The organism is Cytobacillus depressus (assembly GCF_008923245.1).
GTDB classification, from domain to species: Bacteria; Bacillota; Bacilli; order Bacillales; family Cytobacillaceae; genus Cytobacillus; species Cytobacillus depressus.
This window is the reverse complement of sequence record NZ_WBOS01000001.1, coordinates 1,037,240-1,078,214: the sequence shown is the minus strand read 5'-3', so window position 1 is coordinate 1,078,214 and position 40,975 is coordinate 1,037,240. Positions and strand designations below refer to the sequence as shown.

General features: G+C 39.4%; 37 protein-coding genes, 20 tRNA genes, 1 rRNA gene and 1 riboswitch. Of the genes, 42 read left to right on the top strand and 16 right to left on the bottom strand.

Features of this window, described 5'->3' with window-relative positions:
• Positions 1–4 precede the first annotated feature (4 nt).
• The 21 genes from rrf to F7731_RS05135 all read left to right on the top strand — a co-directional run bounded on the left by rrf (position 5) and on the right by F7731_RS05135 (position 2,003).
• A 5S ribosomal RNA gene (gene rrf / locus F7731_RS05235) occupies positions 5–121 on the top strand.
• Positions 122–130: 9 nt separating this feature from the next.
• A tRNA-Val gene (locus tag F7731_RS05230) sits at positions 131–206 on the top strand.
• A gap of 31 nt (positions 207–237) precedes the next feature.
• Positions 238–313: transfer RNA gene (locus F7731_RS05225), tRNA-Thr, on the top strand.
• A gap of 9 nt (positions 314–322) precedes the next feature.
• A tRNA-Lys gene (locus tag F7731_RS05220) sits at positions 323–398 on the top strand.
• A 7-nt stretch (positions 399–405) separates the two neighbouring features.
• Positions 406–490: transfer RNA gene (locus tag F7731_RS05215), tRNA-Leu, on the top strand.
• Between the two features lie 10 nt (positions 491–500).
• Positions 501–575, top strand: a tRNA-Gly gene (locus F7731_RS05210).
• Between the two features lie 5 nt (positions 576–580).
• Positions 581–669, top strand: a tRNA-Leu gene (locus tag F7731_RS05205).
• Positions 670–684: 15 nt separating this feature from the next.
• Positions 685–761 (top strand) — tRNA-Arg (locus tag F7731_RS05200).
• Positions 762–784: 23 nt separating this feature from the next.
• Positions 785–861: transfer RNA gene (locus F7731_RS05195), tRNA-Pro, on the top strand.
• 10 nt (positions 862–871) lie between these two features.
• Positions 872–947 (top strand) — tRNA-Ala (locus tag F7731_RS05190).
• Positions 948–978: 31 nt separating this feature from the next.
• A tRNA-Met gene (locus tag F7731_RS05185) sits at positions 979–1,055 on the top strand.
• A 20-nt stretch (positions 1,056–1,075) separates the two neighbouring features.
• Positions 1,076–1,152: transfer RNA gene (locus F7731_RS05180), tRNA-Ile, on the top strand.
• Positions 1,153–1,165: 13 nt separating this feature from the next.
• Positions 1,166–1,258: transfer RNA gene (locus F7731_RS05175), tRNA-Ser, on the top strand.
• A 20-nt stretch (positions 1,259–1,278) separates the two neighbouring features.
• Positions 1,279–1,352: transfer RNA gene (locus F7731_RS05170), tRNA-Met, on the top strand.
• A gap of 3 nt (positions 1,353–1,355) precedes the next feature.
• Positions 1,356–1,432 (top strand) — tRNA-Asp (locus F7731_RS05165).
• Between the two features lie 57 nt (positions 1,433–1,489).
• Positions 1,490–1,565: transfer RNA gene (locus F7731_RS05160), tRNA-Phe, on the top strand.
• A 15-nt stretch (positions 1,566–1,580) separates the two neighbouring features.
• Positions 1,581–1,654, top strand: a tRNA-Gly gene (locus F7731_RS05155).
• Between the two features lie 10 nt (positions 1,655–1,664).
• A tRNA-Ile gene (locus F7731_RS05150) sits at positions 1,665–1,741 on the top strand.
• Positions 1,742–1,756: 15 nt separating this feature from the next.
• Positions 1,757–1,831, top strand: a tRNA-Asn gene (locus tag F7731_RS05145).
• Between the two features lie 4 nt (positions 1,832–1,835).
• Positions 1,836–1,923 (top strand) — tRNA-Ser (locus F7731_RS05140).
• Between the two features lie 8 nt (positions 1,924–1,931).
• Positions 1,932–2,003: transfer RNA gene (locus tag F7731_RS05135), tRNA-Glu, on the top strand.
• A gap of 194 nt (positions 2,004–2,197) precedes the next feature.
• On the opposite strand, the gene F7731_RS05130 is transcribed toward F7731_RS05135, so the two are convergent.
• Complete coding sequence (locus F7731_RS05130) at positions 2,198–2,395, bottom strand: hypothetical protein (RefSeq protein WP_151533675.1); 198 nt, start codon at positions 2,393–2,395, stop codon at positions 2,198–2,200.
• A gap of 215 nt (positions 2,396–2,610) precedes the next feature.
• Here F7731_RS05130 and glgB point away from each other — a divergent pair, with 215 nt between their 5' ends.
• From glgB to F7731_RS05105, 5 genes are read left to right on the top strand one after another with little or no spacing between them, the layout of a single operon-like run.
• On the top strand, positions 2,611–4,548 hold the full coding sequence (gene glgB / locus F7731_RS05125; protein ID WP_151533738.1) for a 1,4-alpha-glucan branching protein GlgB: 1,938 nt from the start codon (positions 2,611–2,613) through the stop codon (positions 4,546–4,548).
• Positions 4,499–5,629, top strand: coding sequence for a glucose-1-phosphate adenylyltransferase (locus F7731_RS05120; RefSeq protein WP_151533674.1), 1,131 nt, complete (start codon positions 4,499–4,501; stop codon positions 5,627–5,629). Before glgB ends, F7731_RS05120 begins: the two co-directional genes overlap by 50 nt.
• A gap of 36 nt (positions 5,630–5,665) precedes the next feature.
• Positions 5,666–6,697: a GlgC family sugar phosphate nucleotidyltransferase gene (locus F7731_RS05115; protein ID WP_151533673.1), complete on the top strand. Its 1,032-nt coding sequence runs from the start codon at positions 5,666–5,668 to the stop codon at positions 6,695–6,697.
• Positions 6,694–8,145 carry a glycogen synthase GlgA gene (glgA, locus tag F7731_RS05110; protein ID WP_151533672.1) on the top strand — a complete coding sequence of 484 codons (1,452 nt, stop codon included), beginning with the start codon at positions 6,694–6,696 and terminating at the stop codon, positions 8,143–8,145. The genes F7731_RS05115 and glgA overlap by 4 nt, the downstream gene beginning before the upstream one ends.
• Positions 8,135–10,528, top strand: coding sequence for a glycogen/starch/alpha-glucan phosphorylase (locus F7731_RS05105; protein ID WP_151533671.1), 2,394 nt, complete (start codon positions 8,135–8,137; stop codon positions 10,526–10,528). Before glgA ends, F7731_RS05105 begins: the two co-directional genes overlap by 11 nt.
• Before the next feature lie 49 nt (positions 10,529–10,577).
• On the opposite strand, the gene F7731_RS05100 is transcribed toward F7731_RS05105, so the two are convergent.
• On the bottom strand, positions 10,578–11,375 hold the full coding sequence (locus tag F7731_RS05100; RefSeq protein ID WP_343032847.1) for a TraR/DksA C4-type zinc finger protein: 798 nt from the start codon (positions 11,373–11,375) through the stop codon (positions 10,578–10,580).
• Positions 11,376–11,677: 302 nt separating this feature from the next.
• Complete coding sequence (locus tag F7731_RS05095; protein WP_151533670.1) at positions 11,678–12,607, bottom strand: 1,4-dihydroxy-2-naphthoate polyprenyltransferase; 930 nt, start codon at positions 12,605–12,607, stop codon at positions 11,678–11,680.
• A gap of 273 nt (positions 12,608–12,880) precedes the next feature.
• Here F7731_RS05095 and F7731_RS05090 point away from each other — a divergent pair, with 273 nt between their 5' ends.
• The 5 genes from F7731_RS05090 (at position 12,881) to F7731_RS05070 (ending at position 19,402) form a co-directional block, all read left to right on the top strand.
• Positions 12,881–14,290, top strand: a complete 1,410-nt coding sequence (locus F7731_RS05090; protein WP_151533669.1) for an isochorismate synthase — start codon at positions 12,881–12,883, stop codon at positions 14,288–14,290.
• Positions 14,287–16,038, top strand: coding sequence for a 2-succinyl-5-enolpyruvyl-6-hydroxy-3-cyclohexene-1-carboxylic-acid synthase (gene menD / locus F7731_RS05085; protein ID WP_151533668.1), 1,752 nt, complete (start codon positions 14,287–14,289; stop codon positions 16,036–16,038). The genes F7731_RS05090 and menD overlap by 4 nt, the downstream gene beginning before the upstream one ends.
• Complete coding sequence (menH, locus tag F7731_RS05080; RefSeq protein ID WP_151533667.1) at positions 16,038–16,901, top strand: 2-succinyl-6-hydroxy-2,4-cyclohexadiene-1-carboxylate synthase; 864 nt, start codon at positions 16,038–16,040, stop codon at positions 16,899–16,901. The genes menD and menH overlap by 1 nt, the downstream gene beginning before the upstream one ends.
• A 58-nt stretch (positions 16,902–16,959) precedes the next feature.
• Positions 16,960–17,781: a 1,4-dihydroxy-2-naphthoyl-CoA synthase gene (menB, locus tag F7731_RS05075; RefSeq protein ID WP_151533666.1), complete on the top strand. Its 822-nt coding sequence runs from the start codon at positions 16,960–16,962 to the stop codon at positions 17,779–17,781.
• Between the two features lie 145 nt (positions 17,782–17,926).
• Positions 17,927–19,402: an o-succinylbenzoate--CoA ligase gene (locus tag F7731_RS05070; protein ID WP_151533665.1), complete on the top strand. Its 1,476-nt coding sequence runs from the start codon at positions 17,927–17,929 to the stop codon at positions 19,400–19,402.
• Positions 19,403–19,457: 55 nt separating this feature from the next.
• Here F7731_RS05070 and F7731_RS05065 read toward each other — a convergent pair whose 3' ends face one another.
• Both F7731_RS05065 and F7731_RS05060 read right to left on the bottom strand, forming a co-directional pair.
• Complete coding sequence (locus F7731_RS05065; RefSeq protein WP_151533664.1) at positions 19,458–19,610, bottom strand: DUF1540 domain-containing protein; 153 nt, start codon at positions 19,608–19,610, stop codon at positions 19,458–19,460.
• A 119-nt stretch (positions 19,611–19,729) separates the two neighbouring features.
• Positions 19,730–20,713 carry a metal ABC transporter solute-binding protein, Zn/Mn family gene (locus F7731_RS05060; RefSeq protein WP_151533663.1) on the bottom strand — a complete coding sequence of 328 codons (984 nt, stop codon included), beginning with the start codon at positions 20,711–20,713 and terminating at the stop codon, positions 19,730–19,732.
• Between the two features lie 200 nt (positions 20,714–20,913).
• Here F7731_RS05060 and F7731_RS05055 point away from each other — a divergent pair, with 200 nt between their 5' ends.
• Positions 20,914–21,489 (top strand): beta-class carbonic anhydrase, encoded by a 576-nt coding sequence (locus F7731_RS05055; protein WP_151533662.1) that lies wholly within the window; start codon positions 20,914–20,916, stop codon positions 21,487–21,489.
• Between the two features lie 54 nt (positions 21,490–21,543).
• On the opposite strand, the gene yidD is transcribed toward F7731_RS05055, so the two are convergent.
• The gene (gene yidD / locus F7731_RS05050; protein WP_151533661.1) at positions 21,544–21,768 is read right to left on the bottom strand and encodes a membrane protein insertion efficiency factor YidD; all 225 of its coding nucleotides are present in this window, start codon (positions 21,766–21,768) and stop codon (positions 21,544–21,546) included.
• Positions 21,769–21,959: 191 nt separating this feature from the next.
• On the opposite strand from yidD, the gene F7731_RS05045 reads away from it, so the two are divergent.
• Positions 21,960–22,433: an S-ribosylhomocysteine lyase gene (locus F7731_RS05045; RefSeq protein ID WP_151533660.1), complete on the top strand. Its 474-nt coding sequence runs from the start codon at positions 21,960–21,962 to the stop codon at positions 22,431–22,433.
• 205 nt (positions 22,434–22,638) lie between these two features.
• Here the strand turns inward: F7731_RS05045 and ytzI are convergent, their stop codons facing one another.
• The gene (gene ytzI, locus F7731_RS05040) at positions 22,639–22,812 is read right to left on the bottom strand and encodes a YtzI protein (protein WP_151533659.1); all 174 of its coding nucleotides are present in this window, start codon (positions 22,810–22,812) and stop codon (positions 22,639–22,641) included.
• A gap of 127 nt (positions 22,813–22,939) precedes the next feature.
• Here ytzI and F7731_RS05035 point away from each other — a divergent pair, with 127 nt between their 5' ends.
• Complete coding sequence (locus tag F7731_RS05035; protein ID WP_151533658.1) at positions 22,940–23,377, top strand: Dps family protein; 438 nt, start codon at positions 22,940–22,942, stop codon at positions 23,375–23,377.
• A gap of 119 nt (positions 23,378–23,496) precedes the next feature.
• Here the strand turns inward: F7731_RS05035 and F7731_RS05030 are convergent, their stop codons facing one another.
• Positions 23,497–23,751, bottom strand: a complete 255-nt coding sequence (locus F7731_RS05030; protein WP_151533657.1) for a DUF6154 family protein — start codon at positions 23,749–23,751, stop codon at positions 23,497–23,499.
• Between the two features lie 182 nt (positions 23,752–23,933).
• On the opposite strand from F7731_RS05030, the gene F7731_RS05025 reads away from it, so the two are divergent.
• Positions 23,934–24,269, top strand: a complete 336-nt coding sequence (locus F7731_RS05025; protein ID WP_151533656.1) for a hydrolase — start codon at positions 23,934–23,936, stop codon at positions 24,267–24,269.
• A gap of 52 nt (positions 24,270–24,321) precedes the next feature.
• Here F7731_RS05025 and F7731_RS05020 read toward each other — a convergent pair whose 3' ends face one another.
• Positions 24,322–25,185 carry a DUF6612 family protein gene (locus tag F7731_RS05020; protein ID WP_343032846.1) on the bottom strand — a complete coding sequence of 288 codons (864 nt, stop codon included), beginning with the start codon at positions 25,183–25,185 and terminating at the stop codon, positions 24,322–24,324.
• 179 nt (positions 25,186–25,364) lie between these two features.
• On the opposite strand from F7731_RS05020, the gene ytkD reads away from it, so the two are divergent.
• Positions 25,365–25,841, top strand: coding sequence for an RNA deprotection pyrophosphohydrolase (gene ytkD / locus F7731_RS05015; RefSeq protein WP_151533654.1), 477 nt, complete (start codon positions 25,365–25,367; stop codon positions 25,839–25,841).
• A gap of 265 nt (positions 25,842–26,106) precedes the next feature.
• Here the strand turns inward: ytkD and F7731_RS05010 are convergent, their stop codons facing one another.
• The 3 genes from F7731_RS05010 to F7731_RS05000 form a co-directional block, all read right to left on the bottom strand.
• The gene (locus F7731_RS05010; protein WP_151533736.1) at positions 26,107–26,910 is read right to left on the bottom strand and encodes an ABC transporter permease; all 804 of its coding nucleotides are present in this window, start codon (positions 26,908–26,910) and stop codon (positions 26,107–26,109) included.
• Positions 26,894–27,673: an ABC transporter ATP-binding protein gene (locus F7731_RS05005; protein WP_151533653.1), complete on the bottom strand. Its 780-nt coding sequence runs from the start codon at positions 27,671–27,673 to the stop codon at positions 26,894–26,896. Before F7731_RS05005 ends, F7731_RS05010 begins: the two co-directional genes overlap by 17 nt.
• Before the next feature lie 380 nt (positions 27,674–28,053).
• Positions 28,054–29,052 carry an ABC transporter substrate-binding protein gene (locus F7731_RS05000; RefSeq protein WP_151533652.1) on the bottom strand — a complete coding sequence of 333 codons (999 nt, stop codon included), beginning with the start codon at positions 29,050–29,052 and terminating at the stop codon, positions 28,054–28,056.
• A 173-nt stretch (positions 29,053–29,225) separates the two neighbouring features.
• Here F7731_RS05000 and F7731_RS04995 point away from each other — a divergent pair, with 173 nt between their 5' ends.
• Positions 29,226–30,005, top strand: a complete 780-nt coding sequence (locus F7731_RS04995; RefSeq protein ID WP_151533651.1) for an alpha/beta hydrolase family protein — start codon at positions 29,226–29,228, stop codon at positions 30,003–30,005.
• Between the two features lie 166 nt (positions 30,006–30,171).
• Here the strand turns inward: F7731_RS04995 and pckA are convergent, their stop codons facing one another.
• The gene (pckA, locus tag F7731_RS04990) at positions 30,172–31,758 is read right to left on the bottom strand and encodes a phosphoenolpyruvate carboxykinase (ATP) (protein WP_151533650.1); all 1,587 of its coding nucleotides are present in this window, start codon (positions 31,756–31,758) and stop codon (positions 30,172–30,174) included.
• 211 nt (positions 31,759–31,969) lie between these two features.
• On the opposite strand from pckA, the gene F7731_RS04985 reads away from it, so the two are divergent.
• From F7731_RS04985 to asnB, 3 genes are all read left to right on the top strand, one after another.
• Positions 31,970–32,344: a thiol-disulfide oxidoreductase DCC family protein gene (locus tag F7731_RS04985; protein ID WP_151533649.1), complete on the top strand. Its 375-nt coding sequence runs from the start codon at positions 31,970–31,972 to the stop codon at positions 32,342–32,344.
• A gap of 92 nt (positions 32,345–32,436) precedes the next feature.
• Positions 32,437–32,551, top strand: a riboswitch (SAM riboswitch).
• 191 nt (positions 32,552–32,742) lie between these two features.
• Positions 32,743–33,942 carry a methionine adenosyltransferase gene (metK, locus tag F7731_RS04980; protein ID WP_151533648.1) on the top strand — a complete coding sequence of 400 codons (1,200 nt, stop codon included), beginning with the start codon at positions 32,743–32,745 and terminating at the stop codon, positions 33,940–33,942.
• A gap of 205 nt (positions 33,943–34,147) precedes the next feature.
• Positions 34,148–36,016 (top strand): asparagine synthase (glutamine-hydrolyzing), encoded by a 1,869-nt coding sequence (gene asnB / locus F7731_RS04975; protein ID WP_151533647.1) that lies wholly within the window; start codon positions 34,148–34,150, stop codon positions 36,014–36,016.
• Between the two features lie 74 nt (positions 36,017–36,090).
• On the opposite strand, the gene F7731_RS04970 is transcribed toward asnB, so the two are convergent.
• Positions 36,091–36,603, bottom strand: coding sequence for a gamma carbonic anhydrase (locus tag F7731_RS04970; protein WP_151533646.1), 513 nt, complete (start codon positions 36,601–36,603; stop codon positions 36,091–36,093).
• Positions 36,604–36,785: 182 nt separating this feature from the next.
• Here F7731_RS04970 and F7731_RS04965 point away from each other — a divergent pair, with 182 nt between their 5' ends.
• Positions 36,786–37,589: an alpha/beta hydrolase gene (locus tag F7731_RS04965; RefSeq protein WP_151533645.1), complete on the top strand. Its 804-nt coding sequence runs from the start codon at positions 36,786–36,788 to the stop codon at positions 37,587–37,589.
• 310 nt (positions 37,590–37,899) lie between these two features.
• Positions 37,900–38,994 (top strand): tetraprenyl-beta-curcumene synthase family protein, encoded by a 1,095-nt coding sequence (locus F7731_RS04960; protein WP_151533644.1) that lies wholly within the window; start codon positions 37,900–37,902, stop codon positions 38,992–38,994.
• A 114-nt stretch (positions 38,995–39,108) separates the two neighbouring features.
• Here the strand turns inward: F7731_RS04960 and mnmM are convergent, their stop codons facing one another.
• On the bottom strand, positions 39,109–39,681 hold the full coding sequence (mnmM, locus tag F7731_RS04955; RefSeq protein ID WP_151533643.1) for a tRNA 5-(aminomethyl)-2-thiouridylate-methyltransferase MnmM: 573 nt from the start codon (positions 39,679–39,681) through the stop codon (positions 39,109–39,111).
• 130 nt (positions 39,682–39,811) lie between these two features.
• Positions 39,812–40,792, bottom strand: a complete 981-nt coding sequence (mnmL, locus tag F7731_RS04950) for a tRNA modification radical SAM protein MnmL/YtqA (RefSeq protein WP_151533642.1) — start codon at positions 40,790–40,792, stop codon at positions 39,812–39,814.
• Positions 40,793–40,975: the final 183 nt, after the last annotated feature.

Here is a 40,975-nt window from a genome sequence, read left to right as displayed (position 1 = left end):
GTAGTCTAGTGGCGATAGCGAAAAGGTCACACCCGTTCCCATCCCGAACACGGAAGTTAAGCTTTTCAGCGCCGATGGTAGTTAGGGGCTGTCCCCTTGTGAGAGTAGGACGTCGCTAGGCTGTATTAATGGAGGATTAGCTCAGCTGGGAGAGCATCTGCCTTACAAGCAGAGGGTCGGCGGTTCGATCCCGTCATCCTCCACCATAATATTCATTTGTACAATTATAATAAATATGCCGGCCTAGCTCAATTGGTAGAGCAACTGACTTGTAATCAGTAGGTTGGGGGTTCAAGTCCTCTGGCCGGCACCACAATTGTACGAGCCATTAGCTCAGTCGGTAGAGCATCTGACTTTTAATCAGAGGGTCGAAGGTTCGAGTCCTTCATGGCTCACCACTTATATGCGGGTGTGGCGGAATTGGCAGACGCACCAGACTTAGGATCTGGCGCCGCGAGGCGTGGGGGTTCGACTCCCTTCACCCGCACCATATAAGATTTGCGGAAGTAGTTCAGTGGTAGAACACCACCTTGCCAAGGTGGGGGTCGCGGGTTCGAATCCCGTCTTCCGCTCCAAATTTGCCGGGGTGGCGGAACTGGCAGACGCACAGGACTTAAAATCCTGCGGTAGGTGACTACCGTACCGGTTCGATTCCGGTCCTCGGCACCATTGATATAAACATATGCGCCCGTAGCTCAATTGGATAGAGCGTCTGACTACGGATCAGAAGGTTATGGGTTCGACTCCTTTCGGGCGCGCCATTATATCAATTATGAAACATTAACGGGAAGTAGCTCAGCTTGGTAGAGCACTTGGTTTGGGACCAAGGGGTCGCAGGTTCGAATCCTGTCTTCCCGACCATTTAAGATTTGGGGCCTTAGCTCAGCTGGGAGAGCGCCTGCCTTGCACGCAGGAGGTCAGCGGTTCGATCCCGCTAGGCTCCACCATTATCTATCATTACAATATATATTTTAATTTGGCGGTGTAGCTCAGCTGGCTAGAGCGTACGGTTCATACCCGTAAGGTCGGGGGTTCGATCCCCTCCGCCGCTACCAAATTTTTAAATCACTATCTTGGACCTTTAGCTCAGCTGGTTAGAGCAGACGGCTCATAACCGTCCGGTCGTAGGTTCGAGTCCTACAAGGTCCACCATTTATTTTGATTTGGAGGAATACCCAAGTCCGGCTGAAGGGATCGGTCTTGAAAACCGACAGGCGGGTCAAACCGCGCAGGGGTTCGAATCCCCTTTCCTCCTCCATAAATCATAAATATTACTATCGCGGGGTGGAGCAGTCCGGTAGCTCGTCGGGCTCATAACCCGAAGGTCGCAGGTTCAAATCCTGTCCCCGCAATTTGGTCCGGTAGTTCAGTTGGTTAGAATGCCTGCCTGTCACGCAGGAGGTCGCGGGTTCGAGTCCCGTCCGGACCGCCATTACGTTTTTGGAACAAAGGTTCTTAACACAAATATTTGATTAGGAACTATATATTTGGCTCAGTAGCTCAGTCGGTAGAGCAAAGGACTGAAAATCCTTGTGTCGGCGGTTCGATTCCGTCCTGAGCCACCATTTATTTTGCCTAATGCGGGTGTAGTTTAGTGGTAAAACTACAGCCTTCCAAGCTGTTGTCGTGGGTTCGATTCCCATCACCCGCTCCATTTATTATATGGGCCTATAGCTCAGCTGGTTAGAGCGCACGCCTGATAAGCGTGAGGTCGGTGGTTCGAGTCCACTTAGGCCCACCATAATATACTTTTTGTTCCGCAGTAGCTCAGTGGTAGAGCATTCGGCTGTTAACCGAACGGTCGTAGGTTCGAATCCTACCTGCGGAGCCATTATGGGGAAGTACTCAAGAGGCTGAAGAGGCGCCCCTGCTAAGGGTGTAGGTCGCGTAAGCGGCGCGAGGGTTCAAATCCCTCCTTCTCCGTTCGTATTGGCCCGTTGGTCAAGCGGTTAAGACACCGCCCTTTCACGGCGGTAACACGGGTTCGAATCCCGTACGGGTCATAAAAAAGGTTGTCAACAATCGTGTTGGCAGCTTTTTTTCTTTTTAAAAGAAATATAACTTATCCTTATCTTCCATATAAGATTAAAAAAATGCTTTGGAAGGTAGAGATAGGTACTGTATTTCAAACGTCCCTACTTCATCCACCCACTATTACTACCTTCCAGAGAATTTCTACCACTTCAAAAATCCTTCATTAGTCAAACATCTTATCTTTTTTCTCAAACTTTCTCCCAGGGTTTTCTAAGTCAATATCAGATATGAATCCTGTAGACGGACCTCTAAACATTTCTCCGGTTGCTATAATTTTTCCGTCCGGTGGTCCAAATAAAGGCACTTTCACTTCGTTTTTTGTTGCTTCATTTATTAAATACTCCTCTTCTTGATTACTCATTTTTATTATTCTCCTTTTATTTTTTCTATTCGGTTTATGTTGTATTTTGCCAATCTACGTTCAAAATTATGTCGAAATTAATAGAAATCATTAGAATTGTAACGTAAATTGACAAATTCATTACTTTACTGTCAAAAAGTATATAAAACTTTTACAAGGTCTTTTTCAAATGCAGGCGAATATAATCATGAAGGCTATTGGATTTAAAGGAGAAGATTCGTTTGAATACAGTTTACCCTACGGACTATCAAGTGCATTTGTTTCATGAGGGAACGCTTTTTGAAAGCTATCAACTCTTTGGTGCTCATGTAAGCATTAAGGATAAAAAGACAAGTACCCGTTTTTGTGTCTGGGCACCTAACGCAGAAATAGTCAGACTAGTTGGAGACTTTAATAACTGGAATGGAGAAGGGTATCAATTACATAGAGTAAATTATGAAGGCATTTGGATGATTACAATCAATCATAATTTACAGGGTGCTTTATACAAATATGAAATCACTACAAAGGAGGGAAAACGATTTTTAAAAACGGACCCGTATAGTTTTTATTCGGAGCTTAGACCAGGGACTGCTTCTATCGTTTATTCGCTTGAAGGCTACATATGGAATGATGATCAATGGATGCAAAAGCGGGCCAAGAAAAATGCTCTAGAAGAACCGATGGCCATTTACGAAGTTCATTTAGGCTCATGGCGTAAGAAAGAAGATGGTGCCTTTCTAACATATAGAGAATTGGCAGCGGACCTAATTCCTTACGTTTTGGAGCAGGGATTTACCCATATTGAATTGCTTCCCCTCGTTGAGCACCCGCTCGACGAATCGTGGGGCTATCAAGGAACTGGCTATTACTCAGTAACGAGTCGATACGGTACCCCGCATGATTTTATGTATTTTATTGATCAATGTCACAAAAACGGAATTGGAGTCATTCTTGATTGGGTACCTGGTCATTTTTGTAAAGATGCCCATGGATTATTCAAATTTGATGGAACATATTTGTACGAATATGAAAATTCTTGGGACCGGGAAAATGCAATTTGGGGCACTGCAAACTTTGATCTCGGGAAAACCGAAGTGCAAAGTTTCCTTATTTCCAACGCCCTCTTTTGGATGGAATATTATCATATAGATGGGTTTCGCCTTGATGCGGTTTCGAATATTCTTTATTGGCCCAATCGCTATGAAAAAAGCGAAAATCCAATGGGGATTGGATTTTTACAAAAATTAAATGAAGTGGTTTATGAACGTGATCCTCATTTCCTAATGATGGCTGAGGATTCGACGGATTGGCCGCAAGTAACTGCCCCCGTTCATTATGGAGGCATCGGTTTCCACTATAAATGGAATATGGGCTGGATGAATGATGTTCTTAGCTATATGGAAACTGCTCCAGAATCACGTTCACATGTTCATGGGAAAATGACTTTTTCCTTGATGTATGCCTATTCCGAAAACTTTGTTCTTCCGCTCTCACATGATGAAGTCGTACATGGGAAAAAGTCACTTTTAAACAAGATGCCCGGTGATTATTGGAGTAAATTTGCTCAGCTGCGATTGCTGCTTGGTTATATGATGACACATCCAGGAAAAAAGCTATTGTTCATGGGGGCTGAGCTAGGTCAATTTGATGAATGGAAGGATAAGGAGCAGCTCGATTGGGACTTACTTGATTTTGATATGCACAAAAAAATGAATGTATATGTGAAAGAGCTGTTAAAGCTTTATAGGCGCTCCAGACCTTTATTTGAGCTAGATTTCCTTCAGGAAGGCTTCGAATGGATCGATGTAAATAATCACGATCAATCGATCTTTTCATTTATTCGTAAAGGCAAAAGAGAAGATGAACATCTTGTAGTAATTTGTAATTTTACAGATCGATCTTATGTAGATTATCGAATTGGAGTGCCGAAAAGCGGTTCATATCGAGAAATTTTCAATTGCGACAGAGATATGTTTGGCGGCGCTGGTTTTATTAATAAAAATGTTCTGAAGACAGAAAATCAAACGTTTCATGGCAAGCCATACTCGGTAAAAATGATGATAGCACCTTTTGGGGTATCGATATTACGTCCAGTTAAACATCGGAAGGAGAGAAAGGGAAATGGGAAAGAAGAAGTGCGTAGCCATGTTATTGGCAGGAGGGAAAGGTAGCAGACTGCACGAATTAACCGAAAACCTAGCTAAACCAGCTGTGCCATTTGGCGGAAAATATCGCATTATTGATTTTACTTTAAGCAATTGTACGAATTCAGGCATTGATACAGTTGGGGTGCTCACCCAATATCAGCCGCTTGTTTTAAACTCATACATAGGCATAGGAAGTGCTTGGGATTTAGATCGGCGAAACGGCGGGGTTACCGTCCTCCCGCCGTATAGCGAATCGTCTGAGGTTAAATGGTATACAGGTACAGCCAGCGCTATCTTTCAAAATCTAAATTATTTAAAGCAGTATGATCCAGAATATGTGTTAGTCCTTTCAGGTGACCATATTTATAAAATGAATTATGAGCTTATGCTGGACTATCATATTGAAAAAGGTGCAGATGCCACGATCTCGGTCATTGAAGTTCCATGGGATGAAGCAAATCGTTTTGGCATTATGAACACGACAGACGATATGGTCATCACACAATTTGAAGAAAAACCAGCTGTTCCAAAAAATAATCTTGCTTCCATGGGCATATACATATTTAATTGGCCCGTTCTAAAACATTATTTAGAGAAGGATGCGAGGAACCATCATTCAAGCCATGACTTTGGTAAGGATGTGATTCCTATGCTGCTTGCAGAAGAAAAGCGATTAGTTGCTTATCCATTTAAGGGGTATTGGAAGGATGTCGGTACCATTAAAAGCCTATGGGAAGCAAATATGGATTTACTCGATGAATCATGTGAACTTAATTTATTTGATTATGAGTGGCGAATCTATTCCGTTAACCCTAACCATCCGCCCCAGTATATCTCGACTGAGGCTAGAATTACAGAATCATTAATTAATGAAGGATGTACGATTGAAGGGAATATTGAAAAGTCCGTCCTTTTCCAAGGCGTCCAAGTTGGAAAAGGTTCATTTATTAGAGAAACCGTTGTTATGCCGAATGCGAAAATCGGCAAGGGCGTATTTATTGAAAGGGCAATTATTCCTCCAAATATTTATATACCTGATGGAATGGTTATTAATGGTTCAAATGAAGAAGATGAAGTCATTTTAGTGACGGAAGAAATGCTTTAAAAAAATGCGCAGCGGTGTAAATGGGAGGATATGAATGTGAAAAATCGTTTACTTGGAGTCATTGATGCGACAACCTATCAAGAGGAATTGGAGGATTTAATGATTCACCGTTCGCTTGGAGCGATTCCATTTGCTGGTCGGTATCGGCTAATAGACTTTGTACTTTCGAATATGGTGAATTCTGATATTGAAAGTGTAGCCATATTCCCTAAATTTCAATATCGTTCCTTAATGGATCATCTTGGCTCGGGTAAGAATTGGGACCTTGATCGAAAAAGAGACGGACTTTTCTTTTTCCCGTCCCCTACTTTAGAGGGGACTCAAAGAAATGGAATTGGCTCATTTAATCATTTTGCGGCAAATTTAGATTACTTTTATCAGAGTAAGCAGGAATATGCCCTTATTGCTAACTGTTTCACGGTATTTAATATGGACTTTCGCCCGGTCCTAGATCGCCATATTCATTCTGGATGTGATATAACGGAAATTCGCCAACATGGGAAATCCTTAGAAATGTATCTTGTTAAAACGTCTTTTCTTATCGAATTAATTAAGTCTCGCGGTGCCACAAGATACACATGCATGTATGATGTCGTTACTGACCTGAACCATCCTTTCTTAATTTGCAGCTATGAATATGAGGGCTTTGCTGAAAGGATTGATTCGATTCAAAAATATTATCAAGTGAGCATGGATCTTCTTCAACCGCAAAATTGGAAAAAGCTTTTTTGGCAGGATCGTCCTATTTTTACAAAAGTGAAGGATGAGCCTCCTACAAAATATTTAAATAGCGCATTTGTTCAGCATTCTATGATTGCTAATGGCTGCCAAATTAAGGGGAGTATCGAAAACAGCATTATCTCCCGTGGGGTAAAGATTGGAAAAGGTACGGTGATTAAGAATTGTATTATCATGCAAAAGAGTCAAATTGCAGATAACTGCTTTTTAGAATCAGTCATTATCGATAAGGATGTCAAAGTTGAATCTGGAACAGTTTTGACAGGGTCAAGCGGGTCGCCAGTTGTCATCCGAAAAGGCACAGTACAAGGAGCTCTGATGAATTCGTGAAAGTGTTGTTCGTTGTTTCTGAATGTGTACCATTTGTAAAATCGGGAGGGCTTGCCGATGTGGCAGGTTCACTCCCAAAAGAAATAAGAAAATTAGGAGCAGATATCCGAGTGATTCTGCCGAAATACGGAACGATAGTAGATGAATATAAGATATTAATGAAAAAGACTGCCGCTTTCACCGTTAAGGTAGGGTGGAGAAATCAATATTGCGGGATAGAAGAATTACAGTATGAAGGAATTACTTTTTATTTTGTGGACAATGAATATTATTTTAACCGTGAAAATCTGTATGGATACTATGATGATGGTGAGCGATTTGCCTTTTTTAATCGCGCCATCTTAGATTGTCTCCAGCATATTGATTTCACACCCGATGTCATTCATTGCCATGATTGGCATACAGGCATGGTTCCGTTTCTATTAAGGGTGGAATATCAGGCTAAGAAAGGCTATGAATGTATTCGGACTGTATTTACGATACATAATCTAAAATTCCAAGGAATTATGCCAAAGCAGGCTTTACAGGATTTATTCGGGCTCAGCAATCGATATTTTCATATTGACCAGCTAGAGTTCTATAATCATATTAGCTTTATGAAGGGAGCAATTGTTGCCGCTGATAAAATTACAACGGTAAGCCCGACATATGAGAAGGAAATACAGGTGGAGTATTATGGTGAGCGGCTTCATGAATTATTAAAAAGCCGGGAAGAGGATTTACAAGGGATTTTAAATGGGATTGATGAAGACCTTTATGATCCTGAATTTGATTCACTCCTACATGAAAACTATCATTCTGAACAAAGAAACGGGAAACTAGCTAATAAAAGCTTTATCCAAGGAAAGTTTGGGCTTCCACGAAAACCAGATACGCCATTAGTTGTGATGATAACAAGATTGACTGAGCAAAAGGGACTTGATCTTGTACGCTATGTGTTTCATGAACTGATGCTAGAAGATATTCAGATGATCATAATCGGCACAGGTGATGCCCAATTTGAACAATTTTTCAAAGAAATGAGCCATGTTTATCCGGATAAATGTAAAGCGTTTATTGGCTTTGATGAAACACTTGCCCATCAAACATATGCAGCTGCTGATCTTTTTCTCATGCCATCCAAATTTGAGCCTTGTGGCCTCGGACAAATGATTGCGATGAGATATGGAGCCATTCCTATCGTCAGAGAAACAGGGGGCTTAAAGGATTCGGTTCAGGCTTTTAACGAGCTTACAGGTAACGGAAATGGCTTCTCATTCAGTCATTATAATGCGCATGATATGCTATTTATGGTGCAAAAGGCTCTTCGTTTTTATAGGGATGAACTTTGCTGGAAGACGCTTGTAAAAAATGCCATGACGGCTGATTTTAGCTGGGCACAGTCTGCCTATCAATATAATCAGCTTTACGACGAAGTCATCTCTAGGAGTGAAAGTCATGTTTTCTAATAAAGAGAAATTTAAAGAGTTTTTTTTACAGCGTCTTGAAATGACGTGTGGAAAGAGCTTCGGAGAAAGTACGAAACGCGATCATTACTTTACGATTGGAAACATGATTAGAGAATATGTCAGCACGGGATGGATTAACACGAATGAACGGTATCGGATGGCTAAGGAAAAGCAAGTTTACTACCTTTCCATCGAGTTTTTACTCGGACGTTTACTTCATCATAATTTGCTGAATTTAGGATTAGAGGACGTTGTAAGAGAAGGCTTAAAGGATTTAGGAATTGACTTAAATGAGCTGGAGGAAATTGAAGCGGATGCGGGTCTTGGCAATGGCGGGCTTGGAAGACTTGCAGCATGCTTCATGGATTCACTGGCTTCCCTTAATTTTCCTGGACATGGTTGCGGCATTCGTTATAAGCATGGCTTATTTGAACAGAAAATTGTTGACGGGTACCAAGTAGAGCTTCCTGAGCAATGGCTACGGCACGGTCATGTTTGGGAGGTCAGGAGAGCCGATTTAGCGATTGAGGTTCCATTTTGGGGAAGTGTTGAGAACAGGGAGGAAAATGGCCAGCTCGTATTCCGCCATGTAGGTACGGAAACAATTACAGCAGTCCCATATGATATGCCAATTGTTGGGTTTAAGACGGAAACGGTAAACACTCTTAGACTGTGGAATGCGGAAGCCTCACCGTACCCAATTCATAAGGATATTTTAAAATATAAGCGGGATACAGAGTCCGTATCAGAATTTTTATATCCTGATGATACACATGATGAAGGGAAAATCCTGCGCTTAAAACAGCAATATTTTCTTGTATCAGCAAGTGTACGTTCAATTATTCGCTCTTATAAAAAACAGTATGATACTTTACAGCATTTCCATGAGCATGTATGCATTCATATTAATGATACCCATCCTGTCCTTGCCATTCCCGAGCTGATGCGAGTATTAATTGATGAGGAAGGCATGGGATGGGATGAGGCATGGCATATTACGGTGAATACAATTTCGTATACGAATCATACAACCCTTTCTGAAGCACTTGAAAAATGGCCAGTTCGTATTTTCCAGCCGTTATTGCCACGAATTTATATGATTATTCATGAAATCAATGAACGATATTGCCAACAGCTTTGGGATCTATATCCTGGTGAGTGGGACCATATCGAAAGCATGGCTATTATTGCGCATAACGAGGTAAGGATGGCTCATCTTGCTCTAGTTGGCAGTTTTAGCGTCAATGGGGTAGCAGCCCTTCATACTGAAATTTTGAAAAAACGGGAAATGAAATCATTTTATCAAATTTTTCCGGAAAAGTTCAATAATAAAACAAATGGCATTACCCATAGAAGATGGCTATTAAAAGCAAATCCTCTTCTTTCAAAATTAATTTCAGAAGGAATTGGCGATGAATGGATTCAGAGACCGGAAAAGCTTCTAGAGCTTAATAAGTTTACGGAAGACACTTCCTACCTTGAGCAGCTTTATCAAATAAAACAGCAAAATAAAGAAAGACTTGCGAAACGGATTCTAGAGCAAAACGGGATTGTCGTTGATGCATCATCCATTTTTGATATTCATGTGAAGCGGCTTCATGCCTATAAAAGGCAGCTTCTGAATATTTTGCATGTGATGTATTTATATAATCAGCTGAAAGAGGATTCGAGCTTTCACATGCATCCGCGTACGTTCATCTTTGGAGCTAAAGCTTCGCCAGGTTATTATTATGCAAAAAAAATCATAAAGCTCATTAATACTGTGGCAGAAAAAGTCAATAAAGATGATCGAACAAACGAAAAATTAAAGGTAATTTTTCTAGAAAATTACCGTGTATCTTTAGCGGAAGAAATATTTCCCGGTGCTGATATTAGTGAGCAAATCTCAACCGCCAGTAAGGAAGCCTCCGGAACAGGCAATATGAAATTTATGATGAATGGGGCTTTAACGGTCGGAACACTGGACGGAGCTAATGTGGAAATGATGGAGAGGGTTGGAGAGGATAATCTTTTTATTTTTGGTTTAACCGCTGACCAAGTGCTAAACTATAATCAGCATGGCGGCTACAACTCTAGGGATTATTACCATCATGATAAAAGAATCCGGCAAGCTATGGACCAATTAATTAACGGATTTTTCCCTGATTCGGATGCTGAATTCGAACCAATATTTGATTCATTGCTTTCGGAAAACGACCAATATTTCGTTCTTCGCGATTTTGACTCCTATGTAAATATTCAAAAAGAGGCAGGAGCGACGTATGAAAATCGTAAGCAATGGCAGAAGATGAGTTTAAAGAATATCGCTGCCTCCGGGTATTTTTCCAGTGACCGCACGATTCGTGAATATGCGGAAGATATTTGGCGGATTAAAGCTGAATAACCCATTAAAAAGGAGCTGCCTACATAATGGCGACAGCTCCTTTCTCTATTTAATCTTTATCGTCCACATACCCATCTGACTCATGATAGTGAACATCGCCAAACGGTGTATCGGTGCCAACCTTGTCAAGCATGGCTTCGTATTCTTCATGCTTTTTTGATGGGTAAATAATTCTTTCTGTTCCTTCTAGATTATTAGCGATAAATGTTTCATAATCCTCGGTAAAGCCCTCGTCATCATGTCCCTCATTATAGAGGGAATTGTAATCCTCATAATCGCCTCTTAGATCAGACGGTGTTTCGGATGTACCGTAGCGGGCAACCTCCTGAAAGCTGTCCTCATTATCGACAACTTCTCTAAATTGATGGTGCTGGAACGTATTACCGTGTGCAGGCTCGAGGACATCTTCTTCAACTGGGCGGTCACCTCGCACGTGATGCTCAGGGCTATGGTCCTTACAATATAATGTATAGGGGATCGCTTCCAGGCGTTCAAAAGGAATATCACTGCCACAGACTTTACATTTTCCATAGGATCCTTCACTCAAAGCCTCTAATGCGGCATTCACTTTATTTAGCTCGGAATCATGATGCTCCTCCAAGGCAAAATCCTTTGTGCGGTCAAATAATTCTGTTCCCATATCTGCAGGATGATTATCATAAGCTGATAATTCTCCTACAGTCTCGCGTGCATTAACCCCTTCTAAACTACCTTCTTTATTTCCATGAAGCTGCGATTCCAATGAAGACTTTTCTTCTTCTAATTGCTGTCTCAATTGATTAAGCTGCTCAGTCGATAACAAACATCTCACATCCTCTTTTACAATCATCATTTCCCTATTTAGCATAAAGAGAAACTCATATGAGGTTAGTATGGGCTTTTATGAAAAAATTCATGACAAATAAAAAAGCCTCTGTCAAAAACACAGAGGCCACTCATCATCTTATCGCAGATTAACGGGCAGTAAATCTCCCACCTTAAAGCTTTAGATGAATCGGAGAAGTTTAGGTGGTAGATCAACTGCCCGTAAAGGCCCGACGATGGACAGGATGTCCTAGTCAGGCGAAAGCCACAGGACGTGGCGCTTTGAGCGTGATAAGTTCAACTAACATTCAGTGGGAAAGACACCCTACTGAATGAAGTTGAACTTTATAAAAAATAACCTAAAAATAAACCGATTGATAATAAAAATCCAAAAATCGTGTTTGTTTGCGCCGTTGCCTTCATGGCAGGCATCATCTGGATCGGGATTGTTTTGCCGATAAAGCCTTTTGTTGCTTTAATGGCTTTCGGTCCACTAAGGACAACAATGGCTAGCCATGGAGAGATAATATTCATAGCAATTAGAATAAATACCCATGCATAGGAAACAATAAACATGCCTGCAAGCAAGCGAATGGCACCTTTTCGGCCAATAAGAATGGCCAATGTTTTGCGGCCAAATTCTTTATCGCCATCTAAGTCACGAATATTATTAGCTAATAGAATACCACCAACAAGAATTAAAATTGGGACCGATACTAATACGCTCGTATCTGTTACAGTTCCAGTTTGTATATAAAAAGAAATAAGAATAATCAGCATACCCATGAAAAAACCGGCAGCAATTTCACCAAATGGAGTGTACGCAATCGGCAGTGGTCCTCCAGTATAAAGATATCCTACTACCATACAAATAATTCCGATAAGCGCTAACCACCAGCTGCTGTTCATACAAATATATACGCCAATGAGAATGGAAATGCCATATAAAGAAAGGGCAAGCTTTAATACGGTTTTCGGCTGTATGCCGTCGCGGACAATGGCCCCGCCAATCCCTACAGATTCTTCGTTATCGAGTCCTCTTTTAAAATCATAATATTCATTAAACATATTCGTTGCAGCTTGAATGAGTAAGCTCGCAATTAACATAGCAAAAAATAATCCAAAACGAATGCTTGTATCTTGGAGGGCTAACGCTGTCCCTAGCAATACAGGTACAAAAGCAGCGGTAAGAGTATGGGGGCGTGTTAATTGCCACCAAACCCGCCAGTCTTTTGATTTAGTCGGCGGAATATTTGTATGCATTTGTGTTTGCATATAACTCTCCCCTTGTCATATTAATTATTTTATTATATCAAACCTATTTATTATAATAGAAAAGGTCTAAAGTGTCAAAAATGTACCTATCTCTTTTAATAGTCTAGGAAGATAAAACCAAAGTGTCAATGGCATCTATATATGTATTATTTTCATATCATATTGAAAAACCAGTCCTAAACATGACTATAATTGACATATGAATGGGATGAGGTGTATGTTAAAATTAGTTCATAAAAAGGAACGGTTAATAGGTTTTTTGGAGGGGTTTTTTTGGTTACCATACAAGAAACGGAACTAAAAGAAGGGATCCTTGAAGCGATTGAAAAGGCAAAGACCTTATCAAAGCTAGTTTTAGTTAGCGAAATACAAGAAATTAATCAAATAGATCCTCTTACTTTTTTCATAGCAGGCCATGAAGCTTTTTTTGGTGAACGCTTTTTTTGGAAAGATCCACCTGATGAAACGTTCATTATCGGCATGGGAATATGTAATCAAATTCAATCGGATCAGGCTGCTGACCGCTTTTTTCATGTTGAAAATGAGTGGAAACAACTGATTGATGATGCAATCGTTATGAATAGATATAAGACGAATGCAGTGGGACCTCTTATGTTCGGGGGCTTTTCTTTTGACCCATTAAAAGAAAAATCGAAACTATGGGACAAATTTTCTGATTCTCAATTCCATATACCAACTTTTATGTACAGTGAAATAGAAGGGAAAGCCTATTTAACGACAAATGTCATTTGTACCCAAAATGACGGTGAATCTCTTATTGAAAAGTTAAATACAGAGAGACAGGCGCTTTTTACTGCTTTACATGATATTCAAACGAAAGAAATTCATCAGCTTAAGGAAGAGATTGAAATTAGCCCAGATGAATGGAAAGAAAATGTCCACTCTATCGTTAAGGAATTAAAGCAAGGATCACAGCTTGAAAAAGTGGTATTGGCAAGAGAAACGAGATTGTACTTTGATAAGCCTGTTCAAGTGGAAATGGTGCTAGCACAATTATTAGAGTTTCAGAAAGAAAGCTTTATCTTTGCCTTTGAATCAAACGGCGATTGCTTTATCGGTGCTTCTCCGGAGCGGCTTATCAAAAAGAGCAGTGAAAGTCTTGTAACTACATGTTTAGCCGGTTCCATTGCTAGAGGAAAGACAGAAAAAGAAGATAAAATGCTTGGAGAAGAATTATTAAATGATCCGAAAAATCAAATTGAGCATCAATTTGTTGTCCAAATGATTAAAGAGGCAATGGAAGAAGTGTGTGAAGAAGTCATCTTACCTGAAAAAACTCACTTGCTCAAAATGAGAGATATTCAGCATTTGCATACCCCTGTTATTGGAAAGGCTAATGAAGATACATCCTTACTTTTATTAGTTGATCGCTTACACCCGACCCCTGCGCTTGGAGGCATGCCAAAGCAAGCAGCTGTTGAAAAAATTCGCAAGGTCGAAAAATTGGATAGAGGGTTTTACGGTGCACCATTAGGATGGCTTGACTATCAAGGAAATGGTGAATTTGCGGTTTCTATCCGCTCCGGACTTATCCAAAAAGATGAAGCATCCATTTTCGCTGGCTGTGGAGTTGTAAAAGATTCAAATCCTGAAAGTGAATATATTGAAACAAAAATTAAATTTCGACCGATGCTGACGGCACTTGGAGGAATAAATAAATGAATCATCAAGAAGCTTTAACCTCTTATATCGCCGCATTTGTTTCTGAATTAGTGAAAAACGGGGTAGAGGACGTAGTGGTGAGTCCTGGTTCAAGATCTACCCCGATGGCAATGATTATGGCAGAACATCCTGAACTTCGTGTACATATTCATGTAGATGAGCGTTCGGCTGCCTTTTTTGCATTAGGCATAGCCAAAGCATCAAGAAAACCCGCGGCGATTTTATGTACATCTGGTACGGCTGCGGCGAATTACTTTCCGGCTATTGTTGAAGCGAAAGTATCAAGAGTGCCATTAATTGTTTTGACAGCTGATCGCCCGCATGAATTAAGAGATGTAGGGGCACCACAAGCGATTGATCAAATTCATCTTTACGGAAATCATGTAAAATGGTTTGTGGAAATGGCACCTCCAGAACATTCAGCAGGGATGATTCGCTATGCACGGACTGTTTGTGCTCGGGCTGCTGCAACAGCTAAAAATTCTCCAGCAGGACCTGTTCATTTGAATTTTCCTTTTAGAGAGCCGTTAATCCCTCACTTGGAAAGGGATGACTTATTTGAGCTAACGGAACGTACGGGTGAATATGTTAGCATTCAGCCTGGAGAGTTAACATTATCAAATGAACAATATGAAGAAATAGGTAAGCGTATTAGTTCTTTTACGAACGGGATGATTATTTGCGGTCCGATAGAAACAGCTCAGTTTTCAGATGCAGTCATTGCTCTCGCTGAAAAACTGCAATTTCCGATTCTTGCTGACCCGCTATCACAGTTAAGAAGCGGAAAGCATAGTGGAGAATATATTATAGATACATATGATACGATTTTAAAAAATGAGAAAGCAAAGAAAGCGTTAAAACCTGACGTAATTATTCGATTTGGGGCTATGCCTGTATCTAAGCCTTTGACCATTTTTCTTAAAGAACATCAAGATGTATACCAATATGTTGTTGATGGTGGCGGAGGTTTTCGTGATCCAGGAATGGTGTCCTCAGAAATGATTTATTGTCAGGAAACAGAGTTTTGCCGATCGATTCTTCCATTTATTGAAAGAGAGAATGAATCCCTATTACTTGCAAAATGGCAAAAAATTAACGGGGTTACACGCTCCCATTTGGGAAAAATCAATGCTTTAGATGAGTTAAGTGAAGGTAAATTATTTTATCAGCTCGCAAAGCTATTGCCTAGCGGTGCTACGTTATTTGTCGGAAATAGCATGCCGATTAGAGATCTTGACACATTCTTCCATTTTAATGATAAATCCATTTCAGTCATGGCTAACCGTGGAGCGAATGGCATTGATGGAGTTATTTCAACTGCGCTTGGAGCGGGGACGATTCAGCAGCCGCTTTATTTAGCATTAGGTGATTTAACCTTTTTTCACGATTTAAACGGATTAATTGCAGCAAAACAATATGGAATCGATATCAATATTCTCTTGATTAATAATAATGGCGGGGGGATTTTCTCTTTTCTACCTCAAGCCAGTCATCCAAAAAACTTTGAACAGCTCTTTGGTACTCCATTAGACTTGAAATTCCAGTATGCCGTTGAAATGTATGGCGGACATTATGATTTAATTACGGATTGGGAGCACTTTTCTACTGTAATGAATCAGAATAAAGAAAAATCTGGATTAAAGGTAATGGAAATTACAACAAACCGCGAAAAAAATATTAGAGAGCATCGCGAATTATGGGAAGATGTTACCCGGGAAATAAGTCGATTGTTGGAGGACGAGTGCTGATGATTTTTGTAATCAATGGCATTCGCTATCATGTTGACAATTGGGTCACCGGTGGCTCCTTAGGCCCTGCGGATCCTTTAAAAACTCCTTTGCTTTTACTTCATGGTTTTACCGGAAGTGGTGGTTCGTGGAAAGAATTGGATCATTATTGGAAAGGGGATTTTAATATTTTTGCTGTCGATATTATCGGCCATGGGAAAACAGATTCGCCTGAAGACGTTGCAAAATATAATATTGAAGCGGTAGCTGACGATTTATATGCACTATTATTGAAGCTTAAGATTGACCAAATAGATGTACTTGGCTATTCCATGGGTGGAAGGTTGGCCTTAACCTTTGCTTTAAAGTATCCTAAAAAGGTAAGGAAGCTTATTTTAGAAAGCTCTTCTCCAGGGCTTGTAACTACGAGTGAAAGGGAATCGAGACGCCTTCAAGATGAGAAACTAGCTTGTCGAATCCAAAATGAAGGGATAGAGAAGTTTGTCGATTATTGGGAAGATATTCCTCTTTTTCATAGTCAAAAAAGACTTCCGGAAAGCACTCGTCAGCGAATTAGAAATGAGCGTTTAAGGAATTGTGCAAAAGGGTTAATCAATAGTTTAAGAGGAATGGGCACAGGAGCTCAACCCTCGTGGTGGAATGAACTTCAGAAGCTATCCAATCCTGTCCTTTTTATAACGGGCAGCATCGATACAAAATTTTGCTTGATTGCAGAAAAAATGCAAAGCAAGTTAAAAAATGGAACATGGATTGAAATTGAAGATTGTGGGCATGCAATTCATGTGGAGAAACCAGAAATGTTTGGTACAATAGTAAGTGAATTCTTATTGTATGAAAAGGATGATACATGCCATTCTTTTTAATATGAAAGAGAGAATCAAAGCTTAAATTTTTATACATATTAAAGGAGGATTCATGACCATGTCAGCAGTAGAATGGGTTGCAGCACGCAAGTATGAAGAAATTAATTATGAAACATACAACGGAATTGCAAAAATTACGATAAACCGTCCAGAAAAGCATAATGCTTTCACACCAAGAACGGTTTCAGAGCTAATTGATGCGTTCGCTTATGCACGTGATGATGCAAATGTAGGAGTAATTATCCTAACAGGTGCGGGGGATCGAGCATTTTGTTCAGGGGGAGACCAATCTGTTCGTGGACATGGAGGCTATGTAGGAGACGATCAAATTCCGCGTCTGAATGTGCTTGATTTACAGCGTTTAATTCGCGTGATTCCGAAGCCAGTCATCGCAATGGTTAAAGGATATGCTATCGGTGGTGGACATGTCCTTCATATTGTTTGTGATTTAACAATTGCTGCAGACAATGCAGTATTTGGACAAACTGGCCCGAAAGTTGGCAGCTTTGATGCAGGATATGGTTCTGGCTATTTAGCAAGAATTGTCGGCCATAAGAAAGCACGTGAAATTTGGTATTTATGCCGCCAATACAATGCACAGGAAGCATTAGATATGGGTCTTGTCAATACAGTTGTACCTCTAGATCAAGTAGAAGCAGAGACCATTAAATGGTGTGAAGAAATGCTAGAAAAGAGCCCGACTGCTCTTCGCTTCTTAAAAGCAGCATTCAATGCAGATACAGATGGACTTGCTGGTATTCAGCAATTCGCAGGTGACGCAACTTTACTGTACTATACAACAGATGAGGCGAAAGAGGGCCGCGATGCATTTAAAGAAAAGCGCAAGCCTGATTTCGGCCAATTCCCGCGTTTCCCTTAATCGAAAAGCAGAAGCTCCACTAGGTGCTGGAGCTAGACATTTCTTTAAGTTACAAAGGTTATATTAATAATAAAACAGCCTGATGGGTATGCCATTAGGCTGTTTTTTACGAGTTTTTAAGGTTAAGCTAATATGGGGTGAAATTATGAACGATCAAGTGATGCAAAATTTTTTAATAAAAAGGGCTTTCTTAACACCCGATAGACCAGCTATTCACTTTGCCGGCATAACCTATACTTTTTCCGAAGCTTATAATAGAGCCCATACTATAGCCGGTCAATTAGCTGGTTGCGGGCTGAAAAAGGGGCAGTATGCAGGTGCACTGCTTAGCAATCATGTCGATACTGTATTTGTTTATTTAGCTTGTCATTTGCTAGGTGTGAAGGCGGTTATATTAAATAATCGGTTAACCGCTGCAGAAATTGCCTGGCAAATGAAAGATTCACAATCGGCTTTTTTAATAACGGAAAGTAGGTTTTCTTCAAAATACCGAGAATTAGAGGAAACTCTTCCGAATATCACAATAATTAACAAGGAAGTTTTGTTCGAATCTTCGGTCTCGCCCCCATTAATTGTCGATGAAATTAATTTGAATGAAGTTTGCACTATTATGTATACATCAGGTACAACTGGGCATCCGAAAGGGGTGCTGCAAACATACGGAAATCATTGGTGGAGTGCAATCGGATCGGCATTAAATCTAGGTTTGACAGAGGAGGATTGCTGGCTTTGTACGGTCCCGCTTTTTCATATAAGCGGTTATTCCATCCTTATGCGCAGCATCATTTATGGAATGAAGATGGTCGTTTTGGAAAGCTTTGACGAAAAAGAAGCGATTAACATCATTCGTAATGAAAAAGTTACCATTATGTCAGTAGTAAGTACGATGCTGACACGAATGGAAGAGAAGCTTAAAGAAGATAAGCTCCCAGCTCAATTTCGTTGCATGCTATTAGGGGGAGGTCCGGCCTCTAAAGCGTTGCTTGAAAAATGCCAAGCAAAGCAAATCCCTGTTTATCAAACTTATGGCATGACCGAAACATCTTCTCAAATTGTTACCCTTTCTCCTGAATATAGCTTTAGTAAGCTTGGGTCTGCAGGAAAAGCCTTATTCCCTTCGCAGTTAAAAATAGTTCGTACGAATGGAGAGAAAGCAAGTCCAACCGAAGCGGGTGAAATTCTCGTAAAAGGACCGAACGTTACAAAAGGTTACTTAAATAAAAAAGAAGAGACAAAATCAAAAATTGTAGACGGCTGGCTGTCAACAGGTGATATTGGATATTTAGATGAGGAAGGTTTTTTATATGTATTAGACCGCCGCTCTGATTTAATCATTTCTGGCGGAGAAAATGTCTATCCAGCCGAAATTGAAGGTATATTAGCTTCCCACCCTGCGATTTCAGATGCTGGGGTTATTGGGTTAAAGGATGAGCAATGGGGGGAAGTTCCAGCGGCATTCATTGTAAAACGAAAGGAAATAAATGAAGTAGACATTCTTCAGTTTTGCCAGCAAAAATTAGCGAAATATAAAATACCGAAGAAGGTTATGTTTATTGAAGAAATCCCAAGGAATGCAGCAAAAAAAATCTTACGGCGAGAACTCCGAAAATTACTAGAATAAGTACAAAGGCGTTTTCCCATCCAAGTGAGAAAACGCCTTTGTTTAATTTACAATATTAAACGGGTTCAAACGTATTACAATCCGTTTCTTTCGTATTATCAGCTGTTTTTCCTTTATGGCTGACTACAAAAATTTGTTCTGCAGAACATTTATTGCCTTGCGCCCAATATGAACAGTTATTAACTTCACATAAAACGTCTTTTGCCATTATGCTTCACTCCCTTAAATAAGTTCAATAAACGGAGGGCAACTAAAATTGCACGCCACTCTATTTTAGGTTGTGAAGACTCTTGTTACTTTATTCTTGCCATTTGAAGGGAGAGAAAACTAATTTATTGCCTTCTCGAGTGCCTTCATATTCATATCCATAATGGAAAAATAAGTAGAATGATTCTTAATATCGTTATCTGTCAACACAGATAAATTATGCAAAACTAGAGCCTCTGCACCAATTTCCTTCTGGATGATTTCTGTTAATTTAGAGCTGACATTTTGTTCAAAAAAGACATAACTTAAATCATGCTCTTTTGCTTCAGACATGATTTTTTCAAGTTGCTTTTGTGTAGGTTCATTTGAAGTGTTTAAACCGGACACACTAATTTGTTTAATGCCATAGCGCTTTTCCCAATATCCAAAGGCGGAGTGGGAAACGATAATTTCCTTACGCTTAGCATGATCAACAGTATGTTGGAATTTCACATTTAAATCGTCGAGCTCTTTTGAAAGTTCATCGTAATTTGCAATGAATTCATCTTTATGCTCTGGCATTTTTTCAATAAGGGCATTTTTAATAGCTTCGGCTAAATCTTTTGCATAAATAGGATCAATCCATACATGTGGGTCGATGTCCCCGTGATGATGGCCGTCGTCCTCATGAATTGCGTCATCATGGTCGTGCTCATCTTCATGAGTCGCCTCATCATGGTGCTCTCCCTCATCATGGTGTCCAGTTGTATCAAGTTGAACATTTTCCCCAGCGGCAACCATTTGAACTTTCTCATTTTTTAATGTGTTTTTAGCCTTTTCGACAAAGCCTTCTAAGCCAAGTCCAATGTAAATAAATAAGTCTGCATCGGCCAATTTAATCATATCTTTTTGTGTAGGCTCAAATGTATGCTCATCTGCTCCAGGAGGGTAGACTGTTTTTGCTTCTATATACGGACCGCCAATTCGCTCAGAAAAATATTGTAAAGGATAAACAGTCGTATACACAGATAACCGATTGCTATCTGTTTGCTTTTCACCCTCTTTAGTAGAACAGCCTGCTAATAGCATGCTAAAAATCAGTAAAAATAAAAAAATCTTTTTCATTTGTTTCTCCTCTTTCGTAAAACGGATTCGTTACGATTTGTCTTTTAAAAAAATTTCTTAATATTAAGTAATTCGTAATCATTACGATTATAAAAGTATTTTACAGGAGAAAGTAGGGAAAATCAATAAGAAATATTTGTTTATGCATTTAGTTTTTTGTTATTCTTATAGTGCAATTAAAATTTTGAGGTGTGAATCAAATGAAATTAATTGATGAAATATTAACTTTTAATGAGCAATTTGTAGAGGAAAAGCAATATGAAGAATTTACAACAACGAAATTTCCTAATAAGCGCATGGTGTTATTGACATGCATGGACACCCGTCTAGTAGAGCTTTTACCACGAGCAATGAATTTGCGTAATGGCGACGTCAAAATCGTCAAAAATGCTGGAGCGCTTGTTACTCATCCATTTGGAAGTATTATGAGAAGCTTACTTGTTGCTGTCTATGAGCTTCAGGCAGAGGAAGTACTCATCATTGGGCATCATGATTGCGGCATGAGTGGAATGAAGCCTGATCATATTATGGAGAGCATGAGAAAGCGTGGAAAGTCGGAAGCAGCTCTTGATACAATAACGTATTCAGGTGTCGATGTAAGAGAATGGCTGAAAGGCTTTGATAATGTCGAGGACAGTGTGGCACACAGTGTTAAAATGGTAAAGAAACATCCATTAATGCCAAATGATGTTCCTGTACACGGTCTAGTTATTGATCCGCGAACAGGTAAGCTCGATGTAGTTGTAAATGGCTACGATGATGTAAAATTTATTTAGAAACTTTTTTTAACCTGTCAAACGCTAAATAATCGCGTAACTGACAGGTTTTTTTTAATCCTCTTTTTCTGGTACAGGGTCGAATCCACCCGGATGAAAGGGATGGCATTTTAGAATTCTTTTTATTGCGAGCCAGCCGCCTTTCATGGCACCAAAACGCTTAACTGCCTCTAGGCCGTAATGGGAGCAAGTAGGATAAAATCGGCAAGAAGGCGGTTTTAGCGGTGATATGACAACTTGGTAAAAGCGAATGAAGGCGATGAATAACTTTTTTAACATGTGCACCATTCCGTTCTAATACAAATTCATTATTGATAAAACAATAGCATAAATTTTATTTATAGTCGAAAATAGAATTCATAATTAGTTATCTGATTTATTTGAAAAAAACGCTTTAAAAGAAGATAAATTTGATGAAGATACTCGGAATATAAGGTACAATGAAGAAAATATGTAAGGAGTGATTAGGAATGCCTTCAGTAGAAAGCTTTGAATTGGACCATAATGCTGTAAAAGCTCCATATGTAAGACATTGTGGTGTGCACAAAGTTGGGTCAGATGGGGTTGTAAATAAATATGATATCCGTTTTTGCCAGCCGAATAAGCAGGCGATGAAGCCAGATGCGATTCATACACTAGAACACCTCCTTGCATTCAATATTCGTAAGCATTCAGAGAAATACGACCACTTCGATATTATCGATATTTCTCCAATGGGGTGCCAGACTGGATTTTATTTAGTTGTCAGCGGTGAGGCGACAGTAGAGGAAATTATTGATTTGCTAGACGATACGATGAAGGATGCAGCTGAAATAACTGAAATACCGGCAGCCAATGAGAGGCAGTGCGGTCAAGCGAAACTGCATGATTTAGAAGGAGCAAAACGCTTAATGCGTTTTTGGCTTGAACAATCAAAAGAAGACTTAAAGCAAGTGTTTGCTTAAAGTAGAAAAGCGGAAGCGCCTTCGGAACAATAATAAGGCAAATTGTTCCTGCGATGATTACGCTGCCGAAGACTTCCTTGTCCTGTCGCATTGTCGACACTAGTATATCCTGTACGTCGGGACTAGGCGCTGGAGCTAGTCAAAAGTTTTGGCAGTATACGGAAAAAGCTAAGGGTTACGCGACATGCGAACTCTTAGCTTTTTTTCATGAAATTTGCTTATTGCTCTCTTTTTCAGATTGATCATTTTGGTTGTTCATTGGAAGAGAATCGACCGTATCAACAGTATGATTATATTTATAGGCTTTTGAAGTCGTGACAACAGCCAAAACAATAACAATAGCTACTATAATTACACAAATAGCTATAACAGTGACCATGGATATCCCCCCTTCACTCTAACAGTGTACCATGAAAATCGCTCTAAAGGAGAAACGAATGACCTTTGAATAAAATTTATGTTTAGGACGATATTTGGAGGGTACTATAAAAATGGAGGTTGATAGGATGAATGATAAACTAAAACAAGCTGTTAATAGACAAGTAGCTAATTGGACAGTTCTATATGTCAAGCTTCATAATTACCATTGGAATATTAAAGGCCGCCATTTCTTTACGCTTCACGAAAAGTTTGAAGAGCTGTACAATGAGGCTAATCAGCATATTGATGAATTAGCTGAGAGAATTTTGTCTATAGAAGGAAACCCTGTTGCTACAATGAGGGAGTGCCTTGAAATAGCATCAATTAAAGAGGCGACTGGAACCGAGAAGGAAGAAGAGATGGTCAGAACTTTATGTAATGATTTTGAAAAAATGGCGGACGAGCTTCAGGATGGAATAGTCCTTGCAGAGGAAGCGAATGATGAGGGAACAGGTGATATGCTCATTGCCCTCAAGCAAAGTTTAAAAAAGCATATTTGGATGTTAAAAGCTTACTTAGGTTAAAAGACAAAAGCGCAAGTACCTTGTCGGGGCTAGGTGCTGAAGCTGGATGAAACAAAAGCAGGGAAAATTCATTTTTATGAATTACCTGCTTTTGTTGCTATTTTATGTATCCAGCAATATTAGTGTATATTTCGTTGGTGTAAAGGACTTCGCTGTGGGCGATAATCTTCACTTGCAAACTTGCCCTTTAAACTTTCAATTAAATAAAGTCCCATCAAATCGTAAAGCTCTTGGTTATTTAAATCTTGAATCATTTTGAGCAGATCTTCTCTGTTCATTTCCTCGAGAAAAGCAAAAGTCAGCATATCAATATCTTCTTCATCACCGGTGAGCTTATGCCGATAAAGCTCATACAATTCATCTACAATTTTCATAAAGCACCTCCAGTTTCAATATTCGCCTTTTGTTCTTCTATTTTATACTTATTGAATCCCCTTAATGATTAAAATTATGCGTTAATTGGAAATAATCCTGCCTTAATGAACGACAAGCTTACATGATTTTTTCAAGTGTGGAAAAGATAAGTGATAAGGATATTACAAAGGGGATAATGAAAATGAGTGAAAATAAGAAAACGTATTATATTAAAGTAGAAACGGGCGAAATCACCCAAAGTACAACAGACTCAGCTTGGGATTTTAAAATAGAAGCGACAGATGAGGAAATTACTTCATTGCGGGAATACTTTGACCATAATTATAGTAATGAGTGGAAAAGCTTTGTTCGAGCACATATTCCGTTTATGGAGTATCACAATGATAAAGATAATGATGCCTATGATAAAACCATTAAAAAAGTATACGGAATGATTTACGAGTTGGGAGATGAAGAAGCAAGGAGCCATATTGAGAGCATGGGTATATTGGATGGGGATGAAAATCAAAACTTTTAGAAAAAGTATGAGGTAGCCCCGTATCTCATGCTTAGGGCTACCTGCCTGTTTATTAAAATTCCATTTCGACCGCAGAATCAATCACTTCTTGTGGTACAGTGATCGCTTCAATCTCATTGAGTTTTGAGTATTGGCCATTCATTTTTTGTTTCATGACGATCGTTTGATCTTCAATTGTCATTTCCATTTCCATTAACACATCTAAAGCTACTGGATAAAATGATTCTTTATCAATCAGGAATTCATATTCTACAGCGTTAATTTTCATATCGTCCATTAAACCTTCCATCGCCATTTCAGGAGGAAGGGCTTCTGCAGCTGTTTCTTTAATAAAGTCATTGAATTTGTCACCAGATGCTTTTAATTTTAAAATATAATTCTTTGCATCTTGTTCGAATGTAAAGTCCTCAACAAACTTTTGTAATTTCTTTAATTCGTCGCCAGGATTAGATTGCTGTCCAGCCATTTGTAAGAAAGCATCAGTCATTTCTTGAGGAAACTTCATCCATTGCTGGCCAGATGGTTCATAAAAGAACATTCCATCTTCAGAAAAATAACTTTCCGTTTGGAAATTTTCTCCTGTATCGGCTAATGACATTGTCATTTTTTGATAAAATGCCATTGGGTCAGTAACTACATCCATTTCAATAATAGATTGAGTATTCATATTTAATTCCTCTTGATCAGAAGACATGTCTTGTTCTACATCCATTTTTACAGAAAAGCTTTTCAAGCCATTAGAAGCCTCTGTTGATTTTTCCAAAACTTCTTCTAATGTTAATTCAGATGGTTTTTCAGTTACTTCTGGCTCAGTTTTGTTTGTTCCTTCTTTATTGACAGGCGTAGCTGTTTGGTTACATGCAGCTAACATGAAGATTAGAAGGAAGCCTGCCAAAATGGATAATGTTTTTTTCAAAATAGACATCCCCTTTATCATTATTCACTTATTATATACGGAAAAATTAACCAATGGTTTCAATTTTATGCAGATTCATACTTTCTTCACAAAATTAGTTATAGGAAATATGAAATTAGTAACAGAAGCTTTTTCGCGATATAATTTAATGTAAGAACTTTGGATTGGCGAGTGATTAAATGGAATCATTTTTAGATGCGAATGGGGGAACGGTCAGAATATCTTTTAAACCTCATTCTTTTCATAAACAGCCGGAGCATGTCTTTATTATTTGTAAAATGGGTAAACAGTGGCTGCTGACAAACCATTCGAAAAGAGGGTTGGAGTTCCCAGGAGGGAAGGTAGAAATAGGGGAATCGCTTGAAGGGGCTGCGCGCAGAGAAGCCTTAGAGGAAACGGGTGCGGTCATTAAAGATTTGCAATGGATTGGAGAATATGAAGTGATCCGTTCAAATACCTCTTTTGTAAAAGCAATATTCTTTGGGAATGTTGAAAAGTTGGAAGAGAAAGGCCATTATTATGAAACTAATGGACCTGTATTAATAGATGGAGATATACTTACACGAAGATGGGCGCCCGAGTATAGCTTCATTATGAAGGATGCCGTTGTGGAAAAAAGTATAAATAGGATTCTAGAGAAAAACGGCATGGTGTAATGCCGTTTTCTTCATTGTCTAGCTCCACAAGGAAGGCTTCGGCAGCGTAATCATCGCACGATCAAAAGAGAAGCTTTTGGGTGGGCGTCGCGTTCTTGTCGACCTCGAGGTCACAAGCCAATCCTCCCTGAAAGGTAGAGCTCACTTTTCAGGGAGGATTGGCTTGTGCTTGTCGGACTTGCACAGGATGTGCTGACGTCGATGTTCGTCATAAGACGTGGTGGTTTTTAGTTGACGTTCCTCGATCAAGCCGCTTCCGCTTTTCTTATGATCCATGTTTAATTAATTTCTTTTCAAGCAGTTCGACGAGCTGATACATGAGGGTTGCAAAGACGGCAACAACGAGCAGGGAAAGCATAACAAGAGTGAAATTAAATACTTGAAATCCGTAAATGATCATATAGCCGAGACCTTTGGAGGAGACGAGAAATTCCCCGACGATGACACCAACCCAAGATAAGCCAACATTGACCTTCAAGGTGGAGATAATGACAGGGAAGGAAGCGGGCAGAATGGATTCTTTAAAGATTTGCACCCGGTTAGCGCCAAAGGTTTGCAGCACTTTAATATAATTCAGATCTACCTCTTTAAAGGATGTATAGACAACGATGGTCGTAATGATAATAGAAATAATTGCTCCCATCGCTACTATCGACGTGAAATTTGGCCCTAAAGCGACGATCAATATCGGACCAAGCGCGACTTTAGGCATGGAGTTGAGAACGACTAAGTAAGGGTCTAATATTTTCGAAAGCATTGGAGACCACCAGAGAATAGCAGCTAGTAATGTTCCGATCAAAGTGCCGAGAATAAAGCCAAATACTGTTTCTGATAATGTGAAGCTTAGATCAATAAATAAACTTCCGTCTTGAACCTTTGTGAGAAATAAGCTCCCAACTTTTGAAGGTGAACTAAATATGAGCGGGTCAATCCATTGCATTCGACTCGCTAGCTCCCATCCGGAAAAAAAGATTAAAAAAATAATAAGCTGGTAGAAACGGACCCACCTTTTTTCCCGTTTTAAAGACTGTAAATATTTCTGATGAAGTTGATTAACAGTTGTTTGCATGCTCAAGGGAATCCAGCTCCTTCCAGATTGAGTTAAAAATCGTTGAATAAACTTCATGACTGCGGGCGTTAAAAGGAGTTTCTTCCCGTAATTCTTTTGGCACCGTGAAAACTTTGTGCAGCTTGCCCGGACTTGAGGAAAATAAGAAAATTCGGTCACTCATGGCAATCGCTTCGCCAATATCATGTGTTACAAGAATGGCTGTTTTTCCGAAGGATTTAAGAGTATTAGACACAAGATCCTCGAGTTTTAATTTCGTCTGATAGTCTAAAGCGGAGAAGGGCTCATCAAGCATTAGAAGCTTCGGTTCCGTCGCTAAAGTGCGAACAAGTGCCACTCTTTGCCTCATTCCGCCAGAAAGCTGCTTTGGATATTGCAATTCTACTCCTTTCAGTCCCATCTTTTCTAATAAGTTGAGTGCATACTTTATTTTCACCGGTTCGAGCTGATGGCTAATTTTCAATCCGAGTAAAATATTTTCTTCAATTGTTTTCCATGGAAAAAGATAATCCTGTTGGAGCATATAACCGATACTTTGGCGGGTAGTTTCAACTTTTTTATCTTCAAGAGCAACAGTGCCAATCGCTGGTTTAAGTAAACCGGCAATGATTGAAAGCAAAGTTGTTTTTCCGCATCCGCTAGGTCCTAGAAAGGAAACAAATTCTCCTTCTCCGACTGTAAGCGAAACATCGGAGAGGGCTGTCGTGGCAGAGTTTTTCGTAAAGTAAGTATGATGAATTCCATGAACGGTTAAGAAATCCATAGAATGGGCCCCTCCTTTTAGAGAATGTTCAAAAAGTCCGGGAAAAATTCCTCGAAAAAGAAGTGCACTTTTTCTTCGTGCGATGTTTTTTCGAGAAGATAATTCAAAAAGCTGTCGAATTTCGGTTAATCTAGTTCCAGTGCCAAGCCCCTCGAGGTCATAAGCCATCTTACTGCGTGGCTAAAGATCGAGCCACTACGTAAGCCGTCTTATGCTTGTCAGGGCTGACCAAGGCACTTCCACTTTTTGAAGTCAGCTTGCTTCTCCGCTCCTCACGTATTAAAAGCATACGTTCCGGTGCTCAAAGGCTTCGCTTTCTTGAACTTCTCGGCTCTTTTTGTCCTCCTTTTTGAACACTCACTTTTATTAGTAAAGTTCAATTACTTCTTCATTACACTTTCAGCAATTTCTGTATTAACGAGTGATTTGTAATCCACACGTTTTGGAAGTTCTCCTGCCTCTTCCATAATGTTTTGCAGGTTATCCCATTCTTCTTGATCTAAAATTGGATCTGTCGAATATGAGCCTTGGCTTTTATAGCGCTTGACGACCATTTCGATAATGTCGAGTTCGGTATTATCGAAGAAGTCTTTAATGACCATAGCTGTTTCTTTTGCGCTGTGATTTTCTACCCAGCTCTGAGCCTTATAGATGGCTCTTGTGAACTTCTCCACTGTTTCTTTATTTTCGTTAATATAGCTTTGTTTTGTCATGAAGGTTGTATATGGGATATGTCCGGATTCTGTGCCAAAGGAAGCGACTATATAACCTTTTCCTTCTTTTTCAAATACACTCGCCGTCGGTTCAAACAGCTGGACGAATTCACCCGTGCCTGAGGCAAAAGCAGGAGCGATATTGGCAAAATCGACATTTTGGATTAACTCTAAATCTTTATGAGGATCAATTCCGTGCTTCTTCAAAACAAACTCACCAGCCATTTGCGGCATTCCCCCTTTGCGCTGGCCAAGGAAAGTTGTGCCTTTTAACATATCCCACGTGAAATTCTCTAATTTTTGGCGGGAGACGAGGAAGGTGCCATCAGTCTGAGTGAGCTGAGCGAAATTAATGACCGGATCATTGGACCCTTGGGCAGATACATAGATGGAAGTTTCAGACCCAACAAGGGCAACATCGATGCTGTCGGAAAGCAATGCGGTCATCGTTTTATCTCCGCCAGCAGTCGTCGTTAGTGTAACATTAAGCCCTTGTTCCTCAAAAAAACCTTTTGCAATTGCAACATATTGTGGCGCGTAGAAAATGGAACGAGTGACTTCACCGATACGAACATTTTGAACTTTGTCCTTCCCACATGCAGCCAATGGTATAATGAGAATGGAAATAAGCAGGAGTGAAAAACTAATCTTTAGCCACTTTTTCATAAGGAAACCTCCTGAAGTAAAAAATATGCTTTTTAGCCTACATTATCGTATGAGTGTGCAAAAAATGTGTGAATGCCTATATGGAAATTTTATAATGAGAAATGGAAATTTACCCCATTTTATCGGTCGCTTTTGCAAAATATTGGCCAGTTTTAAAAAGGAGTTGAGACCGCATGATCAGTAAACAAAAATTCCCATCTCCTCATCCAAATATTGAATTATCAATTGTTACCTATCTATCAGGGGATTTGAAAATTAAAGGTTTGCTTGCTGAACCAAAGGATGGAGGGGTATATGATGGCTTTCTCTATTTGCGCGGGGGCATAAAAAGCGTCGGAAAAGTAAGACCGGGACGCATCATTCAGTTTGCCTCGGAAGGTTTTATTGTTTTCGCCCCATTTTATCGAGGAAATCAGGGAGGAGAAGGGAATGAAGACTTTGCGGGTGAAGATCGTAATGATGCATTCGCTGGCTTTCAGCTATTACAATCACATCCCCGTGTAAAGGATGTACATATATTTGGCTTCTCAAGAGGGGGAGTGATGGCACTATTAACAGCCATTCAGTTCCCGGAGACGAAATCACTTGTTACATGGGGCGGTGTGAGCGATATGTTTCTGACTTATGTAGAACGTGACGATCTTCGGAGAATGATGAAAAGAGTGATTGGCGGCACCCCAACTAAGTTTCCTGAACGGTATGAATACCGAACACCTCTTTTTCAATTGGAAGAGCTCGAAGTCCCAACTTTAATTATTCACGGGGAACAAGACAAAAATGTCTCTGTCGAACACGCATATCGGTTGGAGAAAAGGTTGAAGGAGCTTAACAAAAAAGTTGAGAGCTGGTACTTTGAAGATTTCACGCACTATTTTCCGCCTGCCACAAATCGAAAAGTAGTTGCGGACTTAACAAATTGGATGAAAAACCAAAAAAGGTGTCACGAAAAGTGACACCCTTAAAAATTATCGCAGATTAACGGGCAGTAAGATCCCCACCATAAAACTTTAGAAGAATCGAAGAAGTTTTGGTGGGAGATCAACTGCCCGTAAAGGCCCGATAAGTTCAACTAACATTCAATGGGGGATGAAAAGCCCCCCCACTGAATGAAGTTTCACTTTATGCAATCGGTCCGCCCTGTTCTTCAATTTCAGCAGGGACGTTAGAAAACTTCTTAAAGTTCTCACGGAATTTCGCTGCTAATTCCTTAGCCTTTGTTTCATATGCCGCTTGGTCAGCCCATGTTTTGTTTGGCTGAAGAACTTCATCAGGTACACCTGGTACGTGTAACGGAATTTCAAGACCGAAGATATCGTCTTTCACAGTCTCTACATTATTTAATTCGCCTTCTAATGCAGATTGTACCATCGCACGAGTGTAAGCAAGCTTCATGCGGTTACCAACGCCGTATTCGCCGCCAGTCCAGCCTGTATTCACTAAGAATACCTTTGCATTGTGCTCATCGATTTTCTTCCCAAGCATTTCTGCATACTCTGTTGCAGGAAGCGGAAGGAATGGTGAACCAAAGCAAGTTGAGAACGTTGCTTGAGGTGAAGTAATTCCACGCTCTGTACCAGCAAGCTTCGATGTATATCCACTTAGGAAATGGTACATCGCTTGCTCTTTAGATAATTTTGCGATAGGAGGCAATACGCCAAACGCATCAGCTGTTAAAAATACAATTGTATTTGGATGACCAGCAATGCTTGGATCAACGATATTATCAATCGCTTGCAACGGGTATGCTGCGCGCGTATTTTCAGTTAATGTGTTATCATCATAATCAGCTACACGTGATTCGCTGTTAATCACAACATTTTCAAGCACAGAACCGAAACGGATGGCATCAAAAATTTGTGGTTCTTTTTCGCGAGTTAAACCGATGCATTTTGCATAGCAGCCGCCTTCGATATTGAATACACCGTTTGGAGACCAGCCGTGCTCATCGTCACCGATCAGACGACGATTTGGATCTGCTGATAATGTTGTCTTACCTGTTCCAGATAGACCGAAGAATAATGCAACATCTCCCTCATTGCCAACGTTGGCAGAGCAGTGCATTGGTAAAATGCCGTTTTCCGGAAGTAAGTAGTTCATAACAGAGAAAATCGATTTCTTAATTTCTCCAGCATATTCTGTACCGCCGATTAAAACAGTACGGCGCTCAAAAGATACAATAATAAATGTTTCAGATGCTGTACCGTCAACAGCTGGATCTGCTTTAAAAGTAGGAGCAGAAATAACAGAAAATTCCGCTTGATGATCTAATAATTCTTCATCAGACGGGCGGATGAAAAGCTGGTGAGCAAATAAATTATGCCATGCATATTCGTTAATTACTTGAATTGGAAGGCGATGTTTCGTGTCAGCACCTGCAAAACCTTTAAATACAAATACTTCTTCTTTTTCTAGCAGGTAGTTTAAAACTTTATCATAAAGATTTGAAAATGCTTCTTCTGAAATAGGCTGGTTTACACTGCCCCAGTCAATTTTATCTTTTGAAGATGCTTCTTCTACAATATATTTATCTTTAGGAGAACGGCCAGTATACTTTCCAGTTGTTGCACAAACAGCACCAGTTGAAGTAAGTGAGCCTTCTTTACGATTTAATACCTTTTCCACAAGCTGAGGAACAGATAATTGTACTTGAATGTTATTGCCTTTTAATAAATCAGTTAATTTATTCGGAATGCTAACAGAGTTCATCTGATTAATACCTTCCTTTTACGTTATATTTATGAAGTCAATTCAATTTATAAATAGTATAACACATTGAGATGATTAGTCTATACTAATTATCGTTTTTTTTCATTAAATATTTCTCTCATTTAGGCATAATATAATGATATTGCTAACCTCATTCATTAACGCTGAATATGGTAAAATATATATATAAAATCAAAAGGGGTGGGCATAGGTGAAAACGATTGCATTATACGATGAAACATGCACATTATGCAAGGAATCAAAACAATTTTTCGAAAAAATCGATCGAAAGCAGAAGGTGAGCTGGGTTTCGCTTCAAGAATATGAGAAAAGCGAGTCTCCACACTCTTTTGATAAAATCGAATTACGAAGAGAGCTTCATATTATTACCGCCAGGGGAAAAGTGTACAAAGGGTTCCATGCAGTTCGTTATTTATTCTTGCTTTCCTCACAAACTATCGTTTTGGGCTACTTCCTTTACTTACCTGGAATGTCCCTCTTTGGAAATCCGATTTATAAATTAATCGCAAAAAATAGACATAAATTCTTCAGAAAAAAATGTGATAATGGCAGTTGTTCGTTATGATGCACATGAACGAAAAAAAACATAAATTTAATCGAGAATCCTATTGACTTCTTTTTATATATTACGATATGATTTATCCTTGAACGGATACTCTCTTATCCCGAGCTGGCGGAGGGACAGGCCCGATGAAGCCCAGCAACCTGCTTAACTAGAATTTTTAGCAAAGGTGCTAACCTGACGCAAGGAATATTCCTTGAACGATAAGAGTGAAAGGCGCGAATCGATTTGCTTCAACCTTTTCACATAGATGGAAAGGTTTTTTATTTTGCATTTTGATGGTAGCTTTTTGAGAAAGCCTATACGCTTAATCATAAAAACTCCAATTTTACTTCATACTAATTAGGGAATGAGTTCCGTATCAATCGAGTTTATTTTCATATATAAGGAGGAACATCAGCATGTCAACAAAACGCCGTTTGTTTACATCTGAATCAGTTACTGAAGGTCATCCGGATAAAATTTGTGACCAAATTTCTGATGCCATTTTAGATGCCATTTTAGCCCAGGATGCAAATGCCCGTGTAGCAGCAGAAACATCTGTTACAACAGGTTTAGTTTTAATTGCAGGAGAAATTACTACATCTTCTTATGTAGATATTCCAAAAATCGTTCGCGAAACTGTCAAAGAGATCGGCTACACTCGTGCGAAATACGGTTTTGACTCAGAAACTTGTGCGGTTTTAACTTCTATCGATGAGCAATCACCAGATATTGCGATGGGAGTTGACCAAGCTTTAGAAGCTCGTGAAGGGCAAATGACTGATGAAGAAATTGAAGCTATTGGTGCTGGTGACCAAGGTTTAATGTTCGGATTTGCATGTAATGAAACGAAGGAGCTTATGCCGCTTCCAATTTCATTATCTCATAAATTAGCACGCCGTTTGACTGAAGTACGTAAAGAAGAAATCCTTCCTTACCTTCGTCCAGATGGAAAAACACAAGTAACAGTTGAGTATGATGAAAATAACAAGCCTGTTCGTATTGATACGATTGTTATTTCTACTCAGCATCACCCTGAAATTAGCTTAGAGCAAATTCAGCGCAATATTAAAGAACATGTCATCAACCCAGTTGTTCCACAAGAACTAATTGATGAGGATACAAAATACTTTATCAACCCTACTGGACGCTTCGTAATTGGCGGACCTCAAGGGGATGCTGGTTTAACAGGCCGTAAAATTATCGTTGACACATATGGTGGCTATGCTCGTCATGGCGGTGGCGCTTTCTCTGGTAAGGATCCTACTAAGGTTGACCGTTCTGCTGCTTATGCGGCACGTTATGTGGCGAAAAATATTGTAGCTGCTGGCTTAGCTGACAAAGTAGAAGTTCAGCTTGCTTATGCAATCGGTGTTGCACAGCCAGTATCTATCTCCATTGATACGTTCGGAACAGGTAATGTAGAAGAAGATGTGTTAGTTGACTTAGTTCGCAAAAACTTCGATCTACGTCCAGCAGGCATCATTAACATGCTGAACTTACGCCGTCCGATTTATAAGCAAACAGCTGCTTACGGACACTTCGGACGTACTGATATCGATCTTCCTTGGGAGCGTACAGATAAAGCAGAAGAATTACGTGCAGCTGCTTTAAAATAATAAGAAAAGAGCGGGAGTTGCATTTCTTATGTAACTTTCGCTTTTTTTATTCGTCTTATGATTGAAGCTTTTAAAAGATGAATAGGATAAAATACTCCTCATTACTTCGCAAACATCTGCACTCGGATACTTCCCTTAAATGAAAAATCAAACATGACACCTATCATCTTCTTTAAAATAAGAAACTAGAATGGGTGGAATTAGAATGAGTGGTTTTATTGGCTATATTCAAGAAAAAGAACAATTAGAGACTAATCAGCCCTTACAATTGAATCACTTACCCGGACCATCTTATGATGGCTATTATTCTGATGGCCATGTTTTACTCGGTTATAGGGGTTTAAATATGAGTAGTGATGAACACGAAAAGCTGCCATTATCCTATGAAAACGATCGCTATTGGATCGTTTATAATGGGGAAATTTATAATCATTCTGAACTAAGAGAAGATCTTATTTCCAAAGGATTGATCTTCAAATCAAATTCTGATTCAGAAACTATTTTAGCTTTATATTGCAGTATTAAAGAAAAAATGGTTGAAAAGCTTCGAGGAAAGTTTGCTTTTGTCATTTGGGATAAGGAAGATAAGGTCTTGTTTGGTGCTAGAGATCCTTTTGGGATTAAACCGTTATTTTATTATGAAGGCATCGAAGAGATATACTTTGCCTCTGAAAAGAAATTAATTCTAGCAGACCTTCAATATGATAAGTTGAATATGGAAGCCTTACAGCATTATTTAACCTTTCAGTTTGTCCCAGAGCCGGACACGATGACAAAAGAGATTCGAAAGCTTGAGCCTGGGCATTATTTTACAAGGAATTTTGGTTCTCCGATGATGATTAAACGTTATTGGAAAGCAGCCTTTCATCCAATTCAAAAACAGGAAGATGATTTTGTTCGAGAGATAAGAGCTGCTTTATTTCAATCTATTCAATTGCATATGCAAGGTAATGTGCCGATTGGATCCTTTCTTTCAGGAGGGATTGATTCTTCAATCATTGCTTCGATTGCAAAGGAATATCATTCAGATATGAAGACATTCTCTGTTGGATTTGAGCAATCGGGCTTCAGTGAGATTGATATTGCGGAGGAAACTGCTGCCAAGCTTGGACTTGAAAATATAAGTACAATTATTACTCCTGAAGATTTCATGAATGAGCTGCCCAAGATCATGTGGCACTTGACAGATCCACTTGCAGACCCTGCTTGCATTCCGCTTTATTTTGCTGCAAAGAAAGCAAATAAACATGTGAAAGTTGTTTTATCAGGAGAAGGGGCCGATGAATTATTCGGAGGCTATAATATCTACCACGAACCGCAATCGCTAAAAGTATTTAATTATATACCTAACTGTATTAAAAAATTATTGAGTGTCATTGTGGCTCTTATTCCCGAGGGAACAAGAGGAAAAAGCTTTATAGAGCGTGGAGTTACTCCATTGAAGGAAAGATATATTGGCAATGCAAAAATATTTACTGAGCAAGAAAAGGGAAGGTTTTTTCAGCCATATGATGAAAGCTTACGCTATACAAGTATTACATCTTCTCTTTATCAAGAGAGCCTTGAATATGATTCAATTAACCGCATGCAGTACATCGATATTCATACTTGGCTGCGGGGAGATATACTATTAAAAGCAGATAAAATGACTATGGCCCATTTATTAGAGTTGCGGGCCCCCTTTTTAGATAAAGAAGTATTTCGGGTAGCATCCAAAATACCGAGCGGGTTAAAAATTACGAATGGAACAACGAAATATATTTTACGAAAAGCAATGGAAGGAATTGTTCCCAATCACGTCTTACATCGAAAAAAACTCGGATTTCCCGTACCAATCCGGTATTGGCTAAAGGATGAAATGAATGATTGGGCAAAAAAAATAATCCGTGAAAGCAACACGGATCATTTATTTAAAAAGGATTATTTGTATAAGCTGCTAGATGATCATTGCAATGATAAATTCGATAACAGCAGAAAGATTTGGACGGTGCTAATGTTTATGTTATGGTATGCAATATTTGTTGAAAAAAAGTATGAAATCGGGGCCATTTCCATAAATAGCACTGACCAATGAGTTCAATATGATTCCTTATAGCAGTGAAATAGAATAAGTCTTTTCGGAAAAGGACATGTTAAAAAATAGATCAATTATTTTTGCAATGCTTTATAATACTGGGCTTTTTCAGCATATTCTCTGCATATTCTTTCCATATCTTCAATATCTTCTGGAGTTAACTCGCGAATCACTTTAGCTGGTCTTCCGAAAGCTAGTGTATTCGGAGGGATTTTTTTGCCTTGTGTTACTAAACTGCCGGCACCGATAAAAGCGCCTTCACCAATTTCAGCACCATCAAGTATAATTGATCCCATACCAATGAGTGCTTTTCGGCGAATAATGCAGCTATGAAGGATAACCTGATGGCCAATGCTCACTTCATCTTCTAAGATTAGTGGATTATTTGGGCTTTGGTGCAGGACCGAGTTGTCTTGGATATTCACTTTTTTGCCAATTACCGTCGGGGCGACATCTCCGCGAATAACCGTATTAAACCACACACTGGACTCTTCCCCAATTTCAACATCCCCTGTGACGGTGGCGTAATCAGCGATAAAAACTGATTCTGCGATTTTTGGAAATTTCCCATCATATGGATAAATCATACTATGCTCTCCTTCAAATGTTTTCATTATTTTTATTCTATCATAGAAGGGGGCAATCTTGTCCTTTAGTCATGATTCAAAAATATTATTGATAAAGAGTGAAATTAATGATGAAACTAAATAACTAAGCTATAATTTATAGTAGAATTTTCATTTCACCATAAGGTTAGGGAGGATTAATGATGTGGAAATGGGAAGCTGAAGGAGAGGCTAAAGCAGTAATCGTTATGGTTCATGGTGCAATGGAGCATCATCGCCGTTATGGCTGGCTAATCGAGATGTGGCGTTTGTCAGGTTTTCATGTCATTATGGGAGATCTTCCGGGCCAAGGGATGACAACAAGATCACGGCGGGGTCACATTGATTCTTTTGATGAGTATTTGTTTGAAGTGAAGGATTGGATACAAGCGGCTTATAAATTTGAATTACCAGTTTTTCTTTTGGGGCATAGCATGGGAGGTTTAATATCAATTCGTCTTTTGCAGGAGGAACGATTGAAGTTAGCCGGTGTCATCCTGTCATCCCCTTGTCTTGGTTTAATTAAAAAGCCAAATCATTTTCTTAATATATTTTCCTATGTATTAAATAAAACTTTTCCAAGTTTGCGTATGAACTCTGGACTTACCGTTGATATGGCGACAAGAAATATTGATGTACGTGATGCGGATGCTAATGACACATTATATGTAACAAAGGTATCTGTAAGGTGGTATCGCGAATTAATACATGCTACTAAGCTTGCATTTGAAAAGCTTGATAAAACTCAAGATGTCCCGCTACTTGCTATGCAGGGGGGCGATGATTTAATTGTTAATAAAAAATCAGTAAGCGATTGGTTTAACCATGCGCCATTTTCCGAAAAACGATTTAAAGAGTGGCCAAAATGTTATCATGAAATATTCAATGAACCTGAACGGGAAGAAGTATTTGAGTATGCCAAGGATTTCGTCAATAGCCAGTTAAAAGCGATCGGCTATATTGTCTAGTGTCTAGCTCAAGTGCCTACCTCGACGTACAGGATGTACTAGTGCCGACAATGCGACAGGACAAGGAAGGCTTCTATCAGCGATACATCGCACGACCAAAATGAAGCTTTTGGGAGGACGTCGCGTTTTTGTCGACCTCGAGGTCATAAGCCAATCCTCCATGAAAGGTAAAGGACACTTTTCCGAGAGGCTTGTGTTATGCTTGTCGGGGGTGAGCACAAAGGAAAGCTCTCGGAGTTATCCTCGTAGGAACAATTTTCCTTTTTATTGTTCCGAAGGCGCTTGCGCTTTTCTAAGGAGTGAATTTTAATTGAGTGTTCCATCTATGCCAATCAGTTTAATGTCAAATGTCTATCGCAAAATATTGCCCATTGTTCATAAGGAACTAGATTTCTGGAGGAAGAGAGCGGAAACCATTCCAGATCCAGAACTAAGAAAACAAGCATTAGCCAGTATTGAACATAAAACCTTTCATTGTGAAGGCGGCGCCATTATGGCGTTAATGGCAAAAGAAAAATATGAAATAGCGATTAAATTCATTGTCGCCTACCAAACAATCAGTGACTATTTGGATAATTTATGTGATCGCAGTACGTCTTTAGATCCTGAGGATTTTGCTGCTTTACATGAGTCAATGATGGATTGTTTGTCAGCTGATGCTGACTCGAGAAATTATTATCGCTTCCGAAATGAACAAGAAGACGGAAATTATTTAGCTGACCTTGTTGTAATGTGTCGAGAAGTTTTAGCTGAATTAGATCATTATGATGAAATCAAAGAATATTTATTAGAATTATGCCAGTACTATTGTGATTTACAAGTGCATAAGCATGTGCAGGTAGAGGACCGGGTTCCACGTCTACAAGATTGGTTCCATGAATATAAGGAGCAAATCCCCGAAATGGAGTGGTATGAGTTCTCTGCTTGCTCTGGTTCAACATTAGGGATTTTCTGTCTTGTCTCTTATGCCATGAGAGAGGATTTCGAAAAAGCAGATGCTGAAAAGATTCGCAATGGCTATTTTCCTTACATACAAGGCCTGCATATATTATTAGATTATTTTATTGACCAAGAAGAGGATCGAGCCGGCGGAGATTTAAACTTCTGCTTTTATTATGAAAATGAAGAAAAGCTCTTCGATCGGCTAAAGCACTTCGTTAAAGAAGCGGACAAGCATACAGAGCAGCTCCCTCATAAACGCTTTCACCAATTGATAAACCGTGGTCTATTAGGGATCTATTTATCGGATGAAAAAGTTCGCAAGCAAAGAAATGTAAAGAAGCTAGCAAGAGGGATGATTAAAACCGGAGGCATGATTAGCTACTTTTTCTATTTAAACGGCCTAGCGTATCGAGCTGTACAGAAATGGATGCCTGCTGGACTTATGAGAGTGTTTTTAAAGTAAAATTAATGCAAAAAACCTGCTTGAGGCAGGTTTTTTGGTATAAGTTTCTGGATATATCGGCGAGTTCCCGGATATATCGGCGAATTCCACGATATATCGGCGACCTCACAAATGCTATCTTTTCTCAATCGCCACAATAAACGGTGGATTGTTTTTTTGATTAATAAATTGATATTGAAGGACATGAGCTATTTTCTGATCTAATTGTTTTACGTATTGAAGGAGGGCATCACGTTCGAGCGCACCTTCATCATGACCGTGGTAAACGACAAGGACAATAATCCCTTCAGGTGCCATGATTTCCAATAGCTGTTCAATTGCCGAAATCGTTGTGTTGGGCACAGTCACTATCGATTTATCACCACCAGGCAAATAACCTAAATTAAAGATGGCTCCTTTAATTTTTCCCTGGCATTCAACAGGAATGCTTGCCGAAATATATTCATGCCCTTTATGAAACAAAGTAACACGGTCAGAAATTTGCTGTTCTGCCATTCGCTTTTTTGTATTTACAATAGCTTCCTCTTGAATATCAAACCCGAATACTCGTCCGGATTCCCCAACCAATTTTGCAAGAAATACTGTATCATGCCCATTGCCTAAAGTAGCATCTACTGCAATGTCGCCTTGATCAACAGCTTTCTCAAGCAATAGCCTAGCAAAAGGTAATACTCCATCTAGCTTCATGCCTGCACCCCTACATTACTTCTGACATTTAGTGAAACTTCATTCAGTGGCGATTTTCCACTGAATGTTAGTTGAACCAATCGGGCCTTTACGGGCTGTTTGATCTCCGGCGTTGAATTTTTTTGGTTCATCAACTTCTTGATGCGGGAGTCTTACAGCCCGTTAATCTGCGATAATTTTTCCCTTGCCAGCTATTCCTGCGTTTTAATTCCGCATCAATGGAATTCAAAACATCCCACTTATTTACACTCCACATCGGGCCGATCATTAATTCAATCGGACCATCACCAGTAATTCGGTGAATAATCATTTCTGGGGGTAATATTTCTAATTGGTCACAAACTAAGCTGACATACTGATCAAGAGATAAAAACTCTAAGCTCCCTTTTTCATATTGCTTTACCATTGGTGTACCTTTTAATAAATGAAGAAGGTGAATTTTAATCCCTTGCACATCAAGCTTAGCAACCTCTTTCGCTGTTTCCATCATCATTTCTGGTGTTTCGAGAGGAAGTCCATTAATGATGTGAGAACATACGCGAATTCCATGTTTGCGAAGCTTATTCACCCCATCAACATAACATTGATAATCATGAGCCCGGTTAATCAGTAGTCCGGTTCTTTCGTGAACAGTTTGTAAGCCAAGCTCAACCCATAAATAGGTTCTTTCATTTAACTCGGCTAAGTAATCAACGACATCATCTGGAAGACAGTCAGGCCTTGTTGCAATTGATAACCCTACAACATTTTCCTGTTTTAATACTTTTTCATACATTTCCCGAAGCACTTCTACAGGTGCATGTGTGTTTGTGAAAGCTTGAAAGTAGGCCATATACTTGCCATCTTTCCATTTTCGATGCATTTTTTCTTTAATTTCATGAAACTGTGTTTCAATATCATCGGCTCTGTTCCCAGCAAAATCGCCTGAACCGGCAGCACTGCAAAAAGTACAACCGCCATGTGCGACCGTTCCATCCCGGTTCGGACAGTCAAATCCGCCATCTAGCGCCACTTTAAAAACTTTATGGCCAAATTCATTTCTTAAATGATAATTCCATGTATGGTAACGTTTGTTATCAGAAGCAAACGGAAATGGCTTATTCTGATTCAAATTAGAACCCTCCAACAACTATTGCAAATTAAAAATATATTTTATCATGATTAGAAAATCAATACTAACTGTAACGAATGGAAACTGATATTACCAGCAATTAAATGAAATAGGAAAAAGAATATTCGCAGATTAACGGGCAGTAAGATCTCCCACTATAATGTTTCCAGTATAAACATTGAA

Bases quoted from the DNA above. Each gene is read 5' to 3' on its own strand.
- F7731_RS05130 (WP_151533675.1), bottom strand. From the start codon at position 2,395: ATGAGTAATCAAGAAGAGGAGTATTTAATAAATGAAGCAACAAAAAAC.
- F7731_RS05120 (WP_151533674.1), top strand. From the start codon at position 4,499: ATGGGAAAGAAGAAGTGCGTAGCCATGTTATTGGCAGGAGGGAAAGGT.
- F7731_RS05105 (WP_151533671.1), top strand. From the start codon at position 8,135: ATGTTTTCTAATAAAGAGAAATTTAAAGAGTTTTTTTTACAGCGTCTT.
- F7731_RS05100 (WP_343032847.1), bottom strand. From the start codon at position 11,375: ATGCTAAATAGGGAAATGATGATTGTAAAAGAGGATGTGAGATGTTTG.
- F7731_RS05095 (WP_151533670.1), bottom strand. From the start codon at position 12,607: ATGCAAACACAAATGCATACAAATATTCCGCCGACTAAATCAAAAGAC.
- menD (WP_151533668.1), top strand. From the start codon at position 14,287: ATGAATCATCAAGAAGCTTTAACCTCTTATATCGCCGCATTTGTTTCT.
- menH (WP_151533667.1), top strand. From the start codon at position 16,038: ATGATTTTTGTAATCAATGGCATTCGCTATCATGTTGACAATTGGGTC.
- menB (WP_151533666.1), top strand. From the start codon at position 16,960: ATGTCAGCAGTAGAATGGGTTGCAGCACGCAAGTATGAAGAAATTAAT.
- F7731_RS05070 (WP_151533665.1), top strand. From the start codon at position 17,927: ATGAACGATCAAGTGATGCAAAATTTTTTAATAAAAAGGGCTTTCTTA.
- F7731_RS05065 (WP_151533664.1), bottom strand. From the start codon at position 19,610: ATGGCAAAAGACGTTTTATGTGAAGTTAATAACTGTTCATATTGGGCG.
- F7731_RS05060 (WP_151533663.1), bottom strand. From the start codon at position 20,713: ATGAAAAAGATTTTTTTATTTTTACTGATTTTTAGCATGCTATTAGCA.
- F7731_RS05055 (WP_151533662.1), top strand. From the start codon at position 20,914: ATGAAATTAATTGATGAAATATTAACTTTTAATGAGCAATTTGTAGAG.
- yidD (WP_151533661.1), bottom strand. From the start codon at position 21,768: ATGTTAAAAAAGTTATTCATCGCCTTCATTCGCTTTTACCAAGTTGTC.
- F7731_RS05045 (WP_151533660.1), top strand. From the start codon at position 21,960: ATGCCTTCAGTAGAAAGCTTTGAATTGGACCATAATGCTGTAAAAGCT.
- ytzI (WP_151533659.1), bottom strand. From the start codon at position 22,812: ATGGTCACTGTTATAGCTATTTGTGTAATTATAGTAGCTATTGTTATT.
- F7731_RS05035 (WP_151533658.1), top strand. From the start codon at position 22,940: ATGAATGATAAACTAAAACAAGCTGTTAATAGACAAGTAGCTAATTGG.
- F7731_RS05030 (WP_151533657.1), bottom strand. From the start codon at position 23,751: ATGAAAATTGTAGATGAATTGTATGAGCTTTATCGGCATAAGCTCACC.
- F7731_RS05025 (WP_151533656.1), top strand. From the start codon at position 23,934: ATGAGTGAAAATAAGAAAACGTATTATATTAAAGTAGAAACGGGCGAA.
- ytkD (WP_151533654.1), top strand. From the start codon at position 25,365: ATGGAATCATTTTTAGATGCGAATGGGGGAACGGTCAGAATATCTTTT.
- F7731_RS05010 (WP_151533736.1), bottom strand. From the start codon at position 26,910: ATGCAAACAACTGTTAATCAACTTCATCAGAAATATTTACAGTCTTTA.
- F7731_RS05005 (WP_151533653.1), bottom strand. From the start codon at position 27,673: ATGGATTTCTTAACCGTTCATGGAATTCATCATACTTACTTTACGAAA.
- F7731_RS05000 (WP_151533652.1), bottom strand. From the start codon at position 29,052: ATGAAAAAGTGGCTAAAGATTAGTTTTTCACTCCTGCTTATTTCCATT.
- F7731_RS04995 (WP_151533651.1), top strand. From the start codon at position 29,226: ATGATCAGTAAACAAAAATTCCCATCTCCTCATCCAAATATTGAATTA.
- pckA (WP_151533650.1), bottom strand. From the start codon at position 31,758: ATGAACTCTGTTAGCATTCCGAATAAATTAACTGATTTATTAAAAGGC.
- metK (WP_151533648.1), top strand. From the start codon at position 32,743: ATGTCAACAAAACGCCGTTTGTTTACATCTGAATCAGTTACTGAAGGT.
- asnB (WP_151533647.1), top strand. From the start codon at position 34,148: ATGAGTGGTTTTATTGGCTATATTCAAGAAAAAGAACAATTAGAGACT.
- F7731_RS04970 (WP_151533646.1), bottom strand. From the start codon at position 36,603: ATGATTTATCCATATGATGGGAAATTTCCAAAAATCGCAGAATCAGTT.
- F7731_RS04965 (WP_151533645.1), top strand. From the start codon at position 36,786: ATGTGGAAATGGGAAGCTGAAGGAGAGGCTAAAGCAGTAATCGTTATG.
- mnmM (WP_151533643.1), bottom strand. From the start codon at position 39,681: ATGAAGCTAGATGGAGTATTACCTTTTGCTAGGCTATTGCTTGAGAAA.